Source organism: Reichenbachiella sp. (assembly GCF_039944555.1).
In the GTDB taxonomy this organism is placed as follows: Bacteria; Bacteroidota; Bacteroidia; order Cytophagales; family Cyclobacteriaceae; genus Reichenbachiella.
In genome coordinates this window covers 807,402-865,072 of record NZ_JBDUYN010000007.1, presented here as the reverse complement: position 1 = coordinate 865,072, position 57,671 = coordinate 807,402, and the positions used below count along the sequence as shown (strand labels likewise).

At 40.9% G+C, this 57,671-nt stretch carries 38 protein-coding genes (2 of these 38 cut by a window edge); 22 read left to right on the top strand and 16 right to left on the bottom strand.

Annotation, left to right across the window (positions count from 1 at the left end; all coding sequences use genetic code 11):
- The 6 genes from ABJD64_RS12225 to ABJD64_RS12200 all read left to right on the top strand — a co-directional run.
- Positions 1–2,053, top strand: partial view of a DUF5686 family protein gene (locus ABJD64_RS12225; RefSeq protein ID WP_348179141.1) — the 3' portion only. The gene continues 416 nt to the left of window position 1, outside the view; only the last 2,053 of its 2,469 coding nucleotides appear in the window; its start codon lies beyond the left edge, outside the window; it ends in the stop codon at positions 2,051–2,053.
- On the top strand, positions 2,050–2,790 hold the full coding sequence (locus tag ABJD64_RS12220) for an RNA pseudouridine synthase (RefSeq protein ID WP_348179491.1): 741 nt from the start codon (positions 2,050–2,052) through the stop codon (positions 2,788–2,790). The genes ABJD64_RS12225 and ABJD64_RS12220 overlap by 4 nt, the downstream gene beginning before the upstream one ends.
- Before the next feature lie 3 nt (positions 2,791–2,793).
- Positions 2,794–3,108: a DUF6787 family protein gene (locus ABJD64_RS12215; protein ID WP_348179139.1), complete on the top strand. Its 315-nt coding sequence runs from the start codon at positions 2,794–2,796 to the stop codon at positions 3,106–3,108.
- Entirely contained in the window at positions 3,101–4,072 is a 972-nt protein-coding gene (locus ABJD64_RS12210) for an aminodeoxychorismate synthase component I (RefSeq protein ID WP_348179137.1), read from the top strand. The genes ABJD64_RS12215 and ABJD64_RS12210 overlap by 8 nt, the downstream gene beginning before the upstream one ends.
- A 91-nt stretch (positions 4,073–4,163) precedes the next feature.
- Complete coding sequence (locus tag ABJD64_RS12205) at positions 4,164–4,646, top strand: aminotransferase class IV (protein ID WP_348179135.1); 483 nt, start codon at positions 4,164–4,166, stop codon at positions 4,644–4,646.
- 122 nt (positions 4,647–4,768) lie between these two features.
- Positions 4,769–5,545, top strand: coding sequence for a universal stress protein (locus tag ABJD64_RS12200; protein ID WP_348179133.1), 777 nt, complete (start codon positions 4,769–4,771; stop codon positions 5,543–5,545).
- Between the two features lie 141 nt (positions 5,546–5,686).
- On the opposite strand, the gene pckA is transcribed toward ABJD64_RS12200, so the two are convergent.
- The gene (pckA, locus tag ABJD64_RS12195) at positions 5,687–7,303 is read right to left on the bottom strand and encodes a phosphoenolpyruvate carboxykinase (ATP) (protein ID WP_348179132.1); all 1,617 of its coding nucleotides are present in this window, start codon (positions 7,301–7,303) and stop codon (positions 5,687–5,689) included.
- 216 nt (positions 7,304–7,519) lie between these two features.
- On the opposite strand from pckA, the gene ABJD64_RS12190 reads away from it, so the two are divergent.
- The 5 genes from ABJD64_RS12190 to ABJD64_RS12170 all read left to right on the top strand — a co-directional run bounded on the left by ABJD64_RS12190 (position 7,520) and on the right by ABJD64_RS12170 (position 13,106).
- Positions 7,520–8,938, top strand: a complete 1,419-nt coding sequence (locus ABJD64_RS12190; protein WP_348179130.1) for an SLC13 family permease — start codon at positions 7,520–7,522, stop codon at positions 8,936–8,938.
- The gene (locus ABJD64_RS12185; protein WP_348179128.1) at positions 8,938–10,314 is read left to right on the top strand and encodes an ATP-binding protein; all 1,377 of its coding nucleotides are present in this window, start codon (positions 8,938–8,940) and stop codon (positions 10,312–10,314) included. The genes ABJD64_RS12190 and ABJD64_RS12185 overlap by 1 nt, the downstream gene beginning before the upstream one ends.
- Before the next feature lie 2 nt (positions 10,315–10,316).
- Positions 10,317–10,796, top strand: a complete 480-nt coding sequence (locus ABJD64_RS12180) for a response regulator (RefSeq protein WP_348179126.1) — start codon at positions 10,317–10,319, stop codon at positions 10,794–10,796.
- The gene (locus ABJD64_RS12175; RefSeq protein ID WP_348179124.1) at positions 10,793–12,094 is read left to right on the top strand and encodes a porin; all 1,302 of its coding nucleotides are present in this window, start codon (positions 10,793–10,795) and stop codon (positions 12,092–12,094) included. Before ABJD64_RS12180 ends, ABJD64_RS12175 begins: the two co-directional genes overlap by 4 nt.
- Positions 12,095–12,272: 178 nt before the next feature.
- A complete protein-coding gene (locus ABJD64_RS12170) occupies positions 12,273–13,106 on the top strand; it encodes a TonB family protein (RefSeq protein ID WP_348179122.1) in 834 nt (277 codons plus the stop codon).
- A 189-nt stretch (positions 13,107–13,295) separates the two neighbouring features.
- Here ABJD64_RS12170 and ABJD64_RS12165 read toward each other — a convergent pair whose 3' ends face one another.
- Positions 13,296–14,324, bottom strand: a complete 1,029-nt coding sequence (locus tag ABJD64_RS12165; RefSeq protein ID WP_348179120.1) for a hypothetical protein — start codon at positions 14,322–14,324, stop codon at positions 13,296–13,298.
- Between the two features lie 62 nt (positions 14,325–14,386).
- Here ABJD64_RS12165 and ABJD64_RS12160 point away from each other — a divergent pair, with 62 nt between their 5' ends.
- The 3 genes from ABJD64_RS12160 (at position 14,387) to ABJD64_RS12150 (ending at position 27,925) form a co-directional block, all read left to right on the top strand.
- Positions 14,387–14,623 (top strand): hypothetical protein, encoded by a 237-nt coding sequence (locus tag ABJD64_RS12160; RefSeq protein WP_348179118.1) that lies wholly within the window; start codon positions 14,387–14,389, stop codon positions 14,621–14,623.
- 220 nt (positions 14,624–14,843) lie between these two features.
- Positions 14,844–18,719, top strand: a complete 3,876-nt coding sequence (locus ABJD64_RS12155) for an ATP-binding protein (protein ID WP_348179116.1) — start codon at positions 14,844–14,846, stop codon at positions 18,717–18,719.
- Between the two features lie 56 nt (positions 18,720–18,775).
- Positions 18,776–27,925, top strand: coding sequence for a cadherin domain-containing protein (locus ABJD64_RS12150; RefSeq protein WP_348179114.1), 9,150 nt, complete (start codon positions 18,776–18,778; stop codon positions 27,923–27,925).
- A 62-nt stretch (positions 27,926–27,987) separates the two neighbouring features.
- Here the strand turns inward: ABJD64_RS12150 and ABJD64_RS12145 are convergent, their stop codons facing one another.
- Positions 27,988–28,992: an alpha/beta hydrolase gene (locus ABJD64_RS12145; RefSeq protein ID WP_348179112.1), complete on the bottom strand. Its 1,005-nt coding sequence runs from the start codon at positions 28,990–28,992 to the stop codon at positions 27,988–27,990.
- 134 nt (positions 28,993–29,126) lie between these two features.
- Positions 29,127–29,474: a 4Fe-4S binding protein gene (locus ABJD64_RS12140; protein ID WP_084370892.1), complete on the bottom strand. Its 348-nt coding sequence runs from the start codon at positions 29,472–29,474 to the stop codon at positions 29,127–29,129.
- A 155-nt stretch (positions 29,475–29,629) separates the two neighbouring features.
- Between ABJD64_RS12140 and ABJD64_RS12135 the strand changes: the two genes are divergently transcribed.
- Positions 29,630–30,586: an acyl-CoA reductase gene (locus tag ABJD64_RS12135; protein WP_348179109.1), complete on the top strand. Its 957-nt coding sequence runs from the start codon at positions 29,630–29,632 to the stop codon at positions 30,584–30,586.
- Here the strand turns inward: ABJD64_RS12135 and ABJD64_RS12130 are convergent.
- Both ABJD64_RS12130 and ABJD64_RS12125 read right to left on the bottom strand, forming a co-directional pair.
- Positions 30,583–31,473, bottom strand: coding sequence for a cation diffusion facilitator family transporter (locus ABJD64_RS12130; RefSeq protein ID WP_348179107.1), 891 nt, complete (start codon positions 31,471–31,473; stop codon positions 30,583–30,585). The two genes, ABJD64_RS12135 and ABJD64_RS12130, sit on opposite strands and share 4 nt — an antisense overlap.
- Before the next feature lies 1 nt (position 31,474).
- Positions 31,475–32,017, bottom strand: coding sequence for a pyridoxamine 5'-phosphate oxidase family protein (locus ABJD64_RS12125; RefSeq protein ID WP_348179105.1), 543 nt, complete (start codon positions 32,015–32,017; stop codon positions 31,475–31,477).
- A 192-nt stretch (positions 32,018–32,209) separates the two neighbouring features.
- On the opposite strand from ABJD64_RS12125, the gene ABJD64_RS12120 reads away from it, so the two are divergent.
- Positions 32,210–33,106, top strand: coding sequence for a hypothetical protein (locus ABJD64_RS12120; protein ID WP_348179103.1), 897 nt, complete (start codon positions 32,210–32,212; stop codon positions 33,104–33,106).
- A gap of 16 nt (positions 33,107–33,122) precedes the next feature.
- Positions 33,123–34,010 (top strand): hypothetical protein, encoded by an 888-nt coding sequence (locus ABJD64_RS12115; RefSeq protein ID WP_348179101.1) that lies wholly within the window; start codon positions 33,123–33,125, stop codon positions 34,008–34,010.
- Here ABJD64_RS12115 and ABJD64_RS12110 read toward each other — a convergent pair whose 3' ends face one another.
- A complete protein-coding gene (locus tag ABJD64_RS12110) occupies positions 34,011–39,047 on the bottom strand; it encodes a C25 family cysteine peptidase (RefSeq protein ID WP_348179099.1) in 5,037 nt (1,678 codons plus the stop codon).
- Entirely contained in the window at positions 39,034–40,116 is a 1,083-nt protein-coding gene (locus ABJD64_RS12105) for a PorV/PorQ family protein (protein WP_348179097.1), read from the bottom strand. The genes ABJD64_RS12110 and ABJD64_RS12105 overlap by 14 nt, the downstream gene beginning before the upstream one ends.
- A gap of 434 nt (positions 40,117–40,550) precedes the next feature.
- On the opposite strand from ABJD64_RS12105, the gene ABJD64_RS12100 reads away from it, so the two are divergent.
- Positions 40,551–40,907, top strand: coding sequence for a PadR family transcriptional regulator (locus ABJD64_RS12100; RefSeq protein WP_348179095.1), 357 nt, complete (start codon positions 40,551–40,553; stop codon positions 40,905–40,907).
- A 77-nt stretch (positions 40,908–40,984) separates the two neighbouring features.
- A complete protein-coding gene (locus ABJD64_RS12095) occupies positions 40,985–43,525 on the top strand; it encodes a DUF2807 domain-containing protein (protein ID WP_348179093.1) in 2,541 nt (846 codons plus the stop codon).
- 75 nt (positions 43,526–43,600) lie between these two features.
- Here the strand turns inward: ABJD64_RS12095 and ABJD64_RS12090 are convergent, their stop codons facing one another.
- The 3 genes from ABJD64_RS12090 to ABJD64_RS12080 form a co-directional block, all read right to left on the bottom strand.
- Entirely contained in the window at positions 43,601–44,791 is a 1,191-nt protein-coding gene (locus ABJD64_RS12090) for a cytochrome c peroxidase (RefSeq protein WP_348179091.1), read from the bottom strand.
- A gap of 257 nt (positions 44,792–45,048) precedes the next feature.
- Entirely contained in the window at positions 45,049–45,810 is a 762-nt protein-coding gene (locus ABJD64_RS12085; RefSeq protein ID WP_348179089.1) for a hypothetical protein, read from the bottom strand.
- A 160-nt stretch (positions 45,811–45,970) separates the two neighbouring features.
- On the bottom strand, positions 45,971–46,825 hold the full coding sequence (locus ABJD64_RS12080; protein ID WP_348179087.1) for a hypothetical protein: 855 nt from the start codon (positions 46,823–46,825) through the stop codon (positions 45,971–45,973).
- Between the two features lie 241 nt (positions 46,826–47,066).
- Between ABJD64_RS12080 and ABJD64_RS12075 the strand changes: the two genes are divergently transcribed.
- The 3 genes from ABJD64_RS12075 to ABJD64_RS12065 are packed head-to-tail and all read left to right on the top strand — an operon-like array spanning position 47,067 to position 49,546.
- The gene (locus tag ABJD64_RS12075) at positions 47,067–47,651 is read left to right on the top strand and encodes an RNA polymerase sigma factor (protein ID WP_348179085.1); all 585 of its coding nucleotides are present in this window, start codon (positions 47,067–47,069) and stop codon (positions 47,649–47,651) included.
- Positions 47,641–48,408, top strand: a complete 768-nt coding sequence (locus ABJD64_RS12070) for a hypothetical protein (protein ID WP_348179083.1) — start codon at positions 47,641–47,643, stop codon at positions 48,406–48,408. The genes ABJD64_RS12075 and ABJD64_RS12070 overlap by 11 nt, the downstream gene beginning before the upstream one ends.
- Positions 48,409–48,412: 4 nt before the next feature.
- Positions 48,413–49,546: a hypothetical protein gene (locus ABJD64_RS12065; protein ID WP_348179081.1), complete on the top strand. Its 1,134-nt coding sequence runs from the start codon at positions 48,413–48,415 to the stop codon at positions 49,544–49,546.
- 56 nt (positions 49,547–49,602) lie between these two features.
- Here the strand turns inward: ABJD64_RS12065 and ABJD64_RS12060 are convergent, their stop codons facing one another.
- From ABJD64_RS12060 to acpS, 5 genes are all read right to left on the bottom strand, one after another.
- Complete coding sequence (locus ABJD64_RS12060) at positions 49,603–52,515, bottom strand: starch-binding protein (RefSeq protein ID WP_348179079.1); 2,913 nt, start codon at positions 52,513–52,515, stop codon at positions 49,603–49,605.
- 169 nt (positions 52,516–52,684) lie between these two features.
- Positions 52,685–54,517, bottom strand: a complete 1,833-nt coding sequence (locus ABJD64_RS12055; protein WP_348179077.1) for a helix-turn-helix domain-containing protein — start codon at positions 54,515–54,517, stop codon at positions 52,685–52,687.
- A gap of 226 nt (positions 54,518–54,743) precedes the next feature.
- Entirely contained in the window at positions 54,744–56,273 is a 1,530-nt protein-coding gene (locus ABJD64_RS12050; RefSeq protein WP_348179075.1) for an NAD(P)/FAD-dependent oxidoreductase, read from the bottom strand.
- A 9-nt stretch (positions 56,274–56,282) separates the two neighbouring features.
- The gene (locus ABJD64_RS12045; protein WP_348195117.1) at positions 56,283–57,575 is read right to left on the bottom strand and encodes an AMP-binding protein; all 1,293 of its coding nucleotides are present in this window, start codon (positions 57,573–57,575) and stop codon (positions 56,283–56,285) included.
- Position 57,576: 1 nt separating this feature from the next.
- A protein-coding gene (gene acpS / locus ABJD64_RS12040) for a holo-ACP synthase (RefSeq protein WP_348179071.1) crosses the window boundary here: on the bottom strand, positions 57,577–57,671 show its 3' end. 280 nt of this gene lie beyond the right edge of the window; only the last 95 of its 375 coding nucleotides appear in the window; the start codon falls outside the window, past its right edge; the stop codon is at positions 57,577–57,579.

Sequence of the window (57,671 nt, the reverse complement as noted above, 5' to 3'; positions counted from 1 at the left end):
TAGATTTTCGCAGTATAGCTATAGATCCTATACTAAGGACGTTTATCATTTGGATGCGGACAGCAAAATTTCCGATTCACTGGCCAGGTTGGTTAAGGAGGAAAGGCTACTCAACAATAAAGATAGCACGTCCCTTAAGTTTCTAAAGATAGATGACTCATTTGATACCAGACATTTGTATGTATCCGAATCAGTGTCGGAGACTAAATTTATCGAACCCGGACTGAAAAATGAAACGATACTAGCCACACAAATCTCTGGTCTGAGAGGAGGGCTTTTTGCCGCATTCAGTGGTTTATATCAACCCTTTGGATTTTATGATGACATTTTGGACATTTTCGATAAGGATTATATCAATCCGATTAATCCTGCTGGACTTTCACAATATGACTTTTATATCGAGGATACTACTTACTTTGAAATGGATACTGTATTTGTAGTCAGTTACACTCCCAAGAAGAATAAGCGATTTGACGCTTTGGAGGGATTGCTGTGGGTGCATGCCAAAGACTATGCCTTGACAAACGTAACTGCAAAGTCTTCTGTAGCCAACTCGAAAATTGATGTCAGTATACAGCAGCGATATGACAAAATCTATGGCCAGTGGTTTCCAGTTCAACTCAACACAGATATTATCTTCAAAGAATTGAAATTCTATGGCAGAAACCTGATGCTTGAAAATCGCCGCTATTTGTCAGATATCAACCTGGAAACGAACTTCACCCAAAAGGACTTCAGCGATATTGGAATTACATTGAACCGTATTGACCACAAGGAACAAAAACAAATTATTGACGCGAATAGAGCAGTGCCCTTGGATTCTCTGGAACTCAACACCTTCATTGCAGGAGACTCCCTTTATAGAAATTTGAGAGTAGCAGAAGGAGTCGCAGAATCTGTAATCACGCTTAGATTGAACCTGGGTAAGTTCGACCTCAGAATCGACGATTTATTTGGAGTGAACAGCCACGAGAAACTAAGGCTGGGAGCAGGTTTTGAAACAAATAATAGCCTTTCAGAGAAATTCAAAATTGGCGGATATGCCGGATATGGTTTTAAGGACGAAAAATGGAAGTACGGTGCAAATGTCAAATATGAATTTGAACGACGGACAGATAGTTATGCGTTATTTACTTACCAAAACGATATTCGAGAGGTAGGAACTCAGCGATTCTTTGAGGGAAAGATTTCGAGTATCGATGACTTGATCAGGTCATTCCAGGGAAGCTTGTTTGACAGGCATGAAACCTATAAACTTAGTCTGAATAGAAGAATTGCTCCATTTCTCTATGCTCAAACAAGTATTTCTACATCTAAGCAGCAGTCTACTTACGACTATCAATACAACACTACAGATTATGCCAACACATTTTCCGACATCAATGAAGTTTCTTTGTCATTGAGATACGTACAAAACGAGCAGTATCTCGATTTATATGGAAAAAAAGTATTGTTTGATTATGACTTTCCTGTATTCAATTTTAAATATAGTCACGGTAATTCAGGATGGCTGGGTGGAGACTTTGACTATAATAGATTTGATATGAGTTTGGAATACAAAAAGAAACATGTATTGGGCAAATCCAATGTTCTAATTCGTGCGGCTTATGTTTCCGGTGACGTTCCTTATGGACACATGATTACAGGATTGGGCAATTCTACTTCAAAGTTGAGTGTGCCGGAATATTTTCAGACTATGCGCATTTATGAATTTTTATCCGATAAGCAAGTTGGACTGTTCTTTAATCATAACTTTGGAAACTTTTTGCTTGCAAATAGAATCATGAAGCCTGAATTTGTGCTTTATCATAACGCTGGTTATGGTACGCTATCGCACCCAGAAAGACATGTCGGACAGGAAATTAACTTTTCTTCAATGGAGGATGGTTATTTTGAATCTGGTGTGGGCCTTAAGAAATTGATTAGACTCAATTTCGCTGATGTGGGCTATATTGGATTTGGTTTTGATGCTGTATTAAGACATGGTGCTTATGCCTATTCATCTACGGCTGACAATCTGTTTTTTAAATTTAATATGAAAATTGAATTATAATGAGTAAGCCGTTTATACCAATTTATGAGGACAACCACCTACTGATTGTGGATAAGGCGGCTGGGGTATTGGTGCAAGGCGATAAAACCAAAGACAAACCTTTGCTTGATTATTGCAAAGATTACGTCAAAAACAAGTATAATAAACCCGGAGATGTATTTCTAGGAACCGTACATAGACTTGACAGACCGGTAAGCGGTGCAGTTGTATTTGCAAGGACATCTAAGGCCCTTGAGCGGATGAATAAGCTTTTTAAGGATCGAAAAATAAACAAGACCTATTGGGCTGTGGTAAAGAGCAAACCTCCTAAGAAAGAAGATAAGCTCATTCATTATTTAAAAAAAGATGAAAGAGCCAATAAAACAACAGCTTATGATAAGCCTGAAGATGGTACACAAAAGGCGGAATTAAATTATAAGGTTTTGGGCAAATTGAATGATCATTTCCTGCTCGAAGTTAGACCTTTAACTGGGCGGCCGCATCAAATTCGTGTACAACTGGCTTCCGTGGGTTGTCCGATTAGAGGGGACGTGAAGTATGGTTTTTCCAAACCCAATCCTGATGCCAGTATAAACCTACACGCGAGAGCGCTGGATTTCTTACACCCCGTAAAGAAAGAGCCGGTTAAAGTTGTGGCAGGTTTGCCTGTCAATGATTTCTGGGAACAATTTCTCGTTTTAGACAAATCTTCTACAGAAATTGGAAAGAAAGATAAATTCATGGATAAGCTGTATTGAGAAATGAGTTTTTTGGAATCATTAAAAAAGCGCTGGAAACTGGCGAGCGTAGGTCAGGTTATTATTGTTCTTATTGTATTTGCCTGCACCGGATTGACCATCTTATTTTTGAAAAAACCTCTCTTTGGACTTATTGGAGCGAGTGCTGATAATCAAACCCTGTTAACCATACTCTACTATATTTTTATCCTTCCGATTTACAATATAATCCTGCTGATCTATGGCTTTCTTTTCGGACAATTTGCGTTCTTTTGGGAGTTCGAAAAAAAAATGTGGTATCGAATGAGCGGCCAAAAGCATAAGATCAGGAGTGAATAAGGAATCAGCCATCCAACAAATCAACAAATTAGCCACTGCGGGTAAACCCTTTCTTTTGATTGTTGACTTTAAATGCGAAAACAATCACGTCATTCCAATAGATCAAGTAGACGCGAGTCAGACATTGTTTGATGTAAATGGAATAAGAAATTTTGATCAACCAACAATACAAAATACTCCTGTCAGTTTAAAAAGGAATCCCGTGACTTTGGAGAATTATCAGATCAAATTCGATCTGGTTCACTCCGAAATAGCCAAGGGAAATACCTACCTCCTCAATCTTACTCAGCCGACCGAAATAGAGGTGAAAGCAAGTCTAAAGGAGATATTTTATCAAAGCAAAGCCAAATACAAACTTTGGCATAAGGATGAGTTTGTGGTCTTCTCTCCAGAAATTTTTGTCAAGATTGAAAAAGGTCAAATATCCTCCTATCCAATGAAAGGAACGATAGATGCAGATCTACCGAATGCCGCGGATACGATTTTGTCCAGCGACAAAGAAATGGCAGAACATGCGACTATAGTAGATTTGATTAGAAATGATATGAGTCAGTATGCCAAAGACGTTGCAGTTGAGGACTTTAGATATATTGATGAACTTAGAACAAGTGAAAAACACCTTCTGCAGGTAAGTTCGAAAATTACAGGCCAATTGAATGCGAATTATCTTAGTAGATTAGGAGAAACCATATACTCTTTACTTCCTGCAGGGTCTATTTGTGGGGCACCAAAGCGGAGAACATTAAATATTATCGAGGAGGTAGAACAATATGACAGAGGCTACTATACCGGTATTATGGGTTACTTCGATGGAGCTAACTTTGATAGTGGTGTCATGATCCGATTTATCGAAAAGGAGGGGGAAGGTTTGACGTATAAAAGTGGCGGAGGTATTCACTTCCTTAGTGAGGTCAGGTCAGAGTATCAGGAAATGATTGATAAAGTATATGTACCGGTTCATTGAAAGTATTTGTTGTAAGAATGGGAGACCTCAACTTCTGAAGTTACATCAACAGCGCCTCAAACGTACTTTTCAAACGTACTTTTCAGATAGTATGCCCCACGACTTGCGTCATATTTTCGAGCATGTTCCATCTGACACCAAATACAAATGCCGAGTTGAATATGATGCTACGAATATTGACATAGACTTCATTCCTTACATCAACCCCAGAGTTAATTCGTTACAGGTCATCGTTGATGATGAAATAAACTATGATTTCAAATCTGCTGATCGTTCAGGATTAACTGATTTGTTCAATCGGCGAAAAGAGGCCGACGATATTATGATTATAAAAAATGGGCGAATCACGGACAGTTATTTTGCCAACCTGGCTTTTTATGATGGTATCGATTGGTGGACACCTAAATTCCCATTGTTGAATGGAGTAAAACGCCAGAACTTGCTGGATACTGGATCGATAAAAGAAAAGGACGTTTTTGTGGATGAATTGGGTGATTTTCAGACCATTTCGCTGATCAATGCAATGAATGATTTGGGAGATTTGACAGTGAGCACATCAGATGTAATGGTCTAGTTTATAGCCATAAACTATCTCAGTAAAAAATATGATAGGCGTCATAAAACTTGATTTATGAATTGCTGAGATTTATATCTTCAAGGAACAACAACAACCCACTCACTTAAACCTAAGACAACATGAATATCGTCAATAACATTCTAGTTCCCGTAGATTTTTCTGACAGTGCAACCGGTGCAATCAAATATGTGGTAGGAATGGCTGCATTTGATACTAAGTTAGAGTGCATCCTTTATCACGTGCTTGAAGAAGCTGAAAAAAGGAGCGAGGTAGAGCAAAATCTCATGTCAATCAAAGAGAGCCTATTTGACGGAAAGGGAATCAAATGCTGGGTAGTGGTTAGGAATGGTGATTTCCTGGAAAAATTAATCGAGGACCAGATTGAACTAAAAGTTGATTTGATTGTGATGGGGACTACTGGCCATGCTAATAATAGAGATGAAACCCACGCTGCCGAACTTCTTCAGGGTGCTGATTGCCCAGCCCTTATAATTCCCGAAGGGTTTGATCAGTTTAGATTGAAAAAAATAGCGCTTGCACTTGATGAAAATGAATTTGATAATTCATTCGATTTGCAAGTTTTTCATGATTTTGCAAAATGGTACAATGCCAAGGTACACCTAATCAAAGTAGATAAAACTGGACAGGGTGGCGGTGTTCATGAATTAAAGAATGAAGATACCGTGGAGTATTATATGGAAAGTCTGGACTATCTATATTCCTTCCCTAAAAATGAGGACATCGAAAAAGGTATTTTGGACTATGTGAGAGAAAATGATATCGATGCTCTGGCAATCATGCCTAGAACGCATGCTAAGAAAACAAGACCCTCTGAGGGGCGCTTGACAAAGGTCTTAGCTAAACACTCCACTGTCCCACTATTAGTGCTGGATTAATCGGCACCATCTCATCAGTTATTTGAAAAAAAAGAGGGAAGCTCAGGCTTCCCTCTTTTTTTTGTATTGTAATTGCCCTGATTGAAGTATAAAAAAGTAGCCCTATATGTACAGGACTACTTTGAGCCAGTTTCGATTGAATTAAGTCAAAACATCAACCTGAGGGCCACCTGCAAGTATTTCATCACTTGCATACTCGGAAAATTTCTCGAAATTTTTGTTGAACTCCTGAGCGAGTTTTTCCGCTTGCACATCAAAGGCTTCCTTGTCTTTCCAGGTATTTCTGGGGTCGAGTATATCATTTGGTACCCCTGGTACCTCGATGGGAATCTGGAATCCAAACACAGGTTGTTGGTAATATTCTGTTTCCTCTAAAGCTCCGGTGAGCGCAGCAGTAATCATCGCTCTGGTGAATTTGAGAGACATTCTCTCGCCATCTCCATAAGCACCACCAGACCATCCGGTATTTATTAACCAGATATTTACATTATGTTTTACCATTTTCTCACCTAACAACTCAGCATATTTAGTTGGGTGCAGAGGCATAAACGGTGCACCAAAACAAGCAGAAAATACGCTGACAGGTTCGGTAATACCAGCTTCGGTACCAGCTACCTTAGCCGTATATCCGGAAATAAAGTGATACATCGCCTGACCTACAGTCAGTTTAGAAATTGGAGGTAAGACGCCGTTGGCATCGCAGGTCAGAAAGAAGATGTTTTTGGGTATTCCGCCTACTGAAGGAAGTACTGCATTTTTCACATTTTTTAGTGGGTAAGAAACGCGGGTGTTTTCAGTGATGCTGCAATTTGAATAATCCACCGTATTAGTACCCGGATAGAAGCGTGTGTTTTCCAGAATAGCTCCAAACTTAATAGCATCCCATATTTCCGGTTCTTTTTCTTCGGTCAGATCAATGGTTTTTGCATAGCAACCACCTTCAAAGTTGAAAATTCCGTCATCAGTCCACCCATGTTCGTCATCCCCGATTAGTAATCGGTTGGGGTCGGCAGATAATGTGGTTTTTCCCGTACCTGATAGACCGAAGAATACAGCGGTATCGTTTTTTTCTTTACCAAGATTGGCACTACAGTGCATAGAAAGTACGTGCTCTTTCTCAGGTAACAAGAAATTCAAGACAGAGAATATTCCTTTTTTTGTTTCCCCAGTGTATCCGGTGCCGCCAACAATAATTATTTTTTTGGTGAAATTTACGATAGCAAAATTCTTCTGTCTCGTGCCATCTACTTTAGGGTCAGCATAAAACTCGGGTACGGCGAGGACTGTAAATTCCGGATGGAAATCTGACAAGTCTTCATTTTGAGGCTGGATAAACATATTGTAGCAAAACAAATTGTGAGAAGCCTGTGTGTCGATCACCCGGAGTTTCATTCTATAGTTTTCGTCCGCACCTGCATAGGCGTCTCTAACGTATAAAATCTTGTCGCTCAATGAGTGGATCATTTTGTTGTACAAGGCATCGAATTTGTCTTCGTCAAAAGAAATGTTGATGTCGCCCCACCACACAGTCTCCTTAGTGACGTCATCTTTTACTATATACCTGTCTTTTGGTGAACGACCTGTAAACTTTCCAGTGTCGACCATTAGCGCTCCGGTATCCGCCAGTACTCCTTCGCCATTTTTTAATGCTTCTGTGATTAGTTCAGCTGGAGAGAGGTTCCATAGCACACCTTTGACATGATCTAGGCCAAGCCCCACCATGTCTTCCATGAGAGATTTTAAATTAGTTGCTTTCATTTTTAAAGAAATTAGTTAATAAACTGATTCAATAATTGGGGATCAAAATCATTTGATTCTCTATCAGTTTTGGGTGCTGTTTTATGATTTAAAGGGAGTTATTTTATTTGTGATTATTGGTGATGAAGATCAGTATTAAACTTGCTTCTTGTCATGACTTATGCTTACCCGCTCATCTAATTTTATTCCTGAATTACTGCCACAAATACCAGTGTTGTGAATAATAAACTAGCCAAAATCATCACCAGTCTAACAGTTCCACTTATCATTCTGATTATACCGAAAGATTGGCTTCCAATAGAAAATGTATCGACCATCGAACATCGTGTCATTGCTCTTTTTTTTATGGCAGCATTGCTTTGGATTACGGAGGCCATTCCGATTTATGCCACCTCCATACTTATCATAGTATTGCAGTTAATTACTATTTCCAGTACTGGAATTAACATATTGATTGAAGGAGCGGGTGAAAACAATTTTGGTGAACTTTTACCCTATAAAGAAATCATGGGCACATTTTCTTCTCCCATCATCTTGTTGTTTTTAGGAGGGTTCTTTTTGGCCATGGCATCTACTAAATACAGGCTGGATCAGAATTTGGCCAGGGTACTTCTGAAACCCTTTGGGAATAGACCAGCTTACATTATGATGGGGTTAATGATGATCACAGCGGTGTTTTCCATGTTCATGAGTAATACAGCTACCACCGCTATGATGCTATCTATTGTTGCGCCGGTGTTGCTGTACTTTGAAGACCGAGATCCTGGTAAAATTGCACTTGCATTATGCATTCCTTTGGCCGCCAATATCGGCGGATTGGGCACCCCAATTGGTACGCCACCCAATGCGTTGGCATTGAAATATTTGACTGGCAAAGACAGTATTGGATTTGGACAATGGATGAGTTTTGGAGCTCCCTTTGTTATCACTCTTCTTACCATCGCATGGTTTTTACTGATGCGCTTATTTCCCTCCCGTACGACCGAAATCAAATTGGATATCAAAGGAGAGTTCTCAAAAACTCCAAAGGCAATGATCGTCTACATCACATTTGTACTAACGATTTTGTTATGGCTATTTGATTTTGTTCATGGTGTGAATTCATATACTGTGGCGATGATTCCAGTGGCTATCTTTTTGACTTTTAATATTATAACAAAAGAAGATCTCAAGAAAATAAACTGGGACGTCCTCTGGCTGGTTTCAGGAGGAATTGCACTGGGTTTGGCCCTGGGGAAAAGCGGATTGGCGGCGCACGTAGTTGCCAGCATTCCTTTTAATAGTTTTTCTCCATTTGTCATTATCGCATTGGCTGCACTATTGGCTATTGTGATGGCCAATTTCATGTCCAATACCGCTACAGCGAATTTGTTACTTCCCATTATTGCAACCATTGGTGCATCTGTAGAGAGTTTGGACCCGTTGGGAGGTTCTAAAATGTTGATTTTGGGTACGACACTAGCCGCATCATTGGGCATGGCTCTGCCTATAAGCACCCCCCCAAATGCACTTGCTCATGCTACCGGAGTAATTGAGACCAGAGATATGATGAAGGTAGGAATTGTCATTGGCCTTATTGGTTTGATCCTGGTCTTTGCCACACTGTTTACTTTAAAACTAATTGGCTTTTTATAATGATTTCAAACAAACAAAAAATAGCCCTGTCTGAGTTGACTGATTTGAATTGGTTGAAAAAGAATTTTTTCTCCAATGAAGACCAAAAACTAGAGTTACAAGCAGGTGATAAGGTCACGACTCAAGGAGAAATCAATGACAAAATGTTCTTTGTTGAAAGTGGAAGTACCTCTGGTTATTTCAAGCCTGCAGATGGAGAAGAGTTTAAGGTGTTCTCTACCGGATCCAATATGATCGTCGGGATCTACAGTTTTTTCTCGCACAACAATTGTAGTTACACGACCGTGAAGGCCAATGAAGATACCATAGTCTATTACGTTAGAAAAGATCAAATTCCATCCCGGGATACTTCAGAATATTGTCTTTTTTTAGAACACATCCTTCCAGTTGTCGTCAATGAAATTTACTTACGACAGATGCTCACCATCAACAGCATTTCAGAAAAGGAATCCGCTGTAAAGAAACTGTTTGAGCACGAAAAAATGGCAACATTGGGTCAATTGGCGGCAGGGCTGGCACACGAGCTAAATAATGCCGTGAGTGTTATTCAAAGCAAAACCGACTGGATCACCCAACACATGAAGGAGTACATGGGTGAAAAAGATTCAAAAGGGCTTTATCCATTTTTCCTAAAATCACTGGAAAAAGGACAAACCTTATCCAGTGCCGAAATTAGAAATAGGAAGGAAGAGATTCAGCAGCTTCTGGACTTACGCGAAAGTGCAGCCAGGAAATTGGCTAAAATGAATCTGACCGAAGAGGAAATAAACACGATCGGGCTTAAGGAAAACCAGGACCTCATTCAAAGATTGGGATATTATTGGGATGCCGGACTGGCACTTCATGATATTAATTTGGCCGCTACTCATACTTCGCACGTTGTACAATCAATCAAAGAGCTGGGAGCCGCAAATCGTAATGACACCCGGAACTTTAACCTACTAACGTCTATTAAAAAAACCCTCTCATTGCTTTCTAACGTGCTACGGAATACCGAACTCACTATTGATGTGGAGGAAGATATTTTGTTAAGCGGCAGGGAAGGTGACTTTATGCAGGTCTGGGTAAATCTGATTAAAAATGCCGCGGAGAGCCTTAGTTCTGCTCAGCTAAGCAAACCAGAAATAGTAGTTTCAGCCAAGACTCAAGGTGATTGGATTAATGTATCCATTGCTGATAATGGAATCGGTATTGATGAGGAATCCATGTCAAAAATATTTCAACCGAACTATACGACCAAGGTCAGCGGGCTGTCCTTTGGATTAGGACTTGGGCTATCGATCGTACAGAAGATTGTAACGATATACGGAGGAAAGATCCGACTAGAGTGCAATAGCGGATGGACCAATTTTATTGTTGAACTGCCAAATAAATAAAAATGGAAAGGTTATACATAGTATGTGTAGAGGACCAAAAGGAGGTGCTAAACACCATCGCCCAACAATTGTCCTATTTTGAGGATTTTTTATCTGTCGAAGAATGTGAAACGGCAGATGAGGCGTTTGGATTATTAGAACAGATAGAGAGAAAAGGAGACCAAACGGCTGTCGTGGTATCTGACCATGTCATGCCTGGTATGACAGGAGTCGAATTTTTTGCGAAGCTAAAAGAAGATGCTCGGTTCAGCGCAGTTAGGAAAATTTTACTCACCGGTCAGGCTACTCATACCGACACAATTGATGCGATTAATCGCGCAGGAATTGATAATTACATTGAGAAACCCTGGAAGGCAGAAGTTCTCTTGGATAAAGTGGCTGTTTTGCTAACAAAATACATCATTCGGGCGGGTTTAGATTATCAGCCCTATGTTAAGGTGTTAGACAAACAAACACTGTTCGATTTGTTGAAAACGGGATGAAAAAGTGCCTTCAAATATTACTAACGTTGGTTTTTTGTAATATGTCCTATGTGGTTGTTGCGGCATTTGAGAATGATTCTACAAAAGAACAATCAGCATTGCACGATGTCCATCACCTGGCAACTATGAAGCTATCGGTAACGGGACAAATATGGCTTCGTTACACAGAACTAAATCCAGGATCGCTGGTGGACGGATCGTATCAAACCAGTTCCACAGATTTATCCATTAGAAGATTCAGAATGGCATTTTCAGGTGATGTAACGGAAAGGGTGTATGCGAAAATTCAGGTAGGACTAAACAACTTTAATGATCTCTCAAAATCCTCCGAGATAAGGTTATTGGATCTATTGGCAGTTTACAAACTGTGCGATCAACTATACCTGGGGCTGGGGAAGAACGGATATACCGGCCCCTCCAGATATGCAAGTGTGGCCTCAGGGGCTATGCTGGGGGCTGACATCCCAATATTTGCGTTGAGTACAATCAACATTTCTGATGACTATTTACGTAAACTTAGCATTTTCGTCAAAGGCGATATAGGCTCATTTGCCTATCGGTTGGTGTTGGCCAAACCCAATAGAATCGAAAGGTCAGTTGATACCCAAGAGGAGACTAACTTCGCCAGGGGAAATACTGAATGGCAACCCTCGGGTTATTTCAAATATCAATTTCTTGATAAGGAGGGTCTTACCAGTGCTTATATGCCTGGTACCTATCATGGTACAAAGCGTATATTGAATTTGGGCATAGGGTTTCTTACCCAGGATAAGGCCATGTCGAGAATGTTTCTTGCAGATACGCACTACTATCGCATGAACCAGTGGGCTGTTGATCTATTTGCAGATTTTCCCTTAAATCATCGTAATAGTCAATCCGTCACATTTTATGGAGCCTATTTTAATACTGATTTTGGCCCTGACTACGTTCGAATGATAGGCGCAAATAACCCTTCTATTGAGAGCGACGGAAGTGTATACAATGGAGCCGGAAATATGTACCCATCCATAGGAACCGGCAAGGTATATTACTGTCAGATAGGTTACCGATTTGCTCTGCCGGAGAGATTTGAACATGTTAGAGCATTGCAGCCTTATTTTCATATTCAATATGCAGACTATGAGCGGTTGAACGAACCAATGAAACTGTATGATATAGGCATTAACTTGTTATTTAATGGTCATCGATCTAAACTGACTTTTGGCTGGCAAGGTAGACCCGTTTATGAAGGAATAGATCATATAAACGTTACCAACAGGAAAAACATGTATGTGATGCAATATCAATTCAAGCTTTAATTTTCTGTAGAGGTTTCAGCCATTTGGTCACCTTTATTTTTGAATGTACCCAACTTAATTGGCCAAGCTCAAGAAGTGACTTAAATCATTTTTTTAGGAGCATAATCGTCATTTGGTTAGCAATAAAGAATGCTTTACTTGTAGGTGTTACGGAAGTAAAACACAAACCAAATGAGTCATGGAAGCCACAATTGAAAATCTCATACGGCCAACTCAGAGGATGAGTAAGGCAAATCAAAAAAAGAGCAAGACTGCGAAAAACACAGAAGCATTGCCAACGCGGGAAAATGCAGTTATTCACTTAAATGTCCATGATTACGAGGATCTGATCGCGTGGAAAAGAGCGAAAGCAGATGCACAAAAAAACAATAGCACCATGTTCTTTTTTATTGGACTGGCATTGGCGTTGGGTATGGTAATTACAGCCTTTGAATGGAATTTTGAAAAGGGTGCCCTGGTCAAAGACTTGTTAGTTGATAACACTGAATGGGAAGAAGTACAAGATATACCATTGACTAGTCAGCCACCGCCACCGCCACCCATGCAGGTGATTCAACAACCCGTCATAGTAGAGGTGCCAGATGAGGAAATCCTGGAAGAGGTAGAAGTAAATATGGATGTGGAAACAACAGAAGATATGGCGGTAGAGGAAGTGGAATTCGCGATGGAGTTGCCGGAAGAAAAAGCGGAAGAGATTTTTCTTCTGGTAGAAGATAAACCGGAACCGAAAGGAGGAATCAAGGCATTTTATAAGTACGTCGCAGATAACATTAGATATCCAAGAGAAGCCACTGAGAATCGAGTAGAGGGAAGGGTATATGTCCAATTTGTGGTAAACAGCCAAGGTAAGATAAGCGATGTAGAAGCTGTAAAGGGCATTGGGGCGGGATGTGACGAAGAGGCCGCAAGAATTGTCAATGAGGCACCTGATTGGAATCCTGGCAAGCAGCGAGGAAAACCGGTGAGTGTCAGGATGGTCCTCCCAATCACCTTTAAGCTATTCCTTCGATAGAAGGCGTGCCAGTGGTCTTTGTTTAATCGGCATTTTCCATAAATACTGAGTTTTTTTAAATGATTCAACCTTCATTCAGTTTTAACCTCAACAAGTAGTTAAAAGTAAATGCTTCAGTTTCGAGTCTAGGAATTGTTCAAGATGTAAATTAATGTCACTGGTTGAGGTCAGCCAGTGACATTAATAATTCTATTTTGGACTGAAGTATAAAGTCTCATTTTCGTCATCAGTAGGATCCAGTTCAATAAAGGTAAGCTCGATATTGCTACCATCCTGAACGACTGAGAAACTTACCACTTCTTGTTCATTATCCTCGTTATTGTTGAGAACCATATCCATTCTCGAGGTGGCATCATCATAGGTCCAAATGCCATCCATATCGATAACATCGGTTTCTTCTTTGTATACCAGATTATCGCAACTTGAGGCATTCCAATCAAGTTCCTTTTCATAGTCCTCTCCATCAATTGTTGCGCCTCCCTTGTTGGTAAAGGTGGCAGTGATAAAATCTAATCTGTAGACGTTGGTATATGGAATGGTTTCATTGCTATTTGGGCATTGAAATGTTCCTGGTTCTTCGTCACTTTCTCCTACTGCAGTAGTCACGTTGTTGTGAGAACTTTTGACTGCAGTAAGCTCCCATGTTCCGACAAGAAAGGCACTGTTTTCTCCTCCCAATTCAAGTATTTCTATACATACGGTAACTGGCGAGCTCACACGGTTTTCTGCATCGTAGACGCAAATTAAACCGCAGAAAGTGCCTGGCTCAAAGGCTTCAACCAAATCGATGGCTATCGTTACAGCATCCTCTTCTAGCAGTCGCCCTCCTGATGAAATAGGTATATCAAGATAGCTGGAGGCACCATCTATTTGGAAATAAACGCCTTCCACACTTTCTCCGCTGTAGTTGAGCGTAATGCTTGTCTCTCCATCCTGAGCTGCTTTTACACTGACATCTTCATTAGCTATCTCAGGAGTGCCGGCGGTAGTGGTAGGTGTCGGAGCACTTCCCTCAACAGCAGTAGCTCCAGCTATATCAAGAGCCTCGGTTACCTGATCTGCATTACCTATTTCTACGGTAGCCTCTATAGGGTCTACACCGTTACCTTCTGGGTTCGAGTTCGAATCAGAGTCATCATCGTCGCATCTGACGAAAACTAGTGCACAGCCAAGCAAGAGCACTAGTGCTAATGGGTTTGTTTTATCTATTAGTCTCATGATATAATGATTTAGTATTAATTTAACCATTTTCGCAGCCAATATCAATTTACCTTGTGACTATGAATAGAAAAATCAAACTGATCTGGGATATGCATGGAGTACATGCTAGAGGTACTGCGGCGCATCATGCTATCCATCTAAAGGAATATGCAGAAAGGGAGCAGATAGATACCGAAGACATTGGTACAGAGGACTTTTCAGATATGCATAGCATCGCTTATATGGTAGTTGAAGAAAAGGATATGATTACAGTCCGGGATGCGCTTAGACCGCAAAGAGCCGAAGAGGCCGACTAAGGCATACTGTAGATTACCCCATCTATCTGAATGATTCACCTGCCTGTTGAAAGAGTCGATGGTCTTTCTTTTCTCTATCAAGTTTATATTATCTTACTCTCACAACTTTACAAATTAAGAATTGGTAATTTCAAGGGCATCAAGGCAATTAACTCTAATCTTTGTTCTAACCATCTCCTGGTTTTGTACTCAGGCTCAGCTGTCAATCGGCACTGAGGGTTTGCCCCCACTTAAAGTTTATAATTCGGCGGATTTCCCTTTAGTTACTCAATCATGGGATGCTATTCAGGATGATCGAGGTATCATGTACTTTGCGGCTTCAACAGGTATTCTTGAGTTTGACGGCGAAAACTGGAAATCTATCGATCCTCTTTATACCAATGCACTGGAAATGGATAGGGCAGGTGTTATTTATGCAGGTGGATATGGCGATTTTGGTTATTTAGGTTTTGGAGAGCATGGACGAGTTGAATTTTTCTCTTTTAAGCATCTCCTGCCCGATGACCATGATGTTGAGGTTGTCAGAGATATCCACACAGTGGATCAGGCAGTATATTTTGTTAGTCAGTATGCTATTTATACATATGACATCGCAAGGAAAAGCATCAAAATTATCAAGTCAGAAAACATATTGTATCCTAGTGCAGTTTACGAGAATAAGCTAATTGTTAAGGTTGATAAAGTTGGGATTTGCACGCTGTCCGAAGATAGCTTAGAGCTCCCAGCATCCGGAGGTTATTGGAGTAATAAGCAGGTTGCGAATATTTTACCTTTTGGCGATTCTGGAATGATCACGCTTTCGTCTGAAAATGGGGCTCACTACTATTCACCCGATACAGCAAAAGGACTTCCTAATTTTGATCATCCTTTCTATTTGGAAAAAAACCTTTTTGGAGCAAAAAAATTGAATAACGATTTTTATGGCCTATGTTTTTTGACCGGATCATTTGTAATTACTGATAATAATTTCAAAGCTGTAATGCGTCTTGGTGAAGAAGCGGGAATTGACCCTCAGGTTCACAATGTATTTGAGAATAAAGACGGAAATTTATGGTTAATGACCAATTCAGGTTTGGTCTTTGTCAATCTTACTTCTCAGATATATCATGTTGATAAAAGACTAGGTTTTCCCGGTTCCGCATTTGATGCTGAAGAGAAGAATGGAAACCTCTATGTCACGGGCGAGTCTGGGGTATACTTTAAACCCTGGCAGAAGTCAAACACCATTGATATCTTAGATAATAAATTCTCAAGGTTTGCAAAAGTACCTAACTCAGGGCATAGAGGATTGGGACTAGAGATTGCCGAGGATGTAATCTTCGTATTTAACGGCGATTCCAAAGGTATGATCAAGAATGACCAAGGTAAAAGCCTGGTCAAACACAATAATACCAACACAGGAGAAGGGGCATATGATCCAAACGAAGAGATTTTGATAACAACCTCTGATCGATGGAATGAATTAATGGTTTTCAAATCTGTAGATGGCGAATGGAAGCACATTAATAGTATTGAAGACCAAAGGCTACCCAAACTGATGTTTGTTCATCTGAAGTTTGATAAAGTTTCAAACCAATTTTTGGGCATCCCCAGATCCTCTGATCAATTGTATGCTTTTCGAATAAGTAAAGATTATACTCAAATAGTTGATTTAATTATTCCTAAAGAGGTGCCATCCGGAGGCTTTGCACTTATCGAACTAGAGAAAACCTTTTTTTTAGGGGCATCAAATGGTATTTACCAATTGGATCCGAAGGCTAAGACTTTAAAATTGGATACTAGGTTCGGCGATTTCTTCAGTGATAAGGGCGTATTTTTCCTTGCAAAGGAAAGTGAATCAAGGTATTGGTATTACGATCAGCTGGGAGAATTTGGGAGCGCGACCATAAGTAATAATAAGAAGGTTCTGGGTGAGACTCAGATGTTTGCCGGCCCCGAGAAAAATAATGTAACAACTTTATTTACTATCACTAGTAGTAGAAATCTTTTGATAGGTATGTCTAAAGGTTTTTGGGTGGTCTATCCAGATAAAACAGAAGACCGTTCATTCTTATTTAAACCTCGAATTAGCCAGATTAATCTAACAAATGCAGGTGATTCTGTTTTGTTTTCTGGTGTGTTCTATGATGAAGACAGCATAGCGGGCTGGCGCCAAACAACGAGACCTGAAATCAACAATCAAAATAATGCTATGCGCTTTACTTTTTCCATTCCTTTTTTCAAAGGGGTAAAGGATAACGAATATCGCACAAGGTTGGTAGGTTTTGACGAAAACTGGTCAGAATGGAGTTTTAAAAACGAAAAGGATTATACAAACCTTCCTTCCGGGTCTTTTAATTTTAAGGTCCAGGCACGCAATGTCTTTGGTGAAGAGAGTGATGTAGCAGAATACAATTTCGAAATCCTGCCGCCATGGTATGGGACCGTACTTGCCTATGTTGTTTATGTGATTTTGTTCGGAGGATTTGTTTGGATTGTTGTCAAGCTCAATTCGGTTCGTTTGAGAAAGGAAAACGAGAAGTTGGAGCATATCATTCTTGAAAGAACTGAGGAAATTAGGTCTCAGGCAGAAAAACTTCAAAAATTGGATAACGCAAAATCAAGATTTTTCGCCAATATCTCTCATGAACTAAGGACGCCACTAACGTTAATTCAAGGACCGATTGAGTCCATTTTGAATGGAAACCTAGGTAAAGTCAATGAAGCAGTGAAGTCAAACCTTGACTTATCAAAGGCTAGTACTAAAAAGTTGCTTAATCTGGTTGAAGAAATTCTTGACCTGTCCAAATTGGAGGCAGGGAAAATGAAATTGAACTTTCAGACCATAGGGCTGCATGATTTGCTCAGTAGAATATTTTATACCTATCAATCCTCGGGTGCAGCAAAACGAATTTCATTTCAATTTAATTATCACTTAGACAAGGACTTATCAGTAAAGGTCGATATTGGAAAATTGGAAAAAATATTGGATAATCTATTGTCAAATGCGTTGAAATTCACTGAGGTGGGTGGTAGCATTTCACTGGATGTTTCTAAGTATTCCGAACAATTAATTATCAAAGTCGAGGACAATGGTATTGGAATGAAAGGGGCCGATTTGGGCCAGGTTTTTGAAAGATTTTATCAAGCAGGTGATGAAAAAAAATATACCGGAGGAACAGGAATTGGGCTTTCTCTGTCAAAGGAACTGGCTTTGTTGATGGAGGGGGAACTAAACGTTGCAAGTAAACCAAATGTTGGAACTGTATTTACACTGAGTATTCCATTAGTCATTAGTCATGATGAAAAGGTAGTTGTAGATCCTTTGGTTGAAGAAGAAAGTGTGATTATAGAAAGTAAAGGCAATTTTGAAGACCCGCTAAACTACAAAGACACTCGAATTCTAGTGGTAGAGGATAATGAAATGATGCGAAAGTACATCAAGGGACAGATACAAGAAAGCTACCTGATTGATGAGGCAGAAGATGGAATAGAAGCCCTTGAAAAGATCAATACTGAAGCTTATGATCTGATCATATCCGATCTGATGATGCCAAGATTAGATGGTTTCGATTTAGTTCATAAGTTGAAGGAAGATGAAAGAACCAAAGAGATTTCAGTAATCATGCTCACTGCTAGATCAGGAGAAGAGGATATTGTGGAGGGTTTGACTATTGGTGTGGATGATTACATGACCAAACCTTTTAATCAGGAGGAACTCAAAGCACGGATAAAAAACATTCTGGAAAACAGAAATTCACGTCAGGAGGTAAGTGCGGAGGAAGTTCCTAAGTCTGTCGATGATGAACTGGTTCAGAAACTCAAATCTATCATTAAGAACCAACTAAACAATAGTGATTTCAATGTAACGATGCTTGCAGACCAAATGGCCATTAGTGAAAGGCAATTGACCCGGAATATCAAAAAAGTGACAGGACTCACTGCGGGAAATTTCTTAAAGGAAGTACGACTGAACGAGGCCAGAACAATGCTAGAAAACAAAGCCTATCGTACCATTTCTGAAATATGCTATGCTGTTGGGTTTGAAAAACCAGGTTACTTCTCTGAGATTTTCACCAAACGATTTGGAAAACGTCCGGCAGATTATTTGGCATGAGATCGATATTCCAATTACCCGAGTAAGTCAATTAATACTTATCAAATACTCTATTAATGTCAGAAAACGTGTGTTTTGTCCGTTTTCTGGCAGATGATGTCTGGAAATTGGCAGTGAGTCACGCCTATGTTTACCATGATTTTGGAATTAAACAAATAGTCATGGGAACTTCGAACACTAGCAAACGAATTTTACTTTTAACTACTCTATTTACAGTACTCAATTTGATGAGTGCACAAGGACAGACCACTTTTACAGTTTCAAATACTGGTGACAGTGGTGCTGGTTCTCTCCGACAGGCCATCCTTGATGCAGAGGCCAACGCCGGCGCAGATGTCATTGATTTGACTGGAATTACCGGAACCATCACATTAGTGAGCGGCCTTCCAAATATCACGGAAGACCTCACCATTAATGGAGCAGGAACTGCTACCATAATCGATGGAGCGGGTCAGTTTAGACCATTCTTTATTGGTGGAAGTATCTCCTCCTCCACGGAGGAGCCCGTAGTTTCATTGTCTGATATGACTATCCAAAATGGGTTCGCCCAAGGTGGAACACCAAACGGTAACGCCGGAGGTGGAGCTGGAATGGGAGGAGCACTATTTATCAACGATGGGCAGCTAACGATTACTAATGTCACCTTTGACAACAACCATGCAATTGGTGGAGATGGTGGAGAAAATCAATTCATCGGTGGAGGAATAGGAAGCGATGGTCCTTTTGCAAATGCTGGTGGTCATGCAGCTGCAGTCCCTGCTCCCTTTTTTGGTGGAAACGGCCAATTCGGTGCTGGCGGTGGTGGTGGTATTTACTACCTCAACTATGGAGGTGGTGCCAAAGGTGGAAATGGCGGTTATGGTGCTGGTGGCGGTGGTGGCGGTCGAACAAACTCTGATGGGTCTGGCGGTGGTATCGGCGGCTCAACTACTGGTTTTGGAGGTAATGGAGGAACCGCAACGGACCTCACAACTCCGGGTGGAGGTGGAGGTGCCGGTTTAGGTGGTGCCATTTTTCTTCGAAATGGAAACATTGACCTAATGTCATGTTCTTTTACAAACAATTCTACAACAGGAGGTCTCGGAGGGTCACCTAGTGGCGGAAATGGGCAGGGAAAAGGAGGAGCTATTTATAACGCTTTTGGTGGGATCTATGATCAGAACTCGATTTTCTCCAATAATGCAGCAGCAAATGCTGGTGGCAATGCCTCAGACAATACAAACAACTATGGGCAGCTGCAGATTGATGACAGCAATGCTCCCGCTGTGACATTTGATCCGGCCGATCTGGCTACTGATATCGTCAAGACATCAAACATTACCATTACACTTGATAAAACGGCTTTTCTAAACAATGTTGAGATTGATAATAATGATCTACAATCAATCATTTCACTGAATCAAGGAAGCGCAAGTGGTACTTTGGTGGCATTTACAGCAACCATATCCGATAATGTAATCACGGTAAATCCGGATGCCGATCTAAATATTTCGGAGACGTACTTTGTGACTTTCGGAATAGTGAGTGACTATTTCGGCAATACAAGTACAGCTCAAACTGTGTCATTTTCTACTACTCCCAATCTTCCTCCAACTTTTACACTAAGCCAGACGGTCTTCACCTATTTGGAAGGACATACTGGTGGTGCTGGGACCGACGGAACTACATGGATTTCCAACATTGACGATGGTGATCCCGCCCTCAATCAGAATACCACCATTTCATTCGAAATTCTGTCTGGAAGCGAATTATTCAGTAATCCCCCAGCTGTGGGGAACCCACTAAATAATCTCGCCTTTACCTTGGCCGGCGGAGATTTAAGCGGGTCGGCAATAGTCAGCGTTATAGTTACGGATGATGGCCCAGGAAATGCCTCCTCATCACAGCAATTCATTATCAACGTAGCAGAAGTGAATGACCCGCCAACCTGGAGTGCAGAAAGTACTCTTGTCTTTTCTGAAGATGTGGAGTCCGAGATTTCCATACCAAATCATTTCGAGTTTTTCTCGGGTAGTGGTGAATCCGGCCAATCGTTGACTATTACTGTTGACCAGAACAACTTCAACGATGTATTTACTGGTATGCAGATTGATTCAGATGGTACACTTACCATCCAAATAGACAACTCCAAGTATTACGCTTTGAATGATGATGAGTCTGTGACAATTCCTTTTACTATCCAGGATGACGGAGGGACAGCTAATGGTGGTACTGATACGAACTTTGGAAATATGTATTTTAACATAGAAAATACCATCGATGACCCTGCCTTTTTTGCAGGATCATCAGCAGGTAGTTCATCGGTAAATGAAGGAGCTTTTTTGAATTATACCATTGTACTTAGAGATGAGGACACAAGTGATGCCATTATTACAGCGATCGATGGACCCGGTTGGGTGAGTTATGAACACGGAACCAATGGGAGTATATATACAGACCCAATAACAGGCCAAGAATTCGGTGACAGAGCCTATAAGATTCAAGGAACACCAGCCAGCGATGAAGATGTAGGTGTTCACACCATTACACTTACAGTTAATGGTGATCCAGTAGCATTCGATATAGAAGTCATAGACACTGACTCTTCACCCCAAGGCTCCCTTAATGAAAACCTATCGATAGATGAAGGCGCTGGATTAATTACGTTTCTGCTTATCGAGAATCTTAATGATGGAGATGCCGCACTCCAACAAACGTTGATTCTGGATTATTTCCAGCAAAGTACTAATGGGATACCTTATTCTCAAGTATTTAAATCAGGTCCAATTTTTAATGTCAACACTGGGGAAGTTACTCTGGAACTTCAACCTGATTATTTTGGTCAGGATATCACTTTTGATGTTGTCATTTTTGACGATCTAATGGATCAGGACGACTACTCAAATGAACTCGAATTTAATGATATACCACTGATAGTCAATAGTGTTGAAGATTTTCCAGAATTTGTAAACCCAATACCTACATCTGTAAACGAGGGTGTCAATTATCAATTTGACATGGAAACACGTGATGGCGATGGAGACGTGGTGACCTTAGAGACGATCACCATTCCATCATGGATGAGTATTGATGGCTCAATTCTCTCTGGGATTGCTACAGAGGCTGAGGTCGGAGATCATTCCGTGTCTTTCCGATTGACAGATGCCAAAGGAAATGAAACTTTAGTAACCGAATCCATTACAGTAATCAATGTTCAAAACCCTCCAACCGACATAACACTCTCTCCTGAAACCATTGATGAAACCTTACAAATTGGCGAATTTGTTACACTCGGGGTAGTTGACACTGACTTAACTGAAACGTATACGTACTCGTTCGTATCGGGCGATGGGGATACGGACAATGGGTCTTTCACTATTTCTGCAGATCATTTGCTTGTTCAAGAGAACCTGCGATTTGAAACAAAATCATCGTATAGTATCCGTTTACGTGTTGATGACAGTGGGGGGCTCGCTTTCGAAAAGTCTATCACTATAGCAATTAACAATGTAATTGTTGACCCCTCTGATATTCTTATAAGTAATTCTTCCTTAGATGAAAATCAAAATGTAGGAATTCAGATTGGCTCTTTTTCTAACAATAATGGAAATGACGGTATAGTGTATCAATATACACTGGTTTCGGGTAGTGGCGACGCTGATAATGCATCCTTTGATATTGTAAACGGACAGCTTCAGTCGAGCGAAACATTTGATTATGAAGAAAAATCTAACTACGCCATAAGAGTGCGTGTAGACGGAAATACCGGTGGATACTTCGAAAAAGAGTTTACCATCTTCATCAACGATCTTGATGAAATTCCTGTGATTTCAGCATTAATTTTACCAGATGCCTTGGAAGATGAACTATACTTTGGAGGGGTTTCGACTTCAGATCCAGAAGGCCCTGTAACCATCTCTATTATAGAGCCCTCGTGGCTCTCGTTCCAAGAAGTAACTCCTTCAGTACAAGTACTAGCCGGTGTTTCTGGTGGAGGAGATGCCGATGGAGATGCATTGACTGAAGCGGAGTTCAATCAAGTATCCGATGCAGAACTTGGCCCAGATGGAACACTTTATTTCACCGATGCTTTAAACCATGATGTAAAAAAACTTAAGGATGGTGTGGTCACCACTATTGCAGGAAGCACTCCGGGTAACACGAATGGGAATGGCACCAATGCTCAATTTGAACGACCACACGGCATTGCAATTGACCCTCTGGGGAATATTTATATCACAGAATATGTAAATCATAATATCAAAAAAATTGACCCTCAAGGCAATGTGACGCAACTCGCTGGAATGAGCGCTCAGGGGACTACCGATGGGGAGGGAACTGCGGCTGGCTTTAAGTTTCCCAACGACATTGAGATGGGTCCTGATGGGTTTTTGTACGTCGCTGATCAAAGAAACAATAGCATCCGACGCGTTTCTACAAGCGGAGAAGTTACCACATTTGCGACTGGCCTTTCAGAGCCACATTGGATGGAGTTTATGGATGATGGGGCACTATTAGTATCCAGTTTCCAAAGTGGATTATATAAAGTCCTCGCAGATGGTTCCGTATCTATTTTTGATGCTGCTGAAAAATCAATTTATGGGCTGGATGTCGATACATACAGTAACATATATATTGCTGATCAAGCTGGCCGAAAAGTCACAAAAATAGCGCCAGATGGGAATAAATCCATCGTGGTGGGGTCTGGTGCTTTGTCATTGCCCGGAGCAGACGCAAACAGTGGTAGAGTGATTGTGGCCACCACTAATGGTTTTATCTTATATGGAGAAGGACGAATCACTCCTGATGATCGTTTTTATTCGGTCATTTCGGGATCATATATTACCGGAACACCTATTTTTCAAGATATTGGAGATGTAAATGTAGTTGTGGAGGTGACAGATGGAACTGGCAATGTCGTAACTGAAACATCCATGATCGAAGTTATCAACACCAATGATGCACCAACGGCCCTTTCTTTAAGTAATAATACTATTGACGAATATCTATTAGGAGGTTCTTCTGTGGGAATGCTCATAACCACAGATGAAGACGCTAATGATACGTTTACTTATAGCTTGATCGCTGGTACGGGCGATACAGACAATGCGTTTTTTGCAATAGAGGGTGACCAGCTGGTCAATGCAGAAATTTTCAATTTTGACACAAAAAACAGCTATTCAGTGCGTGTAGAATCGACTGATTCAGGTGGAGAGAAAATTGAGCAACAATTTACTATTACAATCAATGATGTGACGGATACACCTCCGCAGTTTCTTTCTACTCCAGTAGTAACAGCTACCGAAGGTTCCGCCTATAATTATAATGTTGTTGCGGAGGATTTATTAAATGAGTTTGTAGACATAACTGCTACATCAAAACCTGACTGGCTAAGCTTTGACTTTACTCTGCCATCGGTAACTACACTTTTTCCTTACGGAGGCACCTTTACTATAGGTAGTGACAACAGATATTATCTATTGAGTGGAACGAATGTATTAACTGCTACACCTACTGACCAAACCATAACTTCATTACTCGCAAGCAATGACTTAACCAATGCCGTTGACGACATTACCGTTAGTCCCTCGGGAGATGTTTTTGTTATTGACGATTATAAACATATCAAGAAAATTTCAGGAGGTGTGTTGAGCACGTTAACAACAGTGACAACAGATATTCTGAGGTTAGGTTTCCACCCAGATGGCTTTCTTATCTTTCTGGAAGATGACAATGGTCAGAGGAATTTAAAGAAACTGACATTGGGTGGAGTAGTAAGTTCTATCGTTGATAATGTTAGCTATAGTAGCGGTTTCGATATCAGCCCTTTGGGTGACATTGCCTTTGTTACTTCTATTGGACAGAGCATAGCTGTTTACGACGAAAATGGAAATAGTAGTGGTGAAATTTCAATGCCCCATAACTCCAACAATTTTTCTGACCCACCAAATATTGGCGAGATAGAAGTATATCTAATTTCCGAACTCGCATATGACAACCTTGGGAGACTTTATGTCCATTACTCAGTGATTGATGAAGAAAGCACTATTAAGGGTATGATAGCTCTTGTTGGTTTGTCAGGCATTCCTACAGATATTTTTGAATACGGTGACGGTTTTGACATACGGCGAGCGGATCTGGATGCGAATAATAATCTAAACTTCTCTACGAGCTTCAATGTGTCCGTTCCCAATACAGTGGAAATTAAAATTCTTGATGCATGGGGTTTCGCGTTGACCGGAACTCCAGCTACAGGAGATGTTGGTACCAATAATGTAACACTGACTGCAAGTGATGGTACCACAGATGTTCAGCAGACTTTTGATATCGAGGTAGATTTTCTCAATGATGATCCAACGGATGTTAGCCTGGATCCAGCTGCCATTGACGAGCAGCTACCTTCAGGGACATTGGTCGGAACGCTGACTTCTGAAGACCCTGATAATGTATATGGTGATTCACATACCTATGCTCTGGTCGCTGGAATAGGGGATGACGACAATGCAGATTTTACAATCACCGGAGATCAGGTTTTTTCTAATGTACTGTTCGACAAAGATGTCAAAGATGCCTATACCATTCGAGTAGAAACAACGGATGCAGGTAGTGGCACTTTTGATAAAGCCATCGACATAACGATACGAGATGTCAATCAGTTACCAACCAATTTGAGTCTAAACGGAGCCACGATCAATGAAAACGAGCCAGCGGGCACTACCGTTGGTACTTTGACCACTGTAGACCCGGATGCACCAGATACGCATGTTTATACTTTGATATCCGGCGCAGGTGATGACGACAATAGCTTTTTTATGACATCAGGCGATCAGCTTCAGAATGCTCAACCCCTGGATTTTGAAGCACAGTCTATCTACAGCGTAAGAATCCAGTCAGATGACAGCAGGGGAGGCACCATAGAAGAGACGTATACCATTACCGCTCTTAATGTAGCTGAGAGTCCGGCAGAAATTAGTTTGAGCAGCCATACGATTGACGAAAATCAGTCGATTGGGTATACTGTCGGCACACTTTCGGCCATTGATCCAGATGGTACTGGGTCCATATCCTTCGAATTAATTGCAGGATTTGGTGATAATAATCTTTTCAGCATTTCAGGAAATTCGCTGCTAAGCGCTGGAGTATTTGATTTTGAATCAGATAATAGCTTAGATATCAAGATTGAAGTGTCCGATGGGGTCGACCCACCTGTTGAGAAAGAACTTACTATTTCGGTACAGAATGTGAATGAAGCGCCCACAATGGATGACGCAACCGTGACCGTTTCAGAACATGCCAGTGGAGTGTACACCTTGGAGGCCATTGATCCTGATGAAGGAGATCAGCTCACATACGGATTTATTTCAGATCTGGACGAATTGTTCCAAATGAACACTGCTACAGGTGTAATCCTGGTTCGGGATAACAAGACACTTGATTTCGAAACCAAGACGCAACATGTCATTCAGGTGGTCGCAACAGATCAAGATGGATTAAGTGGTACTGCAACTCTTACAATTAATGTGAGTGATGTGGAAGAACGAAATTATGCAGATTTGGAAATGGACCCTGATTATGTCGAAGGTATTACCTTTGGAGATTCACCCTTTATCATCGAAGCTCTTTCAAAAAGTGATGCCCCAATTACTTTTGAGTCAGCATCAGAAAATATTTCTATTTCAGGAAGCGTGGTAACCATTCTTGGTGCTGGAGAAGCTACAATTAAGGCGAGTCAGGAGGGCAACGATACGCATCGCCCTGATACGGATGAGATTACCTTCAGCATTGGGAAAGCCTCCCACTTTGTCGTGTTCGATGGACCGATTGAAGACAAGTTAACAACCGATGATCCTTTTGCCCTTGAGTTAATAACGACTGCTGATATCCCCTTAATCGTCAATGTTGTTTCGGGGCCTGCAACAGCCAGTGATAATCTGATTACACTGACCGGTGAAGCAGGAATTGTAGAGCTATTGTTATCCACGGCACCCCATGATGACTATAATTACGTAGGAACTTTGGCGGGATTCTTGGTCACAGATGTTGCTAAACAAGACCCCGTTATTACCTTCGATCCTCCAGCATTTACCTACGTGAAGGATGGTGAACTAGTCCTTTCTGCGAGCAGTAACACAGATATGCCAATATCATTTGATTTATTTGATAGTTACGGACTCGCAACATTAGATGGTGATAAACTCACTCCTTTCTCTGTAGGTACGGTTTCAATATTGGCTTCTGTTCCAGGTGATGATGCATTTAATCCAGCGGTAGTGCTACAAACGATTGAAATCAAACCAGTATTTTCGGTATCCGGAAATGTGTATAACGGATCATTTCAAACATACACAGCCGGAATCGCCGTAATGGTCAACGCAGACAATGGCGAGATTCAAGAACAAGTATTGAATGAATTTGGATTCGTTTTTTCTCAGATCAAGGACGGTAGCTACTATTTGGGAGTAGACCCAGAAAATACTGATAACGAACCTTTCTACTCCACCTTCTATGGGGATGTGATCTTTTGGCAGGATGCAGAATTAATCACTATTACGAATGATGATATATATGGTCTGGAAATTCATATGAAATCCAAGGCCACAGAAGATTTACTCATCGGAAGCGGTACCATCGCCGGACGTATCTTAGAAGATGACGGGACTGGCGCAAGAGCGATTCAAGGTAGAATTCTTGAGGGGACACCTATCGCTGATGTATCTGTATTTCTGATTCGAACGTCGGATGACCAACTCATGACCGAGGTGTTTTCTGATGTCAACGGCGATTTCAAAATTGAAGGTATTCCAGAAGGAGAGTACAGATTGCAAATAGAGGTGACCGGTGCTGCAATGGACTTAGCGGGCTCCTCGATTTCCATCGATGCTGTAGGAACCCCCGTAGTTTTAACCGCTATGGTTGGTGAAAATGGAATTTCGGTTGAATCCAGTATTGTGGCGTCTGTTGAGGAGGAATCCTTTCCGGAAGGGGTTGGAGTTTATCCAAATCCTTTTACTGATCAGCTCAATTTGAAGATAAACAATGACTGGTATGGGGACATCTCGATAAAAGTCTATTCAAGTGATGGAAAGCTATTAAGTACTCGACTAATCAATAAGTCCTTTAGTGTATTTGATGCTCAACTAAAAGTTGGAAACCTGCCAAAAGGGTTACTCTTACTTCAATTGATCCATGGCGAAAAGGTTGCGAACGTAAGAATCATTAAAAATTAACCATAACGACGAAGCTGGTGTAAGCGTCCGCCCCTCTGGGCGGGCGTTTTTTTAAACACCATCTAATATATGGGGCTACTCTTTAAAACGTCTTCAATAAATCTGCTGGTTTCTTCAATTACACTTTCAATATCCTTGGATTGTAGATCCGAAGCCATGACATGATTGCCTACGTTGGGAAATGCTATCACCATTTTACGTTCATTAGGTGTATTGGTCTTACTGTCAAAGTTGAGTATTCCGGGTATGGAAATCACATGATCGGATTCTTCGTCATTTTTGTAGTAGTATCCTACAAAATACGGAGACTCAATCTTTTCAAATACCTCATCTGTCATGGTTTGATCAAGTAACTCCTGTAATGCTATCAAAGCATCTGATCGGTATTTCAATGTCCAATAGTTTTCAACAGGAGTGCCATACCATTTCGCATCTCCTTCTTTGTATGGCCCTACAACTGCCTTGGTTAGCTGGGCACCCCATGGTTTATTCAGCAAACTGGCAGCAGGATCATCAATGGCGGTGTTGGGAGAATATAATATCTGTGCCGCAATCAGTTCGGGATTGTTGGCTGTTAGGTAAATTGACAAAGTGCCTCCGGTAGAGCAGGATACCAAAATGACCTGTTCGCCAATAATACTGCCAATGGCAATCGCTTCTTTTGCTGTATGCATTAAAGATGCCGGGGTGAGTCCTTCGAAAGCATCATCTCCACTAAGTCCATGGTGGGAGAGCCGAGCCAGATATAAATTACAACCAAATTTCTGCGCAAGCCTGACATGTACAGGATTTGACTCCATGACTCCGGCCGAAAAGCCATGTAGGTAAACCATTGCGTAAGGCGTCTTACGTACAGAATCTGCCCAGATGATCCTGGATTCGTTTTCAGGTTTGATATTTGGGAACTGACTCTCTGATGCCGCAATTACACTGTCCAGTTGAAGAATGGGGATATCTATATGTGTAATAATTGGATCTACCTGGTCAAATTCAGGTTTGGGACCTAGCCAGTAAACGATGTTTAATAGTAAAAACAAAACAACAAGAGATGAGACCAGTTTCTTCATGCCTGAAAGGTCGTCTACAAAAACGAATAATTCAACTATAGCTCAAGCATGCCACAAAAAAACCATCCCGAAAAATCGGGATGGTCAGTATCATTTATGCCAAGAGCATGTCTTGGGTATATTGTCTGGTGCTACTATTCGTTGTGCAACCAAGCTTTTTTAGCCAAAAGCTCATCTTCTGTCTCTACATAATCCGGATCGTCAACACAACAATCCACTGGACAAACAGCTGCGCACTGAGGTTCTTCATGGAAGCCGTTACACTCGGTACATTTTCCAGGAACGATATAGTACAAGTCATCATCAACGGGCTCTTGTGGTGCGTTGGCATCCACCTGAGTACCGTCTTCCAGTTCAACTTCGGTAAGGCTTGTTCCGCCGGCCCAATCCCACTCGATTCCACCTTCGTAGATCGCAGTGTTGGGGCATTCTGGCTCACAGGCTCCGCAGTTGATGCATTCGTCGGTAATAATAATTGCCATTTCCCTTTATTTATTTGTCCTTAAAAATAAGTGTGCAAAAATAAGGATTAATTTTGCCTGCCAAAACGTTTGGCATATTAGTTTATCTATACTCATTTATCTGATTTATGTTGTTGATTGACCGAATAAAATCCTTTGAAACGCTCGGAATACGTTTGAAAAATCTTTCTTCTGAAAGGTTAAACGAGTTATTTGTTAGTGCCCGAAATGAAAATGCGTGGTTCATAGAGGATAACATAAAATTGGCGATTGAGGGCATTTGCCTGTTTCTAAAGAAGTCAGAAATTGAGCAATGGCTGAGTGCTTATGATCTGGAAAAGACAGTACCTAAAAGAGTAGGTCTTATCACAGCAGGTAATATACCCTTGGTTGGTTTTCATGACTTGCTGTGTGTATTGTTATCAGGTCATCAGCTGATGCTTAAATTAAGCACGAAGGATCAAACTCTGATGCGTTTTATTTTAGACGAATTGATAGATATTAATCCCGACTTTACCTCACATATAACAGTGGTAGAGCGTCTTAATGACGCCGATGCTTTTATTGGGACCGGAAGTGATAATACTTCCAGATATTTCGAATATTATTTTAAAAGCAAACCACATGTTATTCGCAAAAACAGAACCTCTGTTGCAGTTTTAACTGGCGAAGAAGCTCGACAAGATTTCGAAAATCTGGGCCAGGACATCTTTCAATATTACGGACTGGGGTGTCGAAATGTATCAAAAGTTTTTGTACCAAAGGGGTATAATTTTAATGCTTTACTCGATGGTCTGAAGCCATTCGATTCGATAGCAGATCACCATAAGTATAGGAACAACTACGATTACAACAAGTCCATTTATCTGGTAAATGGCGAACCGCACCTGGATACCGAATTTTTACTTGTGAGAGAAAGTGAAGAAATGGTTTCGCCCATTTCTGTTTTGTATTATCAGGAATATACTAGCGAAACGGAGTTGGAATCATGGCTTCAAAGTCAGGAGACTAAGATACAATGCATAGTAGGCTCGTCTGATGGACAGATTCCTTTCGGTCAGGCGCAAAAGCCGCGGCTATCGGATTATGCTGATGGGGTAGACACTATGAGGTTTTTGTGTGAATTGAATTAACAGTCCTCAAGATCACAATGTTCTTCGGGGGATTCAAGCTCTATGGTTACATGATCAATATCTCCAGCCTTTAGGATGGCCCTGGCTTGGGCCTTTATTTCCGCACCAGCTACTAAATCAACACCTTTGGCCAATACCAGATGTAGTGTCATTACGTGATAATTACCATCCATGGTCCAGGTATGCATATCGTGTACCTGATTGATGTTTTGGATTTTTTTCAATTGCTTTTCTAATTCGATAGTGTCTATTTCAGGAGGGATGCTTTGAAGAATGATTTTAAGACTCGTTTTCAAATTTCTGAATACATTGAATAAAATGTAGCCGGCAATTAGAAGTGAGAGTATTGGATCCAAAATTGGAAAATCAGTAAGACTCATCACAATACTTCCAATGAGTACGGCCACCCAACCCAATACATCCTCTAAAAGATGAAGTGATACGACCTTCTCGTTTACGGTCTTACCTTTACGGGTTTTTAATACAGCAGCTCCATTTACAATTACCCCTAGAACAGATAGAATAATCATGCCCTGAGCATTAGGTTGTTCCGGGTGCAATAAACGTGGGATGGTTTCCACCAATATAAAAACCGAACCAGCCAATAAAACCACAGAATTTATAATGGCACTAAGCACAGAAAACCTTCGGAAGCCGTAAGAGAAGGTATTGGTTCTGCCTCGGTGCGAGATTTTCTGAAAATACCAAGAAACCCCTAGACTCAGACTATCGCCTAGATCATGTATTGCATCAGAGATAATGGCTACGCTATTTACGTATATACCTCCAACAATCTCAACTATGGTAAAGCCGAGATTAAGGAAAAAGGCGGTTTTGATGTTGTCAACATCATGATGATGCTCATGGCCATGATGGTGATGCGGCATATTATACTTTTTGTCCAGTAGGAAATCCGTCCAAAGATACCATGTTCTTTTCTCGCCAATAGTCTTTTACTTTCTCTCTACCTTTTTTATCGTGAGAGATGTTTAGCAGGTCACGATGTTCAACAAAGTCGTATATAGGCACAGCCATGCCACAAGAGTGTTGTACATGTTCAACTTCTACAAGAAATATCTGTCGTGAACCCGTATTAGGGCCAAACAAAGGCCCGTAATCTTTCCATTCAGGATCTTGCTCATATATTGCCCTGGCCGAACCATACAGTCGGAGAATGTTAGGTTTGCCTTCAAAAGCGCACATCATGATGGTCATTCGGTTGGTTTCCAGAATATGTGCTGCTGTCTCATTTCCACTACCCGTGAGGTTGAGCCATGCTACCTTATTTGGACCGAGTATTCTAAAAGAATCAAGTCCTTTTGGAGAAAGATTTACTTTTCCCGATGAGGCTGCCGTAGCCACAAAAAAGATTTGCTGGGATTCAATGAATTTTCTTGTTTTATCGTCAATTGACGTAAGGAGTTTAGACATTTATTGAAGGTTTAATCACTACACCTTTTGTTGTACGCAAGGTCTTTTATTTGGATTAGAAATCAGAAGGATTATTATCTAAAGAATTGCACTATTCGTCGAAAGAAGGACGAATTCCGGATATGTTCTGGGTAAAAGAGGATGTTTTGAAATTCTAATTATTTATTTTGGTTAGCCCTAACTTCATTATTAATGCAATATTACTCCAAACAAAACAAGCAGTTCGAATCAGACATTCTTACCATTGGCTGTATAGCCGGGGTATTGCGAATGGTTATTGCAATTTATCGTGATTTACCACTAGCTGCTGTGGATTTGGATTTTATAGTTGATGTTTCGCTGCTCATAGTATTTGCAATACCTCTGATCCTTATGAGGTTTCAAATACAATTTGAATTTATTTCAGTTCCATTTTCATTTCTTGTTGTTGGTTTTCTGTGTGCCAATTGGGTTGTTTTGGATGGTATCAGCGGCACCGGAGAGTATTATTTTATTGGCGGTATTATTATGATGGCACTTATTCATAGTGGTATGTGGCTTGTTGTTTTTGTGACCCTTTGCGTTTTTTTGGAAGCAGCCATGCTATACGTTTGGCTTTATCACAGTGATTTGATGACTTACGCCAACCCTCAGGATTTGGGTAGTCATCACTATCTATGGATCACAGTTGTGGTCACCGTTGCTCTATTGTATCATAAAAACCAATTCGATCAAAAAAGATTGGATCTTCGGGACAAGAAGAAAAAAGTTGAGAACCAGATAAAAAAGCTTGGAAGACAGAATATGAAACTAGAGGAGCAAAAAGCAATGCTCGAAAAATCTAACAATTGGTTGGAAAGTAATATTAAACAGAGAAGTGAAAAGTTACTTGCTCAAAGAAAGTCAATTGAAAAGTACCTTTCCATTACACTCTTTGAAATGAAGCCTTATCTGGAATCGACACTGAGTTCTATAAAAGATTTGGATACTGTTACTAAAAATACTCAGATGGGAGACTTGTTGCTTCAATCAGCCGAGCATCTTCAGTCAGCCATTCATTCAGTTACGCATAAGCTAAAGCAAGGACTTTTTTATAACCCAAAAAACTAATTCAATTGATAACTCATTGATATCCATTGCAAACCATATAGACACCCATTCGAAAGGATTTTTCAAAATTCTACTTATCTCCTCTGAGATATACTGGCTGATGGGTATTGGTAGTGCTATCTGGGTAGGAACTAGTTTGGCAGTTGTTTGTCTTAATATTACAGCATTTATGGTTACCGGACTACTGCTTGTTGGCCTCTGGAGAAGAATTAACCTCGATTGGCTTATGGGAATATATTGTTTTTCATGGTTGCCGCTATTTGTCCTGTTTTGGAAATACAATGGCGGAATGGACGGATCATTTTCCTATGCCTATTTTTCGATTTTAGTTATTTTTCTCGGTTTATTGAAAACCAAACTAAGACTATTTATGGTGCTAGTCCTGTGCTTAACTAACATCATACTCACGCTTGATGCAAACTCCGAAATATTGATAACTATAAGCTTTTCTGACGGTATAATGCAAAGCATCGCATTTGATTATTTCTTTCATTCTTTAGTGGTAGGCGCTATTGTAGTTTTCATCAAAGTGAGCTTTGATAAAGAACGAGAGAAAATAGAAACTCACAACATGAACCTGGATAGAATCAACGAGGAACTCTCCGTGAAGAATGAACAGCTTACCAATCAAAGACATCAAATAAAAAGAATCCAAAACAATCTTGAAGAAATGGTACATGAGCATACCGTTGAATTGGAAAACAAAAATCAGGCTTTACAAGAATATGCTTACGACAATGCCCACATTGTAAGAAGACCTCTGTCTAATATTTTGAGTTTACTCGATATACTCAACGTGGATACAACGGAAAGAAACAGCAGCCAGGCGCAGTTAAAGATGATTAAAAAAAATGCCAACCAGCTGGATGAGGTAGTGTTAAAAATAAATACAATTCTGAAGTAGCTACCTCAGTAGATACATTTTCCCAAACCCATTCTTGAAACCTCTGTCTGCCGAAGTTTCTCGATGCTGAAAACTCTCTCCTGGATTTTTAATTAGCACACGGTAAAGGTATACGCCGTTAGCCAGCTGATCTCCGTAATTGTCTCTTCCATCCCAGGCATATTCAGTTTTGTTGTTGCCAATATTCAGAGGACCCAATTCATCCATGAATATTTCCTTTACAACTCGGCCAGTTACTGTAAGAATTTGAATTTTGATATCCTCGGGAAATTCTGATCCAGTCAAAGTAAATACAAATCGTGTACTAGACGAGAACGGATTAGGATAGGGGTAAAAGTTGGTAATTGTTGATTCATTTATTACTTCAAAATTGATTTCATAGGGTTGTAATCCGGCTGGGTTTCCTGAAGCATCATTCGCTAGTACACGAAATCCGTATAGGCCGTCTTCCAATCTTTCCGGAGCAAATACGGCCTTAAAGTTTTCTTCAGGACTTGCAGGGGTCCATTGCATCAATGGGCTGCTAAATGCAATCCGCTGGAAGTCACACCCTTCGCAGGGCTGCTTGAGGTAAATGTTTATACCTGTAGTATCTTCTAGTAGAAGGAAGGAATTGTCGTCCGTAATGTGTACTTCGATGGAAGGAGTAGGGGATACAATGTCTCCGTTCATAATTTGAACTCCATCAAAAGATACATCAACCAAAGGATTGGTTCCGTCTGGTTGAACCAGCAAATAATCAGAAAAACGAGCTGAATTGTTGAAGGCATACATCTCATACGGATAGTTATCATTTGCTGAAAGTATTAAATCATTCGAACCCTGATTGCCTATAGTTCTAAAATTCAGATTGAATTGTGCTGAGTCGCCGCTACCTAAGGCCGCTAGATTTAGTGAGTCCATGAGCCTTGTTGAAGTTCCTGTATTTAGCAAATCATACTTTATTTTTATTGAGTCTTGAAAATCCTTTTTAGAGAAATTCCAAAATGTATAAGAATTATCATATGCTTGTCCTTCCTGAACTTCTACCGAATTGGAAATTCCCGCTTGATTGCTGATAAGAAGTGCCCCTTCCGGAGTTGTTTCATAGTCCACTCGCCAGGATTGCAGTTGATGAGGTGTTTGTTGGACATTGTCAGTTACTTCCAGATTAAGCCTTAGGTGTGGATATTCCGTCGCATCAATGGAAGATATATCGAATTGATCGGCCGTTGTACTCTGAAAGAGTAGTTGCTCAGTTATGTCTTGTCGCACACCATATACACTCAAAACTTTGGCGTCCTGAGTAGAATTCGCTGAGGCCACTATTTGTGCAGTCACTTGTGACCACGATTGCGCCGGACCAATTAGACCAGATCTGATTTCTCCCGTGTCGAAGCTTCCATTTACCGTTTCATCTAAATTGAGCTGCTGCTGATTTTCTGGTATGGCTGAAGCTTGAATGATCAGTGAAGAGTTAGCAACTGCATTTTTGGATCCAAGCATAATGACCGGTTCGTCATCATTAAGATTATCAATAACAGTCCTATTGAATCCCAATGTTTCCAGATCGTCTTTAAAGGCATCTGTCCAGGTAGAATAATTCACGGTACCCAAAGAAAAAATGAGCACATGGTCTCCATTGTCAATATTGTTGATCAATACTTCTGGTCCATAGATACCAGGCAAATCACCTTCCGTGTAATTATAGATCACCTGAGGAATGAGACCACAAACTAGCGGATTGAGTTCGTCGAAGCCAGTGGTGACCACTGGTTTGAATGGCACGGTTGATTGTCTTTTTAGTGCCAGAAAGTTGATCGTATTGTTTCTGCACCCTGCGTCAAGATGAGAATTAGTCTGGAAATAGTTTCTGTTGTCTAAAAGTACATCTGTGTCCTGATAGTCTAGTGAGGTATGACTGGAGCCATAATTCTGCACCTCCAATTGGAGCTGTGATGTCAGGAAACTCCAGACACCGTTTGTAGGGTTTAGAGAAAGCCCATCAGTAACAGCTTCACTGAATTGCGCTGCATTGACCTGAGTCCATCCTTCACCCAGGCTTTTGTCCAAAACGAACGAGCTAACTACCCATTCCTCTCCTTCAGTTGGAAGTGGGTTAGTGAATCGGGTTCGCCAATAAAATACTTTACCATTGGGAATTGAACCACTCGATTCCAGGTTGATATTCAACTTGCCCATTACATTGCCCGAGTGGGTTTGACTAATCAGGTAGGGGCTACCAAACGTAGTAGTGGTATCAATTTGAATGTCGAAAGAACGTGTGCCTACCAGCAAGTTGGTGGACTGGAAGAAGAAATCTAAGTTAGATTCGGATTGCACTGATAAATTGAAAGGAAAAAGATTGATTGTGCTACCTGAGGTTAGAAAGACTTCGAGTGAGGCAGTGTTATTTGTTTCATCCATTTCATCGATAGTTCCAGTTGGATCTAACGTTATGGAAAAAGTGTTCAGACCTTCTGGATTGCTCACCTCATTGTTAATGGTAAATCTGACAGTGTCTTCCCTCAACACTTTATCAAACAAATCCGGACCATACACCTGAGTACGTCCGTCTGCGAACGTGCGTGTTACAGCAATGTCGAAAGTCTGATCAGAATAAATGCCATAGTTGCGAATATTCAATTCTATATAGAAAGAATCGGCCGAGGCTAGTAACTGACTGCCATCAAACGTACCTGCTTGCAAATGAGCTTCATTGATATCGAAGTCCGGTTTGTCAGGGCCAAATACCTTCGCAGCAGGGTCTCCCTGAAGATTGATGAGTTGAACTTGAGATAGAGATGACTCTGAGGTGCCATATGTGCTAATGTACCTGGTTCCGGTCTCTTTTTTGATTTCGCCTACAGACTTACTGATGAAATTAGGATCAGTAAAAGCTATTTCATAAAAAAGATTGGTATACCGTCTCAGGTTGGAGGAAAACCCCACATGACTATGAGCCATAAAGCCGAGGGCACCCAAATCTGGGGTCAGAACCCAATCAACGCCGAATGACTCATTTTCACTGAAAAAATCACCTGCCAAACATCCGTTAACCATGAAGACAGGATATTTTCCTTTGTTGGAATAACCGAAAGCAGGATCAGAAACAGGCCCTATTTCTATATCTGTAACACTTCCGCTAGAGTGTCCAAAGAAGGTCACCATCATTACTCCATCATTAATCTCATCGGAAATGTTGATTAATTCTACGGCATCATTATTATTTTTTGATAATTGGACTGATTCGCCACCAAGTAGTTGGCCTTTTGCTATGTCTGCAAAACCGTCGACATACACTCTGAATGAGTTGAGCTCGGATTCTGTATTACCTCCACTTAGGTGCACCAGATTTTTTTGCCTAAGTGTGGTAAAGGGCAGAGCCTCTTCTTCAATTACCTTATTCAAATAAGCTTCAATGTGGTCTGGCTCTGAGGCATTGATTCTTCCGGTAGCTAACAAACCATAACCTGTACTGCCATCAAATCCCTCTGAAAAAGGTTCATCAGCGCCAGGATTTCCGTAAGTCGGGATAAAGTGCCTGTTGGTAGGAGAAAGCGGATCCTGTCTGTAATAATTGGCTTGAACATTTGAGGCCTTACCGATCAAAAATAGAAATTCAGGAGTACCATTGTCATATGCATATTCAGAAAACCTTTTAATAGCTAGAGGAGATGGATTGCCATAGTTGAACTGATTGAAAATAACATCAACGTCTATATCAAGGACGGTATGCCCACCACCAGCGGTAGATTGTCTATAGGCCTTATAGGCAGACACTTGATCTCCCTGCCCACTGGTGGTATTTCCCCTCAGGCCTGTGTGACTAATCATCAGATAGTTGAAACTGGCAGGGTTGAAATTGTTGAAGAAGATTTCATCCAGTGAACTAACGCTTTTTTGGCCTGACTGTGCAAAAAGCACTCGTTGCGTGCTAGTACTATTAATAATCGCATTAAACGCTCCACCGCTTTCGTTAATGCCTATGGCGATAGGATCAATAGTATTTGTAATATCGTAAAGAAACACATTTGAAGGAGTATTGGTCACCTCGATGTATGATTTGCCGCCAGCATTAGTTTTCATTAAAAACTTAGTACTAGACATAGAAGTCATGTCATAAGCTGTGCTAAATTTCACTTGAATATATGATACTGCTACTCGATCAGCCACTCCACCTACGCCGTTGATGGTTGCCCTAATCAATAAATCTCCACTTGCCGAAATATCAGACCATGCAATGTCTTGACTAACCAGGTAATTTTCATCTGCATTGAAAGCCGCTGTTGCTACCTCACGTAGCGACCCTGCGTCAGGGCCTACGAATATGGTCACATTGTGACTGTTGTTGTTGCCACCTACGAGTAATATATCGACAGATGGATTGATGTCATCTTGTATCTGATTGGTAAGACCTGAAATTGTATTGTCAATGTTCTGCCCAAGGCTAGCAAAGGTACCAGTCCAACCTTCTCCGAGGTCGTAGGTAGGTAACAGTATTTTATTGCTAGATCCATAACTTTGCCCTTCATAGTACGAACTCGTAAATAGTGTAAGGCGTTCAGCAATATGATAGTTTTCAGCTGGAAGACCACCCACGTTGTTTTCTGAGAAATCATCCATTCTGAGTCCAGTCTCCAAATTGAGTTTGTAGGTAAGAAAATATGCTGAGCTATCGGAGAATATATTATAGAAGGTATGAGGTTGTGCAGCTGGAGTTATATACAAAGGGGTGTCAGTCGTTCCGTCAGCTTTTTCACCATAAAATTCCAGATAATCAGACGGATCGAATATTCCATCAAGCTGACCTTCTATGTTAATAGCTACTTCTTGCCCCAGATGAAACAGTTGAATCTTTCGTGGATCTACGGAGCCCACCGGAAAACCAAAGCTCTCTAAATCGGAACGGGTCATTCTATAAATACCATCTTCCCCAATCATAATCTTAAAATAGCGTTGATTTTGATCAATCCATTCATTGCCATAAGGCTGACCAAAGGTTTGGCCAGCAATGGATAGAAGTAAAACCATGATCAAACACCTATTTCTTATCATCGATTCCGAGTTTAAGTGAAATTACATGTGAGTAGGGGGTTTCGGCTTGATCTCCAATATCTGTTAGGGCATAGTCGATATTAAATTTTTTAAGTTTTACCCCTACACCGAAATTTGGTTGGTAGACCATTGATGTAGATCGATCGAAGTTCTGAATCTCCTGAAATTGTCCAGCACCAAATCTCAGAAAAAAGCTTGACAAATAGCCCATTTCTAAACCCAACCTGGGATCCACAGAAAGAGTGCTTGAGTTTATTAGTGTGTTTCGTTTGCCGTCAAACGTAGTTTCGAAATCCATCGCGATCAACAGACTAAATTTCTTTTTGATTTCGAAGGTATAGCTCATTCCAAGAATCGCTCTAGGTAGAGTGATTTCAATTGAATTTTCAGGAATGACGTTATTCGTTTTTGAGTATATGTCTGCAATAAGTTCAGTGTTATGAGACCATGAATTGTACGTGCCTGTGACATCACGCAACATTAGAGCCAGATTGAGCTTCTTGATCGATTTGGAAACACTGATATCTAGCCCATATCCCCAGGCTGTGGCAAAGTTGCCTGCATGACGATAAATTATTTTGGCATTACCACCAACGTCCAGCCCGCCTAAAGCCTTGATTTTCCTGGCATAAGAAAACAGGAAGGCATAGTCGGAAGCGGAAAAGAATTGAATATTGTCATAATTCAGCGCGCCATTAGCATCATACAAGAAACGCGTATCAGGAATGTCGTCAATCCCGAAGCGAATCACTGATAGGCCTAGAGAACTTACAGAGTCTATTTTTGTGGCAAACCCTAAATAATCGTAATTAGCAATGCCTGCAAAATACTGTGCATGCATGAGCGAGATGTCGTATTTGTATTCGAGTTGAGTCAGTCCTGAAGGGTTCCAATAGCCGGCAGTTACATCCTTAGCTACCGAAGTAAAGGCACTGGCCATACCTAATGCGCGGGCATTCACCCCAATGGCCAAGAATTCATTGCTGTATTTAGGCGTATTGGATTGAGCAAAAGAGTTGGAAATACAGAACCATCCCATGATGGCAGTGATGACTATTCTCACGTACATTAGTGTAATTATGTGAACAAATCTAAATACTCTTAATGTGCTATTCAATTATATTCTATCAGTCTATCAAATTTCTCGGTTGGTGAGATATATTCTGGGGTAAATATTCTTTGTATATGGCTAGAACGATTTATTAATTATAATAATTTCATTCCTAAAACTATAATTATTCAAATATATGATTGAATTAAATGAAGAATATTAAAAAAATGTAATTTTTTTTGCCCAGTACTTGGTCTTGCAAGGTACTATTCCGTATAGAGTTATCAAGGTCAAAAAAGAATTTCAAAATTGGGGTGATTAACCAAAGTTCGCTCCACATCTAAACTCACTAAAATTCAAGACTATGGTTTTTTTAATTTTACTATTGTTCGCTTTAATCTTCCAATGTATTGGGAGTCTAATGAGTTGAACAAGTCCCAGGAAAATTGGATATGAAGATAGAGAACACACAGGTACAAATGAGAAAGGGCATTCTTGAATTTTGCATTTTGCAAATTATTTCAAGAGGGGAGGTATACGCCTCAGACATGCTGGAAGAGCTTACCTCTGCGAAAATTATGGTAGTTGAAGGGACGCTGTACCCTTTACTTACAAGATTGAGGAAAGCCGGATTGGTAGATTACAAATGGGTAGAGTCCAAGTCGGGACCTCCGAGAAAATATTATACCATCACAGATTCGGGTAGCGAGTTTTTAGGTAAATTGGATGATACCTGGAAGGAACTTATGACGTCTACCAAAAAAATCAGTGCAAAAAAAAGCGCAAAAAGTAAAGCGACTAAAGCATGACAATAATCAACATAACTTTAAACAGAAAATTCTCGATGGGATGCCATCCTATTGGATCAAGTATAAATTAAAAGACAATGAAGAAAAATATTAGTATCAATATAAGCGGTATTATTTTTCATATTGAAGAGGATGGATATGCTCAGCTCAAAGAGTACTTAGAAACCATTAACAATTACTTTTCTAATTATGAAGATAGCGCTGAAATCATTGCAGATATAGAAAGCAGGGTGGCAGAAATATTCCTGTCGAAGCTGGATGACGGAAAGCAGATTATCAACGCTGAAGACGTACAAGCACTTATAGACACCATGGGAACCGTGGCTGACTTTGAGGCACTTGAGGATGATGAGCCTGCCAGTACAAAAGAAAAGGAAACACCGCAAGAAAAGAAAGAACAGGAAAAGGCGGACAAAAAGGAAAAGGAGAGAATAAGCGATGCCGAAGATCCTGGTAAACAAAAGCTTCATCGAGATGAAAAGCGGAAAGTAATTGGTGGAGTAGCTGCAGGCATTGCCTATTATTTCAGCATTGATCCGCTATGGATTCGATTGATCGCCGTGCTTCTGTTGCTCAATATTTTTGTAAGTTTTTTGAGCGGTACAGTTCTGATCGTATACATAATACTTTGGATAGTCATACCAGGGTCTTCTACCCTAGGTGACGATGAGGAGGTCAAAAAGATGTTTCGTGACCCTGACAACCAAGTGTTGGGCGGGGTGTCCAGTGGTATTGCGGCCTATTTTGGCGCCGATGTTACTTTGATTCGATTACTGTTTGTAGTATCGATATTTCTTGGCGGAACTGGATTCATTATTTATGTGATTCTCTGGATGATTACTCCGGTCGCTAAATCCCTTACCGACAAAATGCAGATGCAGGGCGAACCGGTAACGCTGTCAAACATAGAACAAAACGTAAAGCGTAGTTTGAATGCTGACGATGGCGAAGAGAGCGCCTTGGCAAAAGTGTTGCTCTTTCCCTTTAGACTGATCGCAGCACTATTTACAGCTTTGGCGGCGCTACTTGGTCCATTCTCTAAGGTTTTGATGGATGTGGTTCGAATATTTGCAGGAATCATTGTTACCATGGTGGGAGTTTCGGGAATGATCAGTTTGTTCATCGCGGCGGGTGTGCTACTCGGGCTGTTTAGTGGCCTTGGAGATTGGATCAGTGCCACGATTGTACCGGCGGGCATATTGGCCGAGAGTGTATCCGGATTTACCTTTCTAGCCATATTTCTCACGGCGTTTATTCCATTCCTTGTGGTATGCTTGTTGGGTATTTCTATCATGACCAAGCGAATGGTGATTCGTGCCCCGTTAGGCTGGTCAGTGTTTGGTGTTTGGGTAATTTGTCTGATAAGCTTATCTATCACTATTCCAGGAATTGTAGGTGAGTTCAGGAATGAAGGCTCCTTTAGAGAAACAAGATCATTTGATATAAACAAAGAAGAAACACTCATTCTTTCGCTTGACTATGTGGATATTGGAGGGATAGACGCCACTGCTTTGAAATTAAGAGGGCATGAGGATTCAGTGGTTCTACTCGATATGAGGTATGAGGCTCATGGACGAACTCGACAGGATGCAGAGAAAAATGCGCAAATGATTGAATACCAGGTACGACAAAAGGGAAATGAACTAATTTTTGATTCCGATTACACCTTTAAGAACAGGTCCAAATTCAGAGCACAGCAATTGAGCATGACGCTTAACATTCCATACAATACAAAATTTGTAATGGATGAGGATATGGCTGATATTATCGAACATACCTTGAACCGCAGTGGCTACAAAAGCTGGCAAATAACCAAGAGTAACGAATGGGTATTTACTGAGGGTGGCCTCGACTGTCTGACTTGTACCAGAAAATACGGCAGGGGTGGTTTACTTGATAGAGGAGATTCTGATCGTTCAAAATATAAGAATAAAGACAAAGTCAAGTATAAAAATAAATCACGGGTTTATGATGGCGAGCCTATGACCTTTGATATTGAAAATTTCGATGAAATAGAAGTTCGGGGAATTTATAACGTCTACCTAACACAGGGAGATGATTACAAAATTGAAGTCAAAGGCCGTGAGCGCTACAGAAGAGATGTACTCATCAAAAAATATGGAGATGTACTGGAAATTGACATGTCTGGTAAAAAATGGGATTTGCTCAAAGATTTAGATGATGATTTTAGGCTGGATGTCTTTATTACCATGCCAGAATTGGAAAAATTGAGTAGCAAGGGACTATGCTATTACGAGATAAAGGATTTTAAGACTGGTAACCTGGAAATCGAGCTATCAGGTGCTTCATCAGCCGACATTAACCTGACCGCTGCTGAGCTACAGATTTATCTGAATGGAGCAAGTTCTATGAATCTCGATGGTAGAGCGGTATACCTGGAGGCCGATGTCTCTGGTGCATCCACGTTGAAGGCCTACGACTTGAAGGCCAGTACGGTGGAGGTTTCTGCCTCGGGTGCTTCCAATGCCAGGGTAAATGCTGATAAGAGATTATCCGTGGACGCCTCAGGATTAAGCACAGTACGTTATCAAGGTGATGCTGATGTTAATATTATAAATGAAGACGAACTAAGTACTGTTCGAAGATCAAGCAGATAAGAATTCACACTTTTCAAATTTCAAGTTTATAGTCTACCCCGGTCGAAAGGCCGGGGTTTTTTTATGTTGTAAGATTTATCTGAAAGGATCAGACCACTTGGGATCGGTATATGCATTACTTCCCGATAGCGTTTTAACGAACGCGGTGATGGCTTCCCTTTCTTGATTCGAAATGTTCAGGTCACGGGTACCACCCATTCGCCCTCTGGCCAAACGACGATCAAGGTTATTGGTCGGAGCAATGGATTCATAGTGATTGAGTACATCATCGAAGTTGGAAGAAAAGCCATTATGCATAAAGGGACCATTGACTACACCTTCGGTATTGAAAAGGTCCCTTAGTGTGGGAGAGCGGGTAACGTCGGTATCAGGCGTGCCATCAAACGAGCCTGTGATTCCATTGTTTCTTGAGTTTGGATCAATGTCAAACTCGGGAGCGCGATGACAAGTATTGCAATCTAAACCACCACCTACACGGACACCTTGTCTATTGAAGTCAGGTCTCTGGATAAAAAGCCTTTTACCCTCATTTTCCAGATCAGAAAAGTTAGAGAAAGCTGCATTATTGTTTCCAGCACTTGCCCTGCCTATGTCGTATTTGGAATCAAAAGACACAATACTTCTTATAAATTGAGCCAGGGCATTTTGCATACGTTCTTCAGTAATTAGACCATCTCCATAGACCAGGGTAAAGAGCTCGTTATAGTATTCCTGTTGACTGAGTCTGTTAATCAGACTGTCAAGATCAGGATCGCCATTTTGTCCGCTGAATCCCATTTCAAAATGATCCTGTATCGGCATAGTAGTTTGCTCCTCCAGGTTATCTGCACGTTCGTCCCAGAAAAAATCTTCCTCGTCAGAAAATCGGGCATTGATCAGGCGCATAGCATGCCGTCCGGTGGAACCGTTTACCCCTGTGGACGCAACAGCATCATCTCCAAACGCCAGTGATTGATGATGACAGCTTGCACAGGAGATGGTATTGTCGGAGGAAAGCTTGGTATCGTAGAAAAGTACTCGTCCTAGTAAGGCGCCGGCATCTGTGATTTCATTATCTGAAGTATTGTCCTTATCGATGTAAGCCGGAATGTCTTGATTTGCGTAATTGGGAAGGTTTAGCATGTCTATGTTGTCACCAAAAGCAGTCATCACATTGTCAAATGTTATATCAGGACTTACTTCTTCCTGAATGTTGGAATCACAAGAAAATAAAGAAAAGATAAAAGCAACAGCAAGCAATGAAGTAAACGAAAATGGGCTATTCATATCACGTGTTTATTTGTTTCATATAAAACGCGATACCCATCGGTTTACCCTTCCCGGCCCCATGTGAAATAGTAGGGTATTGGTCTAATATTAAACAACGTTCGTCGAAAGAGGGTATAAATGAATGTGACGGCGAGCTGAAATGAGCTCACATCTTATAAGAAGGACGGTCTTTGCCTGGCCATTGGCCACCTCATTATTAATTTCCATAAATGGATACTAGTTGGATTTTATTTGTCACTCGAAGACCCAATTAATTAATCTTGAATTAATAACTCAAAAGCGGTGCTTCGATATTCTTGTATTTCTCCTTTTGATTTCTTGAGATACTTATCCGTATACCTTGTATAATATTTGACCTGTTTGATTAGATTCTCAAAACTTGACATGGCTACATGCTGACTTGATAACTTTATAAGCTCTACGAGATTTGAGCGGTCACCCAGCTGATGTTTTGTAGTTGCAATAAAGTTATCAGCTACAACCTGAAAGTCAGAAGTCGCTTTTTTAAATTCAGCTAATTTTTCACCAGCTTCGGGATGATTGATAAGCTTTTCCCAGCTCAAAAAAAGCAAGGCATCAATTACGCCCTGATGAGATTTTTTTACCAGGCCATAATACGCTTTACTTGCTTCATATAATTTGAAATGACTCTTCCGTGATGCAATAAGCTCTGCATATTCAGGGTCGTTTGATTGCAAAAATGACGAAATTTCTTTTCTAAGTCTCTCGGGTTTTTCTTTCAATTTTTGATCAACGGATGCTAAATGCTCTTCTATTTTTTGAATCTCTACTTGGGAACTTGTCGCTTCCTGAACTAATTCCTTGTTTCCGCCAAGATAACCAGAGAGGTATTTCTCTTTCCATCCTAGTTTCCCACTCAACGAGGCAAACTCTTTTTCCAATCCTTCCTTTTGAGCAATTAGAGAAGATTTCTGATCGTTTAAATCAGAAAATTCTTTATTTACAGCATCGATGATCGATTGCATTTCATTGATTTGCTCAGTTCCGTATTTCATATTTGATCTTTTATTCAAAAATTATGACCGACTCTGTTTATTAATTGTCAAGCAAATATATCGTACTCGACTTCACGAACATACTCCCTCTGCCCAGGTTCGTGTCTCACGAACCTCTGCCATTGCGATGACATAAAATCAAGCTCAAGAACAAAATTGTTTACTTTGTTTTACTTTCAAGCTTTTCCATCCGTTCAAGAAGCTCTATTTGATAAAGTGTTAATTCTTCGATCTTTTTCAATAGCCTCATGTTCATATCGCCCAAATCAATTCCATTTTTGCCAATTTCTGTAGCCGATGGGATTTCAGGAAGGTGTTTTTCTTTAGCAATGAATTCTTTGGTTTCCTTCAGAGTTCTGAGCTTGTAACCTTCTTCAAAAACATAATCAGGTACACTAATATCAGTCAAAACCTTCACTTCTGTCGCTCTAATTTGACCGTTCACAGCAAGTTTTGATTTAGGATCAGTCGTTCCAATTCCCACATTTCCACCATTAGTATTTAAGTATGAATTACCAGAACTGTAATGATTTATGTAGGTAGCTTTTCCATTTTTAGAGTCCAAATGTAGGTTTCCATTTGTTGTAAGCACAGATGCATTTGTCGTTTGTCTTCCATTGCCTCCCACCTGCAGATAAGCACTCCACGTTGAATTGGGACCATATATTGTATACCTATCTCGATATATATGTAAGCCTGCATTTAAATCAGGATTTGAAGTTCCTATCGCCACTGTTCCTGCGTTGGTGTTTAAATACGTATTACCAGAACTGTAATGATTTATGTAGGTAGCTTTTCCATTTTTAGAGTCCAAATGTAGGTTTCCATTTGTTGTAATTACAGACGCATTTGTAGTCAGTCTTCCATTACCTCCTACATGCAGATATGAGTTCCAGGTTGAATTAGGTCCGTAAATGTGATACATATTATTGTTGATTGGTATTGCATCCTGCGCGAAAATGGAAGAAGTTCCTAAGGTGATGATTGAAAGTAATACCGGGATGAATTTATTCATAGTTTTAACTCTTTCAGGTGTCTGATAATTTAAGGCCTTGTCGATATAAAATGTATAACCTAAGTTATTAAATGTCAACAAGTATGAACTACTTTATTTGAAATAGTAAAAGCTAAATGTTAGTTGGGAATTGCTATGTATCAGCAACATAAATCATTACTCATCCAATATTTCCATAAATTTATACCTCTGATGCAACCCCAGGTAACAAACCCGCATCTACTCCATGAATTCATAACCAATGGTTATCAAATTAGGTCAAAAAATCACCGAAGCTGAACTGGTCAGGCAGTGCAAACGCCAGGATCGACGTGCGCAAAAATTGCTCTATGAGCAGCAGGCGCCCGTGATGCTTACAGTTTGTAGGCGGTATATCAATGACCTGGATATGGCAGAAGAAATGATGCTTAGTGGATTTGTGAAAGTGTTTGGTAAGATTGATCAGTTCAAGTCGGAGGGAAGCTTCCAAGGCTGGATCAGACGAATTATGGTCACAACTTGCCTGGAGTGGATCCGGAACAACCGACAACTTTACAAGGAGGTTGACCTGGACGAAATCAATCCGGCAGTTGACTACAGTACGGCAGACAAAAACCTGGAAGCGGAGGACCTGCTTCAGATGATTCAGGAGCTGCCACAAGGTTATCAAACCATTTTCAACCTGTATGCCATAGAAGGCTACAGTCATAAAGAGATAGCGGAGCAGTTGGACATTTCGGTAAATACCTCGAAGTCGCAACTGAGTAGAGCCAGAGTTTTTCTGCAAAAGAAGCTGGTAGAGAATGAGCGGTATTTGGAATCAAAACAACGTGACAATGGAAGCTAGAGAGACGGATAAATTATTTAGAGATAAGTTGAAGAACTTGGCCTCAACACCGACAGAAGACAGTTGGGCGAGATTGGAGTCTATGCTCGATGAGAAAGAAGCGACCCCGTGGTTTACTTATGCAAGAGTGGCAGCGGCCGTACTACTCCTGATTGTTTCTGCGAGCGTTTTCCTGGTTTGGAATCAAGAGTCGGATTCAAGAGAGACCGAAGTTGCCGAGATAGTCAAACCTTCTGAATCCACTCAAACCAGTAACAAGATAGTGCCCGAAGTGAACGAGGAAAATGCTATGGCGGTAGAGGAACCTGAAGAGTCAGACAACCAAAAAGTAATTCCTTCCGGTGTGAAGAAAAAGATTGAATCTAAAAACATAAACAACGAACATGCTCCAAAGCAAGAACCCAATCAGACCATTCCTGAACCAGAAAGTGAATCTCTAGAGGTCGAATTGACAAATCAGTCCATCGCGCAAGTAGCGGAAGAGCCGGCGGAGATAGGGGAGAAACCAAAAAAGAAGCGTTTCAAATCAATAAAGATCACATACAAGCGCGGCAATACACAGCTTCTAAAGCAAGAAGAAATGATTGCCGAGCATAAGACGGATACAACAGGCGGGAGCAAAATCAAGGAATTGTGGGAGCAAACCAAAGAGATCAAACCTGGAGATCTGTGGGCAGATATCAGAGATGCCAAGGACAATCTCTTTCAAAGAAAAGAAAACTCAAAAAAGAACAACGTCAAAAACTTAAATAAATAGAACAATGAAACAATTAGGACTAATCATACTCGCAATTTGCACTATCAATTTGGCAAGCGGGGCCTCCGATCCGGTGAAGGAAGACACCGTAGTAATTGAATTTGGGGAAAGAAGCAAAATGGTCATTTATGCTGAGACTCAGCAAGACCTGAAGGATCTTGGTGAATATGACATCAATGCCATGATAGGAGAACTCAATGCAAACTTAGACTCAACTTCGACAACAACCGAAGAAGTAAGCATTGAAGACGAATCCGGTACAAAATATCTGAAAGAAAGTACAGAATCGGAAGAAGGCAATACAGGTAGTCTGAGCTATTATGGAGACGAACGCTATCGAGATGAGGATGATGACCGCTATGAACGAAGAATAAAGCGTTATGAGGATGTCAGAAGAGATATCAGAAGAGATATTGATCGAGATGTTGATGTCGACTTTGATGACGATGATTACATAGTGATAAAAAGAGGTCGGTCCAGAGGAAGAGGTACTTATGGGTCATTTGAAGTAGAATTGGGTATGAACAATTGGTTGGAAGATGGTTCATTTCCTGATCAGGATAATGCAGCTTATGCAGTAAAACCCTGGGGATCATGGTATGTTGGCCTTGGTGGAGTCTACCATACTTCCATTGCCGGACCATTAAAATTAAAATGGGGAGGCAACATGACCTGGTACAACTGGAAAATGGAAGACCCTACTGTGCGAATTGCAAAAACTGATGTAGCTACCACTTTCGTACCCGACCCAACTATTGATGGGAAGAAGAGTAAACTTGCAGCTACTTATGTTAATGCCATGGTTGTTCCCATGCTGGAATTTAATCAGCGCCGAGGTTCAAGGCACGGTCGGGGTTTCAATTGGAGCAAGTATCGCCAAAGAGGATTTAGAATTGGTGCTGGCATGTATGCAGGATATCGTATAGATAGTTGGACCAAAATGAAATATTCAATCAATGGTGACAAGCAAAAGGACAAAGAGAAGGGTAATTACTACCTCAATAATTTCCGATACGGTATCAGGGGTCAGATTGGCTTTCAGGGAATGGACCTTTTCTTCAATTATGACTTGAATGATGTCTTTGCCACAGGAAGAGGACCAGAGCTTCAAGCCATTAGTTTCGGGTTTATTCTGTAAAAAAAATTAGGCTCTCGACAGCATCGAGAGCCTAATTTCAATTCAAATTAAAAACGCTATTCTATCAATATTCGACTACCCATGCGTTGGGTACCGGCTTTGAGCTGATAGAAATAGATACCTCGATCGAGATCAGATACATTTATCTGGAGACTGTATTTGCCAGACGGCTGATTCGATGTTGCAATTTGTCGAATCTCACGTCCCGTAACGTCGTGTAGGGTTAAAGATACCATAGTAGCTTCGGGAATGTAATATTCAAAATTGGTATAGGAAGAGGAAGGATTAGGGAATGCCCGAACACTGAGTACTGCTGTTTCATTTTCATTTATACCATTCGACGGATTTCCACCAAATCTTGCATTAGGGTTCGATCCCGACCAGTTTCCATTTTCATACCAGCCATCTCCGCATCGGTTTAAATCAGTAGTTTGACTACTTCCATTATTGCTAAAAATGATGTTAGAGCAGTCATCATCCAAATGATACGAATACCAGCCATTGCCAGCACTAGTCATAGTTTCACCTGGCCAACTGGTGCTTTGACTGCCTCCCCAAAAATAGATTTCTGGGTCCGAATACGAATTAGGTTTGAAATACACAGTAAAGCCTGGCCCTGAGTCGGGCTTTTGATCATACCATGTGCCGTCCTGATACCACCCTTCACCACATCTGTTCAGATCTACTGATTGACTGGCTCCATTGCTGCTAAAAATGATGTTGGAACAATCCGCATCCATAATTTCAAAAACATACCATCCATCAGCTTCTGCCGTCATGGCATCACCTGGCCATCCTGAACTTTGTCCTCCATTGGGTGTTGCACTCCAATAGTAAAGATATGGAGTACTCAATGTGCCTTTGTAATGGATAAGCAGGTTGCTCGAAGGATTGAAAGTATAGGAATGGCTCTGGGACGCTGAGGTGTTGTTAGAATCATCTGTGGCAGAGGCAACCAAAGTCGTGGCCTGACTGATCGTAATTGTAGTCGAACCTTCAGTCGAGAATGCTACTCCATCCAGTGTATAGTTGATTGTGGGGCTGATATCCTGATTATCAGTCGCAGAAAGAGTTACCGCCACATTACCTGTATAATTTCCGCTCGAAGGGCTTACTGTGAGGGTGGGAGGTTCTGTGTCCTGTGGCGCAGTTGGTTCAGAAACCCATCCGTCATCGTACCATCCTGTGTTGCTTCTGGTAAGATCAGGTGTTTGATTGCTGCCGTTGTGAAATAACAAATTAGTACTTGTAATACCAGAGAAGGTATATTTTACCCATCCCTCACCATACTGATTGCTGGCGTCTTCCATAATGTTACCCGGCCAGGTGCTATTGCTTAACGCACCGGAAGGAGTGGCATTCCAATGGTGAATTCGTGCGGTTGCACTGGGATTTGGGTTCTTCCAATAAACTGAAAAATCCGAGGTTGATACTATGTTGTAAACATGGCTCTGCGTTGCACTGGCTAGTCCTTCGTTGTCAATGGCCATTACTTTTAGCGTATGCGAGGTCGAAACGTTATGAGTAACGCTTCCAGTATTACTCACCAGGCTGTTTGTAGTGGTCGGCTCATCTCCGTTTGTGGTATAGTATATGGTAGGTGTAAGTCCGCTGTCATCAGTTGCTGTGATTTGAACTTCAAACGGTACCGTTGAGGAATATGGTCCTTCAGGGTTTACCGAAACTACCGGCGCATTGTTGGTGGTTCCGCCGTTTTTGGCCCATACCGCATAGTTGTTACCTGAAGCTTGCAATACATAGTCGCCGGCATCAGACCAACCGGCCTGAGAAGGACTCCAATCTCCGCCACCGATTTTCATGGCTACTTTGCCGCCAATTAATGCAGCGTATACCGAACTGCTGGATTCGATAATCTGAAGTGAGCTCGAGGAGGAGATTCCATTGTTTTTTCTAACGACGATCAACGCATTAATCTCATCCTTTACCCCCCAATCGAAATAATGAGGCCAGTAAATTGTTGGGACACCGGGGTGAGTGAGAAGGTAGGCATAGGCATGTCCCACATTTCCTCCGTTCAATACGTCGTTGCCCGAGTCATACCTAGGCGTATCATGATTTTCGATAAAGGTAGTAGATTGAGCAGGCGACCATCCTATCAGTCCGGAAGCTTGCATTTGCCCACCCTCGCTGAAGGCCAGGTAACTATAGTTATTATCTTTAATTGCAGCCTTGAGTGCATAGTAGGTAGGGAAATCGAACCCTGTAGAGGTAGCCGACGTGCCGTCAATCCAGTCCTGAATATGCTGCTTGTCATTCCAATCTTCACCTACAGAAAAACTAGCTCCTGTGGCCGCATTGTATTCATTGATGTAGCTTGCAGAGTATCCATGTACCAGGTCGTATCTCCATCCCACATATCCGGCTGCTTTCAATTCGTTCAACCAATTTTTAATGCCATCCCGGACTCCTTGGTTGGTATGGTCCAGGTCTCTGGCTGCATCATAACCGCTACCAGTATCACCATTTCCTCGCTCCAAACCTTGATATGCTGGCTGGCTCCAAACTTCATCATTGGAGGTGATGGACCAGGTACCCCAGGTAGGGTTGGTGAAATCCACCCAGTTAGTAGATCCCACCCGGTGATTAATTACAATGTCAGCGATCGGTTCGATACCATTGTTGTTAAGGTTTTGCAGCATGGCCGTGTGTTCACTTGCTGAGCCATAGCCATTGGACAGGTTACTAAGTTGACGGGGTAAGTATCCTTCGTCAGACCCGGCATCGCTTGGTGGCGGGAGCCAAATCATATCAATTCCGGCCGTTGATAGCTCTGAGGCCTTGCCAGAAACATGATTGTACCAGCCTTCTGGCTTTGCATCATGTGCTTCCCAATAAAAGCCTTGTAATAAAACTCGAGTGTCATTGGCGACTTGAGCCAGTGACAAGTTCCATACAATACTCAGAAGGGCCAATAGTACTGAGAATTTAATAGTAGTCGTTTTTTGCATATTAGTTAGTGTTTAGTTTTAATCATTCGATAATGATATCCACAATCAAACACGAATTCGAACCACTACAAGAAAAGTATATGGGTGTCAATTGGGCAAAGTGTCATTTCATAATTTGGGCCTTCAAAGAAATGAATTATAACCCAATAAGATTGTATAGAAAAATGTGTTAATCACCTTGTAAATACTCCCTGGGGGCGACTCCTTTGGCCTTCTTGAAGGCACGATTGAACGATGACTTAGAGTTGAATCCCGCTGAATGGGCTAGCGCTAAAAAAGATTTTTCACAATTCTCCGAACTTTCGGCCGCATGGATAAAATGGTTGACCCTGTATTCATTAACAAAATCAAAAAAGTTCTTCCCAAATCCATCATTGATAACACGGGACAGGGTGTGCGTATTCGTATGTATCATTTTGGATAACTCAGCCAGCGTTAGTTGCGAATTGACGTATGCTTTTTCATTTTGCATAGTTCTTTCGAGCGTAGTCTTCATTTGTTCAATATCTGAGGTGCTCAGGTTAGAATCTTTGTATTTTTCAATTTCTGAGATTTTGAAAATTTCAGGCTGGTTGATAGCAAAATACCCTAATATGAAGTTGATGGACGCAAAAAATAACCACACCGAATCAGTAAGTGTCTCAACAATCCACAGTACTTCCTTTTCTACTATCACACCATAAAAGCCGACAAGATAGACAGAGAGCCATAGCAGTAGACATACTGAAAGAAGAATGAGGACAGTTTTTAGATAGGTCAGGTTTTGCTCGAAGGAGTGGCTGTCATCGGAACTCTTTGCGATATACTGAACCAGTTTTTTGAATCTAAGCCAAAAGAACCCGTTGTACGCAAGGCCACATGCTCCAATTACAGAAAAGAAAAAGTCAAAATCACTATCTACCTCCCGATTAATAAAAGTCTGATTTTCCATATTGAAGTATGGAAGATTGGCTAATATGAAAATAAGGAAGGGTGCAAAAGATATCCAAAACCAAAACGAATTTTTCTTCTTATTGGTGATGAGTTTTTGAATGTAGTGATGAAATAGCGGTGCATAGAGGAAAAATATAAACTCTGGTACTAGCAATATTTTAGGGTAATTCTGAAAGATGTCTCTGTCGTAGGCTGCAATTTTTGTAAACAACGATAGCGAAACGAGGGCAATCAAGATAGAAAGATAACTGTTGGCCTGCCGATTATTGTTTTGGATACTATAAAGGGTTATGATAAGTAGAAGCCCTTGAAAGACGGCAAACAGCATGATCATGGAATATATGCTGAGCGGATAGGATAGATCTTCCCATGACTCAACGGTCATTTTCAAATCTGTTGATTGATCTTTAAGTAGAGCAATTTGTCGATTCTTGCGAGCCTTTCCATTTGCTCTTCCCTCAACTGATTCCCAATTTCCACGTGTAACCTTGCATTGAAATGTGTCCAGGCCAGGAGGTAACTTCAATAAGTAGGTGTCGGCCAATATTTTGTCAAACTTGTATTCAGGATCTTGAGGATTCCATCTGTTGAAATTACCAGCTAGATAAATCGAGGCATCATGCGGTGTGCTTGCAGGGACTTCCAGGAGTATGGTCAATTGTGGTTTTTCCAGAATGGCAAGATCAACCCACGACTGAATGTTAGTAACCACGATATTCTCTGTATTTTCATCATAGACAAAATACCTATTGTCTCGGCCGTATCCGTCCTTATTGCCCTCTACCGCATGCCATCCGCCCCTGGTAAACTTGTATTCGAAGGCTGCAATATCCTCTTTGAAAACATAGACAAACGAGCCGTCTTTTTGTTTGCGCATCATAAATTCCGGATCTTCCGCTGTCCAATTGTTAAAGGTGCCTGCCAGGAAGATGGTATCTTGAATAGGAGTGTAGTGAGGAATACTATTCACTACAATGATAATCTCAGATTTGGTAGGAGATGACAGGCCAAAGAGCAACAGAAAAACTACCCCACATCTTTTTAGATTTGTTAGCCGATTGGTATGCATACATTGGATCAATTAAATTTATCAATACTTCCAGGTATTCTTAGTAAAGAATAAATCGTTTGGGATTTTATATGATCCAACTAGCCGAAGAAAAGAAAGGGGGCTTCTGCTATTGGCCGAAGTGGGGAAGAACATTTCAACCTTCTTCAACCCTAAATATAACGTTTTTTACTGTTTGTTAGATGATCTATTATTAATGGTCGACAGTTATTGCACTACATATGACTTATTTAGCTGCCTTCTTTATTTTGTCAACCAAATAATTTCTGTCCAATATATTACTGCATGTGGCAACTGCTCCAATGGTAGTACCTAGTATACCATGCATGACCACGTTTTGTCCAGTCAAAAACAAATTTTTAAACTTAGTTCTGGTGCTTACCTGAGATTTGAGTGGGGCATTAAAATCCCTCAGTACTCCATATATTGACCCGTCTACAGAATTGAGATAATCCCTCTGGGTAAGTGGAGTAGAGGTGTAGTATGACTGTGTTTTGTGCCGTAGTCCAGGGATAATTTTCTCCGCATAGTTCAATAATACTTCGGCTTTAGAAGCTTTAAATTCTTCGTATCCTTCACCTCGGTCATTGGATTTTACTACGGAATTGAAAGAAGATTGCCAGGGTGCCACTTCTTCCATTTTCATGTAGGCCATTATGGTTACGATGCCTGAATATTCGGGATCGTCTTTGGACGGAAGTGTGAAAATTGCCAAATCTTTTCCCCAGTCCTTCATTGCGTAATCAGTCAAATTCCAAACATCCTCCTTGTGGAAATGATAGTGATTGTGATTGAAATATTTTAAGGCTTTAGGTTTGAGCACCAGATAGATAGTAAACACAGAAATAGTATTTTCAAGATTCATAATCCGTGAAACATATGACTTTCTAAGAATGCTAACATCCAACAGTTTCAAAGTTTCCGTGGGGTGAATGTTTGAAATAAACAGGTCTGCTCTGACCATCCGTCCATCTGCCAGCGTTACACTTTCTATCTTCTTGTCTAAGGTGTTGATGCTTTTTACTTCTGCGTTTCTCTCGATATGGCCATCAAGATTTTTTAAAGAATAATTGAGCGACCGGCTGATTTCACTTCCTCCGTTCTGAAACTTGTAGGAACTGAGTATAAAGGAATTGATGATCAAAGCATGCATATAGAAGGGAGTCCGATCACCGATCCCAGCATATAGTAGATTAGAGCCCGCCAGTACCAGTTGTAGTTTATGATCGTTTGTGCAACTTTCGATAAATTCCTTAGCGCCTTTGTAAAGCAATGGAAGTTCATCCTGTGGTGCACTTGCTTTTTGTACATCATACAAAGAAAACTTAGAACATAGCGCCTTAATTTCATTCAGGTATTTGTCAAGACCTTGTTCCTCATTTGGAAAATGCTTCAAAAGCTGTTGCTTGAAGTTGTCGTATCCTTGTGCATGCGGGTATTTGGTGCTGTCGCCATCAAATGAAATGATATCGAATCCATCCTCATCCATTTTTTTGAGTTTGACGTTATCCAGGATATCCAGATATTTGAAATAAGCGTGCAAAGGCTGATTCTCTTCTAATCCCCCAACGTAGTGTACTCCAGTATCGAACTTGGCTTTATCTCTTTTGAATGTTTGTAGCGTCCCGCCAATCTGTGCAGCTCTTTCTAATACACAGACCTTATATCCTTCCTTGGCCAAAATAAGAGCAGAAGCCAATCCCCCCATTCCAGATCCTATAATAACGACGTCATATTTTTCTTTCAGTACTGCCATTCCTGTTTATTAATTTGAAATTCTAAGATCCAAAAGTTTGGAAGGCTTTCGGCTTTTATGAGCTTTAAGCTTTAAGCTCATTTCCTTGTCACTGATGAAAGTAATTTGAGGCCTGACTCTGAGCTGTTCAGAAAGTTGATTTGAGACCGTCTCAATGTTTAAATCGTCCGTAATGGCTAGATAAATGCAGAGGTCGTCCATATCCAATTCGTTATGGCTTAGCTCCAGCAGGTATTGATTGATGCCATCAATCTGATGCAGGACATTCTCAATTTGTTGTGGGTATACAGAAGTTCCCTTAAGCTTAATCAAATGTTTTTTACGACCTTCTATGGGACCGAGTCTTGGTGTATTTCTTCCACATATACATGGCTCATTGTATAACCTGGCCATATCCCCGGTTTTATAGCGAAGGAGAGGAGTCCCCATGATTCCAAGTGGCGTGGCTACCACTTCTCCTAAATCTCCATCTTCTACTTTTTTACCTTCGTCATCCACCACTTCTACTATCATAAGTTCTGGTAACAAATGTCCGCCATTCCCGTGTTCACATTCCGTGAATGCCGTAGCCATTTCGGTGGAGGCATAAGTCGAGAATAGAGGGCAATTCCACAGATCTGTCAGCTTACTATGAAGCGTATTGGGTGTTAGGTCGGCATTTCGGATAGGCTCCCCTATGCAGATAATTTTCTTAATTGAACAGTTGGCCGGGTCAATGTTTTGTGTGTTAAGAAAAAGCCCTAATTTATGAGCAAATGATGGCACTGCTATAAGTGTGGTAGGTCTGTATCGATTGAGGTTATCCAGCTGAAAGTGCAAGTCTCCTATACCTGACCTGATTACAGTGGCGCCGATTTTGGTTGCACCCAAATAGTAGGCCATGCCAGCCATAAACCTTTTATCCAATGTAGTTGTAATCAGGATTGTGTCTTCGTCCGTAATGCCACATAGTCCCAGGGATTGGCTTTCATTATAAGCCAATCGTTCCAGGTCGGTCTGCCCCAAAGCAATAGAAATGGGCTCTCCCAGTGTTCCTGAAGTCGTTACATACTCTACGATGCTTTTTCTGTTTATCGCTTCAAAAGCTGTATTGTGTTTTTCTATATCCGTTTTGGTCGTGAATGGAATTTGGTCCAGGTTAGCCGCAGAAATGGATTGAATATCAATCCCTTCAGTTCTGAATAGATCTTGATAATAAGGCGATTGGTCAGATAAGTACATCAGATGCTTTCTTAATGCCTCTTGTTGAACTTGCCTGATTTTATCAGTTGATTCAAAATCTATAGAATTGGAATATTGCACTTTATTTGGTGATGATGACAAATGCCACAGCTGTTGCGGTTGTATGGCTCAAGGATACAAATATCTCCTTGAGACACGAATTTTCAAAATGTGATT

Coding starts and splice junctions, on each gene's coding strand:
- ABJD64_RS12095 (WP_348179093.1), top strand. CDS start 40,985: ATGAAGAAAAATATTAGTATCAATATAAGCGGTATTATTTTTCATATT.
- ABJD64_RS12160 (WP_348179118.1), top strand. CDS start 14,387: ATGAATAGAAAAATCAAACTGATCTGGGATATGCATGGAGTACATGCT.
- ABJD64_RS12140 (WP_084370892.1), bottom strand. CDS start 29,474: ATGGCAATTATTATTACCGACGAATGCATCAACTGCGGAGCCTGTGAG.
- ABJD64_RS12175 (WP_348179124.1), top strand. CDS start 10,793: ATGAAAAAGTGCCTTCAAATATTACTAACGTTGGTTTTTTGTAATATG.
- ABJD64_RS12185 (WP_348179128.1), top strand. CDS start 8,938: ATGATTTCAAACAAACAAAAAATAGCCCTGTCTGAGTTGACTGATTTG.
- ABJD64_RS12050 (WP_348179075.1), bottom strand. CDS start 56,273: ATGGCAGTACTGAAAGAAAAATATGACGTCGTTATTATAGGATCTGGA.
- ABJD64_RS12105 (WP_348179097.1), bottom strand. CDS start 40,116: ATGTACGTGAGAATAGTCATCACTGCCATCATGGGATGGTTCTGTATT.
- ABJD64_RS12065 (WP_348179081.1), top strand. CDS start 48,413: ATGAAACAATTAGGACTAATCATACTCGCAATTTGCACTATCAATTTG.
- ABJD64_RS12055 (WP_348179077.1), bottom strand. CDS start 54,517: ATGCATACCAATCGGCTAACAAATCTAAAAAGATGTGGGGTAGTTTTT.
- ABJD64_RS12150 (WP_348179114.1), top strand. CDS start 18,776: ATGTCAGAAAACGTGTGTTTTGTCCGTTTTCTGGCAGATGATGTCTGG.
- ABJD64_RS12170 (WP_348179122.1), top strand. CDS start 12,273: ATGGAAGCCACAATTGAAAATCTCATACGGCCAACTCAGAGGATGAGT.
- ABJD64_RS12090 (WP_348179091.1), bottom strand. CDS start 44,791: ATGAATAGCCCATTTTCGTTTACTTCATTGCTTGCTGTTGCTTTTATC.
- ABJD64_RS12060 (WP_348179079.1), bottom strand. CDS start 52,515: ATGCAAAAAACGACTACTATTAAATTCTCAGTACTATTGGCCCTTCTG.
- ABJD64_RS12205 (WP_348179135.1), top strand. CDS start 4,164: ATGCCCCACGACTTGCGTCATATTTTCGAGCATGTTCCATCTGACACC.
- ABJD64_RS12120 (WP_348179103.1), top strand. CDS start 32,210: ATGCAATATTACTCCAAACAAAACAAGCAGTTCGAATCAGACATTCTT.
- ABJD64_RS12075 (WP_348179085.1), top strand. CDS start 47,067: ATGGTTATCAAATTAGGTCAAAAAATCACCGAAGCTGAACTGGTCAGG.
- ABJD64_RS12070 (WP_348179083.1), top strand. CDS start 47,641: ATGGAAGCTAGAGAGACGGATAAATTATTTAGAGATAAGTTGAAGAAC.
- ABJD64_RS12215 (WP_348179139.1), top strand. CDS start 2,794: ATGAGTTTTTTGGAATCATTAAAAAAGCGCTGGAAACTGGCGAGCGTA.
- ABJD64_RS12080 (WP_348179087.1), bottom strand. CDS start 46,825: ATGAATAAATTCATCCCGGTATTACTTTCAATCATCACCTTAGGAACT.
- ABJD64_RS12100 (WP_348179095.1), top strand. CDS start 40,551: ATGAAGATAGAGAACACACAGGTACAAATGAGAAAGGGCATTCTTGAA.
- pckA (WP_348179132.1), bottom strand. CDS start 7,303: ATGAAAGCAACTAATTTAAAATCTCTCATGGAAGACATGGTGGGGCTT.
- ABJD64_RS12180 (WP_348179126.1), top strand. CDS start 10,317: ATGGAAAGGTTATACATAGTATGTGTAGAGGACCAAAAGGAGGTGCTA.
- ABJD64_RS12165 (WP_348179120.1), bottom strand. CDS start 14,324: ATGAGACTAATAGATAAAACAAACCCATTAGCACTAGTGCTCTTGCTT.
- ABJD64_RS12130 (WP_348179107.1), bottom strand. CDS start 31,473: ATGCCGCATCACCATCATGGCCATGAGCATCATCATGATGTTGACAAC.
- ABJD64_RS12145 (WP_348179112.1), bottom strand. CDS start 28,992: ATGAAGAAACTGGTCTCATCTCTTGTTGTTTTGTTTTTACTATTAAAC.
- ABJD64_RS12125 (WP_348179105.1), bottom strand. CDS start 32,017: ATGTCTAAACTCCTTACGTCAATTGACGATAAAACAAGAAAATTCATT.
- ABJD64_RS12110 (WP_348179099.1), bottom strand. CDS start 39,047: ATGATAAGAAATAGGTGTTTGATCATGGTTTTACTTCTATCCATTGCT.
- ABJD64_RS12085 (WP_348179089.1), bottom strand. CDS start 45,810: ATGAAATACGGAACTGAGCAAATCAATGAAATGCAATCGATCATCGAT.
- ABJD64_RS12200 (WP_348179133.1), top strand. CDS start 4,769: ATGAATATCGTCAATAACATTCTAGTTCCCGTAGATTTTTCTGACAGT.